This window comes from Paraburkholderia sp. EG304 (assembly GCF_046543485.1).
Taxonomy (GTDB): Bacteria; Pseudomonadota; Gammaproteobacteria; order Burkholderiales; family Burkholderiaceae; genus Paraburkholderia; species Paraburkholderia youngii.
The window spans coordinates 1-56,313 of record NZ_JBKGUA010000005.1; the positions used below are offsets into that span (position 1 = coordinate 1).

Consider the following 56,313-nt stretch of genomic DNA (forward strand, 5'->3'; position numbering starts at 1 on the left):
CTGCATCGAGCAGGAAGGTAAGGTGGTCGCTCAGCATCGCGACCAAAGTTAACAGCTTGCCGTTCTGTTTACAACTCCAACCCTAAAAACAAAAATGCCGTTCAGGTCTTAACTGAACGGCATTACCCCGAGGTGGGGCGTTGTGCTTGTTGCGGGCCGCTCAAACTGGCGCTTCCGCCAGCGCTCTCAGCCGCGCGGAGCGCATCAGACCTTCGATCATTTTCGCTTCCGCGCTCGCCAGCTCGCTCAGCGACGCGGCCGACAACTGTCCGTCGAAAATCGCGAGCGCCGCGCACAGACTTGCATAGTCGTCGTCTTCGAGCGACCAGCGGCCGGTCTCGCGCTCGCGCACATCGAGCCGCACCATCGCCGCATGCGCGCTTTCGATGTCCGCGCGCGCGTCGGCGCCCAGTCCGGCGCGCGTCAGTTCCTGCGACACCAGCAGATGCCGGCTCAGCGTTGTGTGCAGCGTGCGTGCGCCGTGGCCGCGGCGGAATGCATCGAGCGCGGCGTAGGACTGCAACAGCATGGTCTGCGTGACCGGCGCGTGTGCGGTGCGGCTCTGCGTCAGGGAACGCAACAACGGGGACATGGCCGTGCGGCCGGGCTTGCGAACTCGCGATTTGCTGGACATCGATTCAACCTCCTTCTTTCGGCAGCGCGCCCGGACTTCGGCACGCGACGGCGGCAAACGCCGCGCTCAAACGTCCGACGCATTTCGCGCCCGACAGTTCACGCTCTGCGACGCGCCGGTTCTTCGAACGTTTCGAAGAACGCACTGTCCCCATATCGGTTCGAAGCGGCCGGAAACAAGAAGCGATGTTGCGACGAAAAAAAAGCCCTGTTCCGCGAAGAAACAGGGCCGACAGGATGGAACAGTCCAGCAGGCGCGTGGAGTGCCTGCAAACCTATAACCACCTAACCTGCAAAGCTATTGCCTACGTGTACTGCAACGGCAATTTCTACCGCTCGACAGCAAGTTTCAAACTGTCGGTTCAATCCACTTCCAAATACCACTGCATGTGGGCCGGTCCTCGTTATTTCCTACCACTGGCCGCTACCCCATTTGCTTCGCGCGCGTTCTCGATGCATTGCGCGCTTTGTATTGCGTCAACTGCGAACTGCGAACTGCGAACTGCGAACTGCAGACTACTTCATCAACGGTACGGTTCAAATCCGACACGAGGGGAAATCGCATCGATGGAGTTCGGTGATTTGTCGCTCCATGGAAAAGAGTGTAGGCGCGCACCCGCGAATGCAATTGCGCGAAGCGAGGGGCTTTGGCGGCTTAATTTGGCGAATCGATGTAACAGCGGAGTTTCCGGCCCGCCGCGCCACGCACGTCAACCGCGTGTAGAGAAATCGTCGATCGTCAGCAAGACCTTCTCACCGGGACGCGCGAGCATTTTTCGTTCAGCGATCGCGGTAATGCGTTGGCGCCCGTCCGCGAACGTCTTCAGAATGCGCGCCTCACCCGCGCCGCGTTGAAGCCAGAAGTGCTGTTCGAGCGCCTCGCATGTGACCGCGCATTCAAGGTCTCGTCCCCGCGACGAAAGCTGGAAAATCACCGCTCGTCCATCTGCCGAGACGCTGGGTACCGCCTCGATCATCGTCATAGCCCACCTCGCAACGTTGATTACGACGTTCGCCGTATGACGCGAACGTCCCCGGGAAAATCATCTGACGCTCACCGCATCGGGAGGCCCCGTTTTGTCTGTTCGCACGTTGGTGCGGATAGCGCGTCCGCGATGAAGGCAGACATCAGAGCAAAGCGCATGCCATCCAACGCCGATAGCGACACAGGCCCTCGCGTCACCGGCAACGATGACCCGCATCGCAAAGTGGGAAGACCGCAACCTGGCCGTGGTAAAAAAGCGCAGCGGACGCGACAATCGACGACAATTCTTACTCGCGCCTCGCACGATCATCGCGTGCGCGATTGCGAGCCACGACCTTGCCGACATGTCCGCCCAACTGCCCGACCAACGATCCGGGTTGACCTTGCGCCCCGCGCAACCCGACGACGAACCCTTCCTGCTCGAACTGCGCAAGGCGACGATGACCGAACACCTGGCGCGCGCCGGCGAGCCGACCGACGAAGACGCCCATCGCGCGCGCCTGCGGCATCGCTACGACGCCGCGCAGGTGATCTGCATCGACGGCGCGCCCGCGGGCCTGTTGAAGGCGCATCGCAACGACGACGAATGGTGCGTCGCGCAGTTGCAGATCGCGCCGGCGCTACAAGGCCGCGGTATCGGCGAGCAGGTGCTGCGCACGATCCTGCGCGCCGCCGCGGCCGAAGCGCTGCCGGTCAGCTTGCAGGTGCTCAAGGGCAATCCCGCCAAACGGCTGTACGATCGTCTTGGCTTCGAGATCGTCGGCGAGGATCAGATACAGTTTCACATGCGCGTTGCAGCGCGCGCGCCGGCGGAAAACGAAGCAGAATGAATGTCGGATAAAGACTGATACGGAACGAGCCTGGCAATGAACTCTGATATGACTTTTCGCGATGCTTCAGCCATACAAAGCTGGCACGCGCACATCTATTTCGACGCGGCGAGCCGCGACGCCGCCTGGGCGTTTCGCGAGCAGATCGATGCGCATTGGGGCGACAAACTGCAGATCGGGCGCTTCCACGAACGGCCGGTCGGCCCGCATCCGATGTGGTCGTATCAGCTCGCGTTCGCGCACCAGCAGTTCGCCGACGTGGTCAGCTGGCTCACGCTCAATCACGGCTCGCTCGATGTCTTTCTGCATCCGAATACCGGCGACGCGTTGCGCGATCATCGCGACGCCGCCGTGTGGATCGGGCACTCGCACGAACTCGTGCTAAAGGCGCTGCTGTAGCAGCCGCGGACGATGCGCCGGCGTGCGTGCTCACATATTCGTGTACGCGCTGCACCAGCCGCGCGACGCGACCTGTTTGGCGCCGAACAGCGTGCAGCCGCCGTACTCATCCGACGCCTTGCCCTGGAACAGCGAGCAGTTCGCGCACGATTGCCCGGCCGCGAAGTTCGGGAACCTGGCCTTGTCGACCTTCGACGCATCTTCGGTATAGCCGACCTTCTGCGCCTGCGGATCGCTCTCGCTCAGCGCATTGGGAACGGTCGCGGCGAACGCGACGCGAGACAGCGCGAGCGACGAGCCGACGCCCGCGCTGACCAACAGGAAATGGCGGCGCGATGTTTTCATTTTCGTTTGCCTCTGGGTGGGGACTGAGGTCTGCGATCAATCGAGAAAACGCGTGAAGCGCTCGACCGGCTCGCGCTCGGGGCGCAGCGTATTGACCAGCGCATTGGGGTCGGCGAGTCCGAGCGACATGCCGCACACGAACTGCTCGTTCTCGGGCAGACCGAGATGTTCGGCAATCAGCCGATGAAACCGCATGAACGCGGCCTGCGGACAGGTGTCGAGGCCGCGTCCGCGCGCGGCCGTCATGATCGCCTGCAGGAACATGCCGTAGTCGAGCCAGCTGCCGCGCTCGAGGCTGCGATCGATCGTGAACAGCAGGCCGACGGGTGCATCGAAGAAACGGAAGTTGCGCGAGTGCTGTTCGTGCATGCGCGCCTTGTCGCCCTTCTCGATGCCGAGCAGGCCGTACATATCCCAGCCGATCTTGCGGCGCCGGTCGACGTACGGCGACTGCCATTGGCGCGGGTAGTACGCGTACTCCTCCTGGTACAGCTCGTCGCGCTGCGGATCGTCGTAGGCCGCGAGCAGATCGCGCGAAAGACGCGCGAGCGATTCGCCCGTCAGCACGTACACCTTCCACGGCTGCGTGTTGGTGCCCGACGGCGCGTAGCTGGCGGCTTCGAGAATGGCTTCGATGTCGGCGCGCTGCACCGGTGTCGGCAGAAAGGCGCGCACCGCGCGTCGCGTGGTCAGCGCGGTGTCGACGGGGTTCGCGGGAGAGGTCATCGGCGGATGGCGGCAAAGCCAGCGAAGTAGGTCTGCGACGATTCTAGCGCGTACCGCTCCGAGCCTGCCCGCCAGCGCGCAGGCTTCGTCCAGGACGTTGCGCTGCGCCTTACATCGTCCCCAACGCCACCGCCGCCGCAATCGAACCCGCCACGAGCACGAGCCCCACCGTCTTGCGCTTGTTCAACTCGGTCCACAACAGCACGCCCGTCAGCGACAGCAGGATCAGACTGCCCGCGAGCGTATCGATCAGCAGCACCCAGCCGACGCTCAAGCCCACGCCTTTGTGCATGTTCGTCAGCATCGCGAGAAAGGTATTCGCGCTGCGCTTGACCGTCACGGTGTTATTGCCGACCCAGTATTCGGCCGAGGTATTTTCTTTCGGCGACGCGAAATTCAGCTGCCAGTGCTCGGGCTGCACGACGCTGCGATCGCCCCACGCCACCGGATGCTCGGGTTCTTTCTGCACACGCCCCGGATTGCCGGCGATCTTCAGTTCCTGCTTGAGCCACTTCGCGAGTTCGCGCGGCGTTTCCGGTGCCGGTTGCGGCAGCGGCACCTGCATCACCGACACCTGCGGCTCGCCGGTCGACACGCGCAGCGGACCGCCGCGATGGTTCAGGAAAAAGCCCGTCGTGCCGAACAGCAGACCGAGCGCCGCGCCCCACAGTCCGACCCAGCCATGCACCTGGCGCAGCCACTTGATGAAAGTCGCGCGGCGCGAGCGCCGCTGGCGCGCTCTCAGTTCTTCGCCGTCGAGCCGGCGCAGTTCGTGCGCGCCATGTTGGCCGGCCGCCGGCGGTTCAACGTCGAGGGTGTCGGATTCGCTCACGTTTCGCTCCAGGTACGCAGCAGATTGTGATAACAACCGACGAGGCTGCGTCGCGCAGCGTCGTCGGCATGGGTGGCGTTGAGCCGTTGAATCGCGGTGTCCATGTCGAACAGCAGCGCGCGATGCGTGTCGCTGCGCACGAGGCTTTGCACCCAGAAGAAGCTCGCCACGCGTGCGCCGCGCGTGACGGGCGTCACCTGATGCAGACTCGTCGCCGGATAAACGATCATGTCGCCGGCCGGCAGCTTGACCTGCTGCACGCCGTAGGTGTCTTCGATCACGAGTTCGCCGCCGTCGTATTCGTCGGGTGCGCTAAGAAACAGCGTCACCGACACGTCGGTGCGCAGCTTCACGCCGTTCGGCAGCACGCGCACCGCGCCGTCGACGTGGCTGCCGAACTGCATGCCGCCCTCGTAGCGGTTGAACAGAGGCGGATACACCTGGTTCGGCAGCACCGCGCTGATGAACAGTGGATTGCGCTCGATCGCCGCGACAATCACGTCGCCGAGTTCGCGCGCGATCGCTGAGTGCTCGGCGATCTGCTGATTGCGCTTGACCGGCGCGCCCTGATAGCCCGCGGTCGCGCGGCCATCCACCCACGCGTCGCCGGCTCGATCGAGCCGCTCGCGCACGAAGCGCAATTGTTCGGCGTCCAGTACCTTCGGAATGTGCAGCAGCATAGTGTGTCCTTCGAGTCGGCTTGCCGTTTGCAAAGCGGCAAGCCCAACGGATGAGTTCAGCGTGTCGCCAACGCTCCCATCAGAAGCGGTAATCGAACGTCGCGAGCAGCGTGCGGCCGATGCCCGGCACGGAACGTCCGCCGTCCGACGGAATCAACGCGTCGTAGTAGTACTTGTTGGTCAGGTTCAGCAGGTTCAGGCGCACGTCGTACTTCTTCGCGTGATAGGCCGCGGTCGCGTCCCAACGCGTGTAGCCCGGCACCTTCACGAAGTTCGTATTCGATGCATAACGCGACGACATATAGATCGGGCCGACGCCGATTTCCCAGTGCGGCGTGATCGCGTACGTGGTCCAGAACGTCAGCGTGTTGCGCGGCGTGTTGGCCGGCGTGTGACCCTGCGTGCCGTCGGCCGCTTTCAGGATCTTCGCGTCCATGTACGTGTAGCCGCCGAAAATCTGCCACTTGTCGGTGATGTGTCCGGTCACGCTGGCCTGGAAGCCATCGACGCGAATGTCGCCGGCCAACTCGTATTCGGTCGGCGAGACCTGGGTGCGCGCGTTGTCCTTCTCTTCGCGGAACAATGCCGACGTCAGCGAGATGTTGCCGCCGAACAGATCCCACTTGCCGCCGACTTCATACGACTTCGTCGATTCAGGCGCGAGGTTCTGCGTGAGATTCGTGACCGTCAGGTTTTCGAGCGACGGGTTGAACGACGTGCCGTACGACACGTAGTACGACTGCCAGTCGGTCGGCTGATAGATGACGCCCGTGCGCACGCTCGTGAAGTAGTTGGTCTGGCTCGCGAAAGCTGGCGCGTTGACGGTGTTGTGAATCTCAGCCGAGAAACGATCCCAGCGCACACCGCCGATCAGCTTCCAGTGCGGCGTCAGCGTGATCGTGTCGTTCAGGTAGGCGGCGATTTCGTTCGCGCTCGAATCGGCGTAGTTGCCGACCGTCGTCGTCACGTTCGACGGCGTGCCGATGATCGGCGGATTGAGCATCGGCACGATCGGCAGGTTGTTGCGCGTGTACGCCTGGTTCGTATAGCTGTCGTGGCCCACTTCGACACCGGCGATCACGTCGTGCTTGATCGGCCCGGTGTCGAATTTGTATTCGACCATCGTGTCGTTGTAGATCGCGTGATTCTGGATCACGCGGTCATGACTCTGCAGCTTGATGAACAGGGCCGACGGCGGCAGCGTCGTGAAGTTGCCGTTGTTCAGCGCAGTGCTCGACGACAGCGGCCCGGTCAGCACCGCTTGCGGCGCGGTTTCGCGCGCGTCGGTCATCGAATGCGATATCTGTGTCTGGTTCGTCAGCGTCAGGTCGTTGGAGAACTTGTGCTTGATGGCCCCGGTGAAGATCTGCACGTTCTGGATCGTGCGGTCGCTGGTCAAACCGTAGAACGTGTTTTTCGGCACCGGCGACGGGCGGCCGTTCAGCGCCTGGATGCCGTAGTCGGGCATGTCGTTGTTGCGCTGGATCAGCGCCGACAGCGTGATCTCGGTCGGTGTGCCGATACCGAAGCGCAGCTCCGGCGCGACGCCGAAGTCCTTGTTCTTCATCACGTCGCGCGTCGAGCCGAGGCTCTGGCCGAACGCGTTCAGGCGGATCGCCGAGGTGTCGGTGAGCTTGTGGTTCACGTCGACGGTGGAGCGGTAGCGGTCGTTGGTGCCGATCATGCCGGAGACTTCCGCCGAGTCCGTCAGGTTCGCCTTCTTGCTGACCTGGTTGATCACGCCGCCTGTCGAGCCGCGGCCGAACAGCATCGACGACGGACCATATAGCACTTCGAGCGCTTCGAGGTCGAACGTGTCGCGGTAGTACTGGTTGCGGTCGCGGAAGCCGTCCAGATAGATGTCGTTCTGCGCGGTGAAGCCGCGCAGGTTGATGTTGTTGCCGATCTGGCCGCCCTCGGCCGCGCCGATCGTCACGCCGGGTGCGTTGCGCAGCGCGTCCGTAAACGACGTCGCGCCCTGCGAAGCGAGCAGGCTGCGATTGATCACGGTGACGGTCTGCGGAATGTCGCGCAGCGCGGTCGGGGTCTTCGCGCCGACGGTCGCGCGCTCGGCCTGAAAGTCCTGCTGGACGGCCTGAGCCTGCACGCCGATGGTCGGCAGCGTCGGCGCGTCCGTAGCGGGTGCGTTGTTCTGTGCGTTGCTTTGTACGTTCTGCGGCGCGCTGGAGGCGGCCGGTTGCGACGCGCTTTGCGGTGCGCTTTGCGCGAGCGCAGGCGTCGCATAGGGAACGGCAAAAGCGAGCGCTAGCGCTGTCGCCAGCGGCGTGTGATTGAGCATGGAAATCCCGTCAGAAATGCGCTCTGTCGAATTCGCATCAATGACGTCGAATTCATGACAAAACCGCAAATGGCTGGCTGCCGCTCTCCGTTGTGTGAGGGGGAGATGACGGGATCGCTGGCTAGGTTTAAATGAGAATCGCTATCATTTCATACACAGAGGAAGGCATCAATCGCGGCGTGCATTACTTCGCGGAAAGGATTTGTTTCTATTTTTTCTATCGAAAGCTATCTGTAAAAACATGAAGGGTGGTCGACCGGCTTTATTACTACTTGTAATTCTTTGCTTGCAAAAGGCTTATCAGTGGCGCGCTCAAGAGTCCATTTATCATTCCGCGATTTCTTTCATTTAAATAACGTCGCATCGCGGCGGTCGCGCGCATCGAATCGCGAGTCCGTTTATCCTTTTTACAACACCGCATATAACATTAAGGCCCCACCCTTCCGGCAAACGCTTTCGTCCCCTCTGGAGTCGACTTCATGCAATATCGCCAATTCGGCCGCACCGGCCTGACCGTTTCGCGCCTGTGTCTCGGCACCATGACTTTCGGCCTGCAAACCGAAGAAGCCGCATCGCACCGCATCCTCGACACGGCCGCGGACGCGGGCGTCAATTTCATCGATACCGCGAACGTCTACCCGCTCGGCGCGGGCGAAGACCTGGCCGGACGCACCGAAGAAATCGTCGGACGCTGGCTGAAGGGCAAGCGCGAGCGCTTCATCGTCGCGACCAAGGCGGTCGGCAAGATGGGGCCCGCCGCGTGGGATCAGGGCGCGTCGCGCAAACACCTGCTCGATGCGATCGATGCGTCCTTGCAGCGCCTCGGCACTGACTACGTCGACCTGTACCAGCTCCATTCCGACGACGCGAAAACCCCGCTCGACGAGACGCTCGAAGCACTCGATACGATCGTGCGCTCGGGCAAGGCGCGCTATATCGGCGTGTCGAATTTTCTTGCGTATCGGCTCGCGCGAGCTTTGGGACGCGCGGACGTGCTGCGCGTCGCGCGCTTCGTGTCGGTCCAGCCGCGCTACAACCTGCTATTTCGTCAGATCGAGCGTGAGCTGCTGCCGCTGGCCGCCGAGGAGCAGCTAGCCGTGATGCCGTATAACCCGCTTGCGGGCGGACTGCTGACGGGCAAACATCGGCTCGACGCGACGCCCGCCGAAGGGCGCTTCACAGAAAGCGTCGGCAAGGCTGGCGCGATGTATCAAGAGCGCTACTGGCACGAGCGCGAGTTCGACACGATCGAGAGACTGAAGGCGATCGCTGCGCCGACCGGCGAGTCGTTGGCGAAGATATCGCTTGCGTGGGTACTCGCGAATCCGCTGATTACGTCGGCGATCATTGGTGCGAGTCGCGCGGAGCAGTTGAACGATACGCTCGCGGCGGCCGAGTTGACGCTCGACGACGCCATCAAGACCCAGCTCGATGAAGCGAGCGTGCAGTATCGCTGGGGAGACGCGGCGCGCTAAGCGCCCTTCGGCAGATCACGCGCGGTACGTGTTTGCCCGCGCGACTTCATCGTCCATAGCGCAGCACGGTGCTCGTCGCGGCGAGCACGTGATCCTTGATCGCGGCGAGGAACGCGTCGCGCGTCAAGCCGGCCGGCAATGCGTCGGGCGGCAGATCGAGCGCATAGACCTGCGCGACGTAGTGGTGCGGCACATCGCCGACTGGCGGACACGGCCCGTAATAGCCGGGGCCGCCGGTGCGATTCGTGCCGGCGACGCTGCCCGCCGGCGCGGCTTCGCCCTCGGCGAGTCCGGTCGTACCCGGTGCGATGCCATACACGATCCAGTGCACGATGCCGAGGCCTTTCGCGCCGTCGGGATCGAAGATCGTCACCGCGAAGCTCTTTGCGCCGGCCGGCGCGTTATGCCATTGCAATGCGGGCGACACGTTGCCGCCGCCGCAGTTGTTCGCGCTCGCCGCGTGGCTCACGTTGAGCGTGCCGCCGTCCGCCAGTCCTGGTGACGACACTGCGAAGGCCGGTGCCGCGTAGGCATCCGCGCTCGTGCAAGCGAGCAGCGCGCACGCGACAGCGGAGAGGAGGCGCCGCGCGATGTCCAGTTGAATACGAGTCATGGAGAGTCTCTGGGTTTGGGAAGGTTACTGAGGGCCTTGGAAGGAGCGTGGCAGCGCTGAGAAGCCCATCAAGCAGCAACCGCCCACCCCCTCACTTCGGCTTGAACCGCCCCGTCTTCTCCGTGGCCTCCGGAAACTGCCGCGTCTCGCGCACCGACAGCGGATGCCACAACTTCGCACCGCCCTCTATCCCCGCGTCGTTCGATACGGTCGCCACGTTCGCCGGCAGCTTGAACTTGATGCGCGCTGCGTTACCGCCGCCGATCCACAGCTTGTCGTAATTGACCAGTGACTCGAGAATGCCGACCACCTTCTCGACACGCCGGTTCCAACGCTTGTTGCCGACCTGCTCGCGCGCGGCCTCGCCGATGTATTCGTCGTACGCGACACCCTTCTTGCTGACCGGATGATGCGCGAGCTCCAGATGCGGCATCAGCTCGCCATCGCGAAACATTGCGGTGCCGGCGCCGGTGCCGAGCGTCAGCACGAATTCGAGGCCGTGGCCTTCGATCGCCGCGAAGCCCTGCATCTCGGCGTCGTTGATCATCCGCACCGGCAGACCGCCCAGGCGCCGCGCGAGCGAATCCGCGAGCGCGATGTCGTGCCATCCTTCGATGCCGAAGTGCGGCGCGGTCAGAATGCGGTTATCGCGCACGACACCCGGAAAGCCGATCGAGATACAAACAGGCTGCACCTGCTCGATGAGCGGAGCCACGAGCTGCACGAGCGCGTCAACCAGTTGATCCGGCGTGCACGGATGCGGCGTCGCAACGCGCACACGCTCGGTTTTCATTTGGCCGTTGGCGTCGATGATCGCGGCCTTCAGGCCGGTGCCGCCGACGTCGATCGCGAGGATGTGCTCGCTGCCGCTCTTCGGCGCGTTTCGTTTCACTGCGTTCTTGTTGCGTGTCGCCACGATGTCTCCCGGTTGTGGTGAGGCGGTTGTGATGCGTTTCTGCGGGTTCGTTCAAAGCTGCCGCTACGACTTGCCACTAGGCGCTTTCTGCTGCAACGGCCGCCACGCGTGGCCATCGCGCGCGAGTAGCGCGTCGGCTTCGGCCGGCCCGTCGCTGCCTGCGGCGTAACCGTGCACCGGCAGAGCACCGCCGCTCTTCGGATGCAGCACGTCGTCGACCGCACACCAGGCCGTCTCGATGCCATCGGCGCGCTGGAACAACGTTGCGTCGCCGAGCATGCAGTCGTATAGCAGTGTCTCGTATCCGACGTTCGCGCGCTCATCGAAGAAGTCGCCATAGTTGAACGACGATTGCACCGCACCGATCTGCATCACCGGGCCCGGCGCCTTCACATTGAAATCGAAACTCGAGCCGTGCTCGGGATCGATGCGCAACGTCAGCACGTTCGGCGTCAATGCGTTGACCGGCGTGTCGCGGAACAGGCGGAACGGCACCGGCTTCAACTGCACCGAAATTTCGGTGCGGCGCACTGAGAGCCGCTTGCCGGTACGCAGATAGAACGGCACGCCGGCCCAACGCCAGTTCTCGACGAACACGCGCGCCGCCGCGTAGGTTTCGGTCGTGCTGCCGGGCGCGACGTCGGGCTCCTCGCGATAGCCCACACCGGCGGGCCCTGTTTCGTACTGGCCGAATACGACGTCGTCGGGCTTCAGCGGCTGGATCGCGTCGAACAGCTCGACCTTCTTGTCGCGCACGGCTTCGGCGTCGAACGAATTCGGCGGCTCCATCGCAACGATGCCGAGCAGTTGGAACAGATGGTTCGGCACCATGTCGCGAAACGCGCCGGTCTGCTCGTAGAACCGACCGCGCCCCTCGACGCCGATCGTTTCCGCCGCCGTGATCTGCACGCAGTCGATGTACTCGCGCCGCCAGACCGGCTCGAACATCGCATTCGCGAAGCGCACCGCGAGAATGCTCTGCACGGTGTCCTTGCCGAGAAAATGGTCGATGCGGTACACCTGCGATTCCTTCGCATACGACAGGATGTGCGCGTTCAGATCGCGCGCCGATGCGAGATCAGTGCCGAACGGCTTCTCGATCACGAGACGCCGAAAGCCGCCGTTCGCACCGTCGCCTTCCTTCAGCAGACCGGCTTTGCCGAGCCGCTCGGCGATCGGTTTGAAAAAACGCGCACCGACCGCGAGGTAAAAAACCACGTTGCCGACTTTCGACTGATCGAGCTTCTGTTTCAGCTTCGCGAACGTATCGTCGGATTCGAACTCGCCCGCCATGTATTCGAGGCGCTGCGCGACCCAGTTCCACGCGTTGTCGTCGAGCTTGCCGGCGTGGAAGGTGCTGGCCTTGTCGGCGGCGAATTTCTGCAGCGACGTATGCAGTTCGTCGCACCATTCGCGCGTTTCGCGCTCGCCGTGATTGACGCCGATGATCTTCATGCTGTCGTCGAGCAGGCCATCGACAGAGAGGTTGTAGAGCGCCGGCATCAACAGACGTTTGGTCAGATCGCCGCCCGCGCCGAAGATCACGAGCGTGCACGGCGGTGCGGGCTTCTTGCCGGCCGGCGACGACAGCGTGTCGTATCGGTTCGAGCTGAGCTTGCAGCTCAAGGCGGGCGCTGCGTTGGTCTGATCGGAAGAGGCGGAAGAGTTCGGTGTAGTCGACATGGGATTCACCTGGAACCTGGTAGGCCGATGGAACGAGCGTGGCGATACATGAAAGACCACGGGCGCTGCCGCACAGTTCAATCGCCTTCGCGCGCGAGCGCGCGGCGTGCTTACTTCGACGTCGCGGCCGCGAGCGACGGCACCGGTTCTTTCACCGGAATCGGCGCGGGCGCCGGCGCCGGTTCCCCGGCAAGCGGCACGTTGCCCGACGCCGCCATCGCGCGCGGCTGCAACAGCAACGCGACGAGCCCGGTCCAGCCGGTCTGATGCGAAGCGCCGACGCCACGGCCGTTGTCGCCATGAAAATACTCGTGGAACAGGATCAGATCCTGCGAACGCGGGTCCGCCTGCAACAGCGGATACGCGCCCATCACCGGCCGCTCGCCGTTCTTGTCCTTCAGGAACAGCGTGGTCGCGCGGCGCGCGAGTTCGTCGCCGATTTCGCTCAACGAGAACTTCTGGCCCGACCCGGTCGGATACTCGACGCGGAAATCATCGCCGTAATAGCGATGAAACTCGTACAGCGATTCGATCAGCAGATAGTTGACCGGCATCCACACCGGCCCGCGCCAGTTCGAATTGCCGCCGAACACACGGGTATCGGATTCGGCCGGCAGGTACTTCACGCAGAAGCTGTTGCCGTTGTGCTGGAACACGAACGGATGCTCGCGATGGCAACGCGACAACGCCCGCACGCCGTGATCGGAAAGAAATTCGCTTTCGTCGAGCGCTCGCCGTAACAACGCCTTCATCCGATGCCCGCGCAACAACGAAAGCAGCAGCGCGTTGCCCTTGCCGGGTTCGTTCCAGCGCGACACCAGCTTCGCGAGATCGGGCCGATGCTCGAGAAACCATACGAGGCGCTCGCGCAAGCCCGGCAAGCCGCCATGCAAACGCTCTTCGAGCACATGCACGGCGAACAGCGGTATCAGTCCGACGATCGAGCGAACGCGCATCGGCATGTTGCTGCCGTCGGGCAAGCGCAGCTTGTCGTAGAAGAATTCGTCCGCGCTGTCCCACAGACCCGTGTCGCAGCCGTCGTCGCAACTGACCGCTTCCGCGATGTACAGGAAGTGCTCGAAGAACTTCACGCCGATGTCGACGAACACGTGATTCGCGTAGGCGAGTTCGAGCGCGATCCGCATCAGGTCGAGCGCATACGCGGCCATCCACGCGGTGCCGTCGGCCTGGTCGATGTGGCCGCCGGTCGGCAGCGGCGACGAGCGGTCGAAGATGCCGACGTTGTCGAGCCCGAGAAAGCCGCCCTGGAAAATATTGTGGCCGTCGGCGTCCTTGCGATTCACCCACCACGAGAAATTCAACAGCAGCTTGTGAAACACGAGCTCCAGAAAATCGCGGTCCGCCTTGCCGGTCAGCGCGCGATCGATCTCGTACACGCGCCATGCGGCCCACGCATGCACGGGCGGGTTCGCGTCGCTGAGCGCCCATTCGTAAGCGGGCAACTGGCCGTTCGGGTGTTGATAGCGGTCCTTCACGAGCAGCAGCAATTGCTTCTTCGCGAACGCCGGATCGATCAGCGCGAACGCGGCGGCATGAAACGCGAGGTCCCATGACGCGTACCACGGGTATTCCCACTTGTCCGGCATCGACACGATGTCCGCGTTGCACAGATGTCGCCAGTCCCTGTTGCGGCCCTGCTTGCGCGCGGCGGGCGGGCTCGGCTGCAGCGGATCGCCGTCGAGCCAGCGCTGCACGTCGTACTGGTAGTACTGCTTCGACCACAGCATGCCGGCGAGCGCCTGGCGTTGCACGAGGCGCGCATCGGGGTCGGTGATCTCGTGCTGCAACGCGCCATAGAATTCGTCGGCCTCGGCGAGGCGGCGCGCGATCAACGCGTCGGCATCGAATGGCGCTTCATCGGTCGCCGATTGCGGGTGCCAGCGCAGATACACCACCGCGCGTGCATGCGGCCCGAGTTCCAGCTGCGCATGCGCGGCGGCCTTCGTGCCTGCGTCACGACGGATCGCGTTCGCGTCGCCGTGCACGAGGTAGTCGTTGAAGCCGTCCTTGAACGGGCCCGCGCCGTCCATGCCGAACAGCCGCTTCACGTTGGTGTCGTTCTCGCAGAACAGCCACGCGAGTTGCGGCGCGTCCTTCGACCACGCGGTCACGACGATCGGCTCATGCACATGGTGATGGCCAAGCAGACGCACCGCGCCGTCGTGGTCGGTGCCGGCGACGAGCTTCGGCTTGTCCTTGTTCTCCTTCCACGACCACGAGTTGCGCGCCCAGATCTGCGGCAGCACGTCGAGCGAGCCCGCCTCGTCCGCGCGATTTTCGATCGTCACGCGCATCACGATGTCGTCGGGCGTGTGCTTCGCGTATTCGACCTGCACGTCGAAATAGCGCAGATCGTCGAACACGCCGGTATCGAGCACTTCGTACTCCGGCATGTCGCCGCCGCGGCGCGCGTTTTCGTCGATCAGGTCCTGATACGGATAGGCCGCATGCGGGTACTTGTACAGCATGCGCATGTAGGAGTGCGTGGGCGTACCGTCCAGATAGAAGTACAGCTCCTTCACGTCCTCGCCGTGATTGCCCTGCGCGTTGGTCAGGCCGAACAGGCGCTCCTTGATGATCGGGTCCTTGCGGTTCCACAGCGCGAGCGATACGCACCAGCTGAGCCGGTCGTCGCCGAATCCGGCGATGCCGTCTTCGCCCCAGCGGTAGGCGCGGCTGCGCGCATGGTCGTGCGGAAACGAGTCCCAGGCGGTGCCGTCCGCGCTGTAGTCCTCGCGCACCGTGCCCCACTGGCGCTCGCTCAGATACGGCCCCCAGCGCTGCCAGTGGCCGCATTCGGGCGAGTGCAGCCGGGAACCTTCGAGCGTGGCAAGCAGATTGGCAGCGCGCAGCGGTGGCATGAGAACGTCCTTGCAACAAGCCTGGCGGTAGGACCCAACATCGTAGCGCGGTTTACGCCCCGTCGCGCTCGAATCGGGCAAGCAGACTTTCGACGCGCAGCATTTCTCCGAGCGACCAGGCCTGGAACGGCGTGCCGGCGGGCGCGTGCGGCGCATCGCCGTCGGCGATCTCGGACAGGTGGTCGAGCCCTGCGTGATCGAGATGCTGGTACAGCGGCGCGAGAAAACGCGTCCTCGCCTGCGCGAGATTCGTGGCGCTTGTGCCATTCACTCGCAGCCACGCTTCGACGAACGGGCCGATCAGCCATACCCACACGGTGCCCTGATGATAGGCGCCGTCGCGTTCGAGCTGCGCGCCGCGGTAGTGGCCGCGATAGGCCGGATCGGACGGCGCAAGCGAGCGCAGGCCGAGCGGCGTCAGCAATTGCGCTTCGACCTGCGCCACGACCGCGCGCGCCGCCGCGCCTTCGAGCAGCGGAAACGGCAGGCCACCGATCGCGAAGATCTGGTTCGGCCGGACCGAGCGATCGACCGTACCCGGCACATGATCGACGTCGACGCTATCGAACAGCGTCTGCGTGGCCGGATCGACGAAGCGCCCGTGAAATGCGAGCGTCGCGCGCTCCGCAGCCTGCCGCCACTGCGGGTTCCATGCCGACGCGATTCGCAGCGCATTGATCCATAGCGCCTGCACTTCGACCGGCTTGCCGATGCGCGGCGTGACGACCCAGTCGCCGACTTTCGCATCCATCCACGTCAGTTGCACGCCGGGGATGCCGGCGCGCAGCAGACCGTCGTCGGGACAGCAGGCGATGTTAAAGCGGGTGCCGTTCGTGTAGCCGGTCAGGATCGCTTCGGCGGCTTGCTGCAGATGCGCGCGCGTCTGCGCGCTTGCATGGGGCGCAGCCAGATAGTCGTGGACCGCGACGATGAACCATAGCGACGCATCGACCGAGTTGTATTCGGGCGCGTCGCCATAGTCGGGGAAGCGGTTCGGCAGCATGCCGTCGGACAGCGTGCCCGACCATTCGAGCAGGATCGCTTCGGCCTCGTCGAGACGGTTCGATGCGATCAGCAGGCCGCGCATCGCGATGAAGGTGTCGCGACCCCAGTCGGTGAACCACGGAAAGCCTGCGAGGATCGTGCGGCCTTCGTTGCGCGTGACGACGTAGGCGTCGGCCGACCGCTGCAGGCGCGAGCCGAGTGCGGTGCGGCGTTGTTGTTCGGTGTCGGCGAGCTCGGCGGCGTGGGCGGCGGCTTGCGGTTTGTCGTTGGAGCTTTGGGTGGCGGCCGTGCTCGCTGCACTCAGAATCATCACCGCTTCACCCTGTGCGAGATCGAAGCTGAACACGCCGGGCGCCGCGAGGTCTTCGCTGCAGTCGAGACCGCGCTCCTGCTCGCGCACGTAGCAGAAGTTGCGATACCACTCGGGCGCATGCGTATAGGTGCCGTTCGTCGCCGCCCGCACGACCGGCAGTCCGCCATACGGCTGCCAGCTCGCGAACGATTGATCGGCGCTGAGTAGCGCACCGAAGTCGAAGGCCGGATTCTCGTGATGCAACGCGTGATAATCGCGGCCCGACAACAGCGGTCTGACCTTCATCATCGGCGCATCGAGTCCGCCGCCTTCGAGCCGCCAGCGCAATACCGTTTCGCACGTCGCTTTGCTGACGAACACCTCGGCGATGATCGCAGTATGCGTATCGAGTCGAATGCGCCAGCTCGGCCACGGCGCGGTATCGAAACCGAGCAGCTTGCCGCGCAGATCCGGATAGATCACGTCAGGCCCATAGCGTTGCATGGTCACCGGGAAGCGCTCGCCGCCCGCCTCTACCCACGCCTCGATGCCGTTGACGAGCACCATGCGCCCGCCCGGCGCGCGCGTCGCGGCTAGCAGCAGCGCATGGTAGCGGCGCGTGCGCAACATACCGACCGTGCCCGACGCAAAGCCGCCGAAGCCGTCGGCTTCGAGCCATTCGTCTTCGAGTTGCGAGATGTCGATGGATGAATCGATGCGAGTCATTGAATCGTGCTCATACGCGAACCGGAATGCAGCAAACATAGCGCAGATGGCAGCGCCATGAACATCGATCTTCCCAATACTTTCCATTGTCTTTCGATCAACCGACGACTAGCTCGCACTGATCGGCGAGAGCAACGTGTCACCGACAACGAAATACCCCAACGTCGCGTCCACCCGCGCTATTCTTCCTTTACGCAGAAGGTGATATTCGATGACATCAACTAGTCGTCGCCGTTTCCTGCAAACCGTGGCTTCATCCGCGGGCGCCGCCGCCGCGATGAGCGCATTGCCCGAGTCGATCCGCAACGCGCTGGCAGTGCCCGCGTTTTCGCGCACGGGCACGATTCGCGACGTCGAGCACATCGTGGTGTTCATGCAGGAGAACCGCTCGTTCGACCACTACTTCGGTCATTTGCGCGGTGTGCGCGGCTACAACGACCGCTTCCCGATTCCGCTGCCGAGCGGTCTGCCGGTGTGGAATCAGCCTTCGAAGGAAGACCCGGCCAGGCCCATGCTGCCGTTCCATCTGAACACCGCGACGACGAGCGCGCAATGCGTCGGCGAACTCGATCACACGTGGCACAAGACCCAATCCGCGATCGACGGCGGCCGCTACGACCAGTGGCCCGCCAACAAGACCGGCATGACGATGGGCTACCACCTGCGTAGCGACATCCCATTCCACTACGCGCTCGCCGACGCATTCACGATTTGCGATGCGTACTACTGCTCGCTGCCGGGACCGACGCACCCGAACCGCGCGTATCTGATGACCGGCATGATCGACCCGACCGGCACGCTGGGCGGCCCGCTGCTCGACAACAACGATTGGGCGGACGGCGATCGTCCGCCGAATTATCAGTTGCTGTCGTGGACCACGTATCCGGAGCGTCTGCAGGCCGCGGGCATTTCATGGCAGATCTATCAGCAGGGCACGACGGCCTTCGATCCGCTGAACGGCAACTACGGCACCAACATCCTGCAGAACTTCACGAACTTCATCAACGCTCAGCCGGGTTCGCCGCTCCACGAGCGCGCGCAAACCGTGCGCACGGTCGACGACCTGAAAGCCGACGTGCTCGCGAACCGGCTGCCGCAGGTGTCGTGGCTGTGCGCGCCGGCTGCGTATTCGGAGCATCCGAACTTCACGCCCGCGTACGGCGCCGAATACACGACGCAGATTCTCGACGCGCTGACGTCGAACCCCGAGGTGTGGAGCAAGACCGTGCTCTTCGTCATGTACGACGAGAACGACGGCTTCTTCGATCACCTCGTGCCGCCGCAACCGCCGACGACGTCCGCACAAGGCAAGTCGACAGTGACGACCGACGGCGAGATCCACGACGTCGTCAATCCGCTGCGCGGCGGCAAATACACGGCCGACGGCTATCCGTACGGCCTCGGCCCGCGCGTGCCGATGACGATCGTGTCGCCGTGGACCAAGGGCGGCTTCGTGTGCTCGCAGGTGTTCGATCACACGTCGGTGATCCGCTTCATCGAAACGCGCTTCGGCGTGCATGAGCCGAACATCACGGCATGGCGTCGCGCGGTGTGCGGCGACCTGAGCACCGCGTTCGACTTCCGCACGCCGGATTCAAAGATGCCGACGCTGCCGGATACCAAAAGCTACCTGGACATGGCCGACAACCAGTGCAAGACGCAACCGAAGCCGACCGTGCCGACGACGCCGGCTCCGGTCGAAGCGCAAGAAGCGGGCATCCGCTTTGCGCGCGCGTTGCCGTACGAACTGCACGTGAACGGCGCGGCGAATGCGGACAGGAACACGTTTGAAATCACGATCGGCAACACCGGCGAGCAGGGCGCGCACTTCTACGTGTACGCGACGAATCGCACCGATGGTCCGTGGCGCTACACGGTCGAAGCGGGCAAGTCGCTCAGCGATACGTTCAACCTGAGCACGACGAACGGCGTGTATGCGTTCGACGTGTTCGGTCCGAACGGCTTCGTGCGCAAGTTCGCGGGGAACACGCAGGCGAGCACGCAGAATGTGCATAACAACTACAAGACGGCTCAGCCTGAAGTGACCGCGCGATACGACGTCGCGAATGGCAACGTGTTCCTGAGGTTCAGCAACGGCAGTCGTGGCATCGCGCATCTGACTGTGATCGACAACGCGTACGGCGCGCGGCCGCGCACCGTGGTCGTGCCGGCCAATGCGCGTATCGAAGAAGGCTGGGTGCTTGCGTCGAGCCATCACTGGTACGACCTGACGGTGACGAGCCGCGACGACGCAAGCTTCTCGCGCCGTTTTGCCGGTCACGTCGAGAACGGCCGGCCGAGTATCAGCGATCCGGCTGCGGTCGCTCCGGTGCTGACGGGGAGTTGAGATCAGCGCTCGCGGTGGGGGTTCGGCATCCTGTTTCCCCTACCAGGCGGACAGGATGCCGATGTCTTTCAGGCGTTCCTAAAGACCAACGTCCGGCAGCGTCGGACGCGTAGCGAGCGCCTTCGCGACGATGTCTTTGACTTCGGCGAGCGTGTCGCCTTGCAGCGCGAGGCGCGGCGGACGCGTAACGGCGCTGCCTCGGCCGAGCAGTTCCTCGCACAGCTTGATGCATTGCACGAGGTCGGGGCGCGCGTCGAGGTGCAACAGCGGCATGAACCAGCTGTACAGCGCCAACGCTTCATCGAAACGCTTCTGCGTGGCGAGGCGAAACAGCGTCTCGCCTTCCTTCGGGAACGCGTTCGACATCCCCGACACCCAACCTTCCGCACCCACCGCGATGCTTTCGACCACCACGTCGTCGAGGCCGGCGAACAGCACGAAGCGGTCGCCCACCGCGTTGCGCAGATCGATGAAGCGCCGCGTATCGCCCGAGGAATCCTTGAAGCAGACGATGTTCTCGCAGTCCTGCAGCGCGATCAGCACGTCCGGCGTCACGTCGTTCTTGTAGATGGGCGGGTTGTTGTAGATCATCACCGGCAGGTCGGTGCTGGTCGCGACCGAGCGGAAATGCGCGGCGGTTTCGTGCGGCTTCGCGGAATAGACAAGCGCCGGCATCACCATCACGCCGTCGACGCCGACACGCGCCGCTTCCCGCACCGTCTGCCGCGCGAACTCGGTCGTGAATTCGGCGACGCCCGCGACGACCGGCACCTTGCCGCCGGACGCGTCGCGCGCGGCCTCGATCACCTGCAACTTTTCCGACGTGCTCAGCGAAGTGTTTTCACCGACCGTGCCGCAGACCACCAGACCCGACACGCCATCCTTGACGAGATTGCTGACCACGCGGTGCGTCGCGTCGATGTCGAGCGAGAAATCCGGCTTGAACTGGGTGCTGACGGCGGGAAACACCCCGCTCCATTGGATAGCCTTGCTCACTTTGTCCGTCTCCTTCAAAAAGCCGGCCGCGCCGACTCACGTTGAGTATGACGACGAGTATCGGCCTTTGTCCGCAAGCGGGCTTGGGCTTTTTCGCGGCTGAAAGAGATTAAATCCGCACAATCGGCGAGACGCGGAATGGCCGCGTCGGGTCGCGCCATTCAACTTCACGGCAACGCTGCAGCGGCGCATGTGAGCGCCGTCGCGCGATGCGTCGACGCGGTCCTGGATGCCGAGTACGGCATAGCGGCACGCGATGCGTGTAACTCGTGCCGCCCGCGCGTAGGCGGTGCGACGAGGCACGCGCCTCCGTCAAACGATCAGGCGCCCAACAATACACCCGTTCTGATCGGCCGCGTGCCGGTCACGCGACCGAGCGGCGCACCGGCCGTCACGAAACGGATCGCGCGCCGCATATACAGCACCCCTTCGGTATGGCTCGCGATCGTGGTCGTCTCGTCGGTCAGCGGATCGACGATATCGAAGAGCGGCTGGCCGACGCGGATCGTGTCGCCGATCTTCGCGCGGTGCACGAGAATCCCGCTTACCGGCGCATAGAACTGCTCGCTGCCCGCGAGCGGCGTCGCCGGCGACAACAGCGGCGGCAACGGCTTGGCCTCACCGCGAATCGCACCGCGCCACACCAGATAGTCGACGAGCGCGTCGGCATCCTGCTGCGCGATTTCGTACGACACGTCGCGCTGGCCGCGGCATTCGACCGTCACCGCGATCGACCCGGTCGGCACCGGCTTACTCGCCGGCATCTGCTGCTGCAACGTCCACCACAGTAGGCTATGCGTTTCGTCGAACGCGCCGCCGCCCGAATCCGTCGCGAGCAACGAAGCCTCGGCGCCGAGGTAGCGCGACAGCGGCTCGAACTCGGCCCACGCTGCCTCGCTCGTGTACACATGCATCGCCGCTTCGAGCGAGCAATGCAGATCGATCACGACGTCCGCGTCGCACGACAGCTTCAGCAGCGCCAGTTGCAGCGAGTCGAATTCGGTCAGCGGCTTCTGTCGCGCAAGTTCGGCCGCGAGCAGTGCGCGCACGATGCGGCGGTTCTCGTTCGCGTCGGTACCCAGCACCTCCTTTGCATTCTCGACGAGCTTCGTGAACTGCACGAAATGCCGGTTGAAGTTCTTGCCGCTGCCGAGATCGAAGCGGCCGACGAACTGACCGAGCACGTATTGACTGAGCCCGACCGGATTCGACAGCGGCACGAGCACGATTTCCGCATTCAGCGCGCCGGCCTGTTCGAGCTCCAGCAAACGCCGTTTCAGCAGCACCGTGGTCAGCATCGACGGTGTTTCGTCGGCATGCAGCGACGCCTGGATGTAGATCTTCTGCGCGCTATTGGCCGGGCCGAAATGAAACGACACCAGCTCGCGGTGCGTGCCGATAGCCGGCGACAGAAGCGGAATCGATTGCCTGTTCATGAATGGAAAGCTGCGAAGATGAGTTGGAAATCCGCATCAGTTGCCGTACGGATCGAAGTCGAAGTACTTCTTCGCAATCCGCGCATAGGTGCCGTCCTCGCGCATCGACGCGATCGCCGCGTTGATCGATGCCTGCACCCCGGTTTCGTCTTTGCGTAAGCCGATGCCGACGCCGCGATCGCCCATCGAAAGCGGCTCGCCGACAAACGCGAAGCCCTTGCCCGCGGGCGTGCGCAGGAAGCCGTAATCGGCCTCGACGGTGCCGAGCAACGCACCGTCGAGCCGCCCGTTGCGCAGATCGGCGAACACCTCGTCCTGGCTCTTGTAGGCGACCACGTTCGCGCCGAGCGGCGTCCAGTTCTTTAGCGCGTAGCCCTCGAACTGCGTGCCCGACTGCACGCCGATCTGCTTGCCGGCAAGTCCGCTCGCCGTAGGCGCGAGCGCTGAGCCTTGCCGCGCGATCAGCCGCGACTTGAACTGGAACAGCTTCGACGAAAACAGAATCTGCTGCTCGCGCTTCTCGGTGATCGCCATCGACGACAGCACCGCGTCGATCTTGCGTGCCTGCAGCGCCGGGATCATGCCCGAAAACTCGAGTTCGACCCACTGGCAATGCGCGTGGATGCGCCGGCAAATCTCGTTGCCGAGATCGACGTCGAAGCCCTTCAGGCTGCCGTCGGGTGCCTTCGAGTCCATCGGCGGATAGGTCGGGTCGATGCCGAGGCGCAATGTGTTGGCGTCAGCGGCGAACGCGCCGTTGCTGAAAGCCAGCGCGGCGCAAAGAGTCATCAGCAGAGTTTTCATGGAAGGCGACGGGGAGCGGATCAGGACAGCGCGATCGTAAGCTGCCGCCGCGCCTCAAAGAAGTCTCGTTCGGACTATCATGATCACTTTTACCGATCACCGGACCCTGACGCCATGGCATTGACGATTTCGCAGTTGCGCGCGTTCACGGCGGTCGCCGAGCATGGCAGCATCCGCGCGGCGTCGCGCGCGCTCGGCATCGCCCAAAGCGGCATCACGCAGCAGTTGCAGAACCTCGAATCGATGCTCGGCGCAACGTTGTTCACGCGCACCAATCGCGGCATTGCGCTGACCGCGCTGGGCCAGCGGCTGCTGCAGCGGGCCGGCGCGATCCTCGGCGAATGCGAGCGGGCCGAGGAGGACGTGCGTCAGTTGCGCGGCGACTACGTGGGCGAGTTGACGTTCGGCATGACGACCGAGCCGCTCGTCGACGCGTTCGCGCCGGTGCTGATGGAATTTCGTGCACGCTTCGAGCGCGTCGCCGTGCATCTGCGCACGGGCACGTCGCGCATGATGATTTCGTGGATCCGCGAAGGCACGTTGGATTTCGCGGTCGCGCTCGTTTCGAAGCAGACCGATACCGCCGATCTGTCGGTCACGCCGCTCTATCCGTCCGACCCGGTGATCGTGTGCCGGCGTGGTCATCCGAAGGCGGGCGCGAAGTCGCTCGCCGAGCTCGTCGATTGCACGTGGGTGACGACGCGCTCGCCGAATCTGACCGAGGAGCCGCACGTCAACCGCCTGAGCCATCTGTTCGACAGCCACGGTTTGCCGCCGCCGAAGATCGTCGCGACCGTCGAGGGCTTATACGAGACGTTGCATCTGGTAGGCGCGACGGATTGCCTGTCGCTCGAATCGTCGGTCATCACGAAGCGCGGGCCGTTCGCGGACATGCTGACGACGATCCCGGTGCGCGAGCGCGCATTGCAGCAGAACGTGTGTCTGCTGCAACGCGCGGCGATTCCGCTGACGCCAGCCGCGCAGGAGTTCGCGACGATGATCGCGTCGTACACGCGCACGGTGCGGGCGCGTTGAGCTTTGAAGTTCAACCCGCCGTTTCTTCGAGCGCGATCAATTCTTCGATGCGCTGCCTGCGCCGGATCAGCCGCGCATTGCCGCGCTCGATCAGCACCTCGGGAGCAAGCGGCCGGCTGTTGTAGTTCGATGACATCGACGCGCCGTACGCGCCCGCATCGTGAAACACGAGCAGGTCGCCTACTTGAGGCGCGGGCATCGAGCGGCTCGTCACGACTCCGCCTTCCGCCTGCGTAAACACGTCGCCGGCCTCGCACAACGGCCCCGCCACGCTCAACCAGTCGACCGGCGCATCGCTCGGCGTGCCGTCGCGCCTAAGCACGCTGATCTCGTGATGGCTGCCGTAGAACGATGGCCGTACGAGGTCGTTGAAGCCCGCGTCGAGCAGCGCGAATTGCCGCGACGGCCGCCGGTTCAGCGCGTGCACTTCGGCGACCAGCCCCCCTGCCCGCGCGACCAGAAAGCGCCCGGGTTCGATTTCGAGCCGCACACGATGCCCAACGCGCCCTTCGATGCGCCGCCGCGCATCGTCCCACAGCCGGAAGTAATGCGCGGTATCGACGCTCGGCTCGCCGTCGCGATACGGCACCGACAAACCACCGCCCGCGGAAATCGCCTCGATATCCTCATCGAGTTCAGACACTGCATCGACCATCGCGTCGCAGACTTTCGCGAGATGCGCGTAGTCGACACCGGAGCCGATATGCATGTGCAGCCCGACGAGCTTCAGCCGATAGCGCCGCACCAGTTCGAGCGCGCGTGGCAGGTCGTCGCGCCAGATGCCGTGCTTGCTGTGCTCGCCGCCAGTGTTGGTCTTGCTGCTATGGCCGTGACCGAAGCCTGGGTTGATCCGCAGCCACACGCGATGGCCTTCGCTCGCATGCCGTCCGAGCCGGTCGAGCATGTCGAGCGAGCCGGCGTTGACCGTGATCCGCTCGTCGAGCACGGTGGCCAGCGTCGCATGGTCGAGCACGTCGGCGGTGAATACCACGCCTTCGGGTGCGTCGTGCGACGCAGGTCGAGCCGCAAACCCCGCCGCAAAACTGCGCGCCAGTTCGCCTACAGAGACTGCATCGACCATCACGCCTTCGTCGCGCATCAGCTTCAGGATGTGCACGTTCGAACAGGCCTTCTGCGCGTAACGGATCGTGTCGAAGCTGCGCAACTGCGCGATGCGCTGGCGGATCGTGTCGGCGTCGTACACCCATAGCGGCGTGCCGTGCTGGCGCGCGAGCCCGGCGAGTTGATGGGGGTTGAATGGCGTCATGGTCGGTTGCATGTCGAAGCTTTGTGAAAGCGGTAGCCGACATGATGAGCCGCGGCGATCATTCAGTAAAATACCAATCTATCGCTGATCTATTCACTTCTGATATATCCCAAACCCACATGGCGCTCACGCACCGGCACATCGAAATCTTCCGCGCGCTGATGACGGCCGGCAGCGTCACCAAGGCAGCCGAGATGCTGTTCACGTCGCAGCCCACCGTGAGCCGCGAACTCGCCCGCATGGAACAGAGCATCGGCTTCGCGTTGTTCGAACGCGTGCAGGGCCGGTTGCGCCCAACGCAATCCGCGCTGACGCTGTTCGACGAGATTCAGCGCGCGTATGTCGGGCTAGAGCGCGTCGCGTCGACGGCGGCCGCGCTGCGCGAATTCAAGGGCGGCCAGCTGTCCGTGATCGCGCTGCCGGTGTTTTCGCATTCGATCCTGCCGGGCGCCGTCAAACGCTTTCACGATGCCCAGCCGGGTGTCAGCGTTTCGATCGCGACGCAGGAGTCGCCGTTTCTCGAAGAATGGCTGACCGCGCAGCGCTACGACCTCGGCCTCACCGAGCACGACGCGCCGCCGCCCGGCACGCGGCTCACGCCGCTGATCGCCGTCGATGAAGTATGCGTGCTGCCCGACGCTCACCCGCTGCTCGCGAAACGTGTGATTGCATTGAAAGACTTAGCGGATCAGGCGTTCATCAGCCTGTCCGCCAACGATCCCTACCGGCTGCAGATCGACGAAGCGTTCGCGCGGGCTGGCATCGCGCGCCGCCTGTTGTTCGAAACACCGACCGCGGTGTCAGTGTGCAGCTTCGTGCGGCAAGGGCTCGGCATCGCGATCGTCAATCCGCTGACCGCCCTCGATTTCGCGGGCCGCAATCTGCATATCCGGCCGCTCGCGTTATCGCTGCCGTTTCGCGTCAGCGTGATCCGTCCCGAGCACCGGCCCGCGCATCCGCTCGCGGACGCGTTCGTCGGCGCGCTGCAAAGCGAAGCCGCCGCGCTGCGACTACAATTGAAACGTCACACTAGCCCCACGCGGTCCTCGCAGTCATAGCGGCGCCCCGCCTCGTCACCCGGCGAATCCGCTCAGCAGCACGCGCGCTCGCGCGGGGCCACCGCCCGAATCATCCGCCGCGCGAGCCGGGCACGCTGCAAGCTGACGTCACCCGCATACCGATTACCGACGCGCCGCGCGTTCGCGCCGCATCGGCGCGCCGTTTTCGAGTCTTCACGTCATAGACCCTCAACAGGAGTGTTCCACATGATGAATCGAGACAATCCCGTCTGGCTGATCACAGGCTGTTCCACCGGTTTCGGCCGCGAGCTCGCGAAGCTCGTGCTCGAACGTGGCTGGCGCGCGGTCGTCACCGCGCGCGATGCAGCGAAAGTGAAGGACATCGCAGAGGGGCACGGCGAGCGCGCGCTGGTGCTGCCGCTCGACGTGACCAATCGCGCGCAGATCGAAACCGTGGTCGCGCAGGCGAAACGCCATTTCGGCCGCATCGACGCGCTCGTCAACAACGCGGGCTACGGTTATCTGGCCGCAATCGAGGAAGGCGACGACAGCGAAGTGCGCGCGATGTTCGAGACCAACGTGTTCGGTCTCATCGACATCACGAAGGCCGTGCTGCCGATCATGCGCGAGCAGCGCAGCGGTTTGATCGTCAACGTGTCGTCGATCGGCGGCATTACGAGTTTCGCGGCGACCGGCTTTTATCATGCGACCAAGTACGCGGTCGAGGGGCTGTCGGAGTCGCTGGCGCTGGAAGTGAAGCCGCTCGGCATCGGCGTACTGATCGTCGAGCCGGGGCCGTTCCGCACCAACTGGGCGGGGCCGTCGATCAAGCAGTCGGCGACGCTGATCGACGACTACGCGTCGACCGCCGGCGAGCGCCGCAAGCAGACCGAAGCGCGCAGCGGCAAGCAGGCCGGCGACCCGGTACGCGCCGCGCAGGCGATCATCGATGCGGCGTTGTCGGACGCGCCGCCGCTGCGTCTGCTGCTCGGCAAGGCCGCGCTCGATCTCGCGTACAAGAAGCTCGATTTCATGCGCGGCGATTTCGACACCTGGCGAGCGACGACCGAGGGCGCGGATTATCCGGAAGGGAACCCTTAAAACTCCACCAGCGCAAAATCGTCCTTGCCCACATCGCACAGCGGGCAGCGCCAGTCGGCCGGCACATCGGCCCAGCGCGTGCCCGGCGCGATGCCCTCTTCCGGCACGCCGGCGGCTTCGTCGTAGACCCAGCCGCAGATCACGCAGACCCATTGCTTGAACTCGACGGCCGCGGCGGCGTTCGCGGCCGACGGCGCATCGGGCGTGTCGAGCACGGCGGCATCCGCCGCGGTCGTGCGCGCCGTCGCATCGAGGCTCACGACGAGCGGCGCGACCGTGCCGCTGCCAGTTCCCGCGAGCCGCGCCTGCAGACTGTCGAGCAGGCGCTGCGCTTCGTCGTGCGTCAGATCGATCCAGTACGGATCGCCGGCGCCGTCGTTGAGCCGCTCGGGGGAAAACTGGATTTCTACGGCTACGCCCTTCTTGTACATGGCAATCGGAATCTCGAGAAAGCCGGCGACGCGCGCCGGCGAAAGGCTGCCCGCGCGACGCGGGCGCTGCTTCAGTGCGCCTGTAACAGCAGGTTCAGCGCGTACGACGCGATCAGGCCCGCGGCGCCGATCAGGCCAAGCAGTTGCAGCAGAGTGAGGGATTTACGCGAGGCGGTGGGGGATTGTTGCGTGGTCACGAGCGAGTCTTGAAGTTCGGAAAAAGCGCAATGGTACACGGGCGCAGACGCGACGAATGTCGATTGGCGCAAACTCGCGAGCAATAACGGTACCGTGCGACATTATCGCCGCTTGCGCGCCGCGCATTGTCTACCGTGCGGAGATGGATTAATTCCCAGCGAGGGAGAAAGCCGTGGCGGGACCGCTTGCGCGGCGCCGGTGAACACACCCGCAGCGCGCCGCGCTGCGCTCAGGTCTTCGCGAGCGGATTGCCGTGACGCGAATCCCAGAAGCGGATCACCGAGGTATCGCCAGTGCCCGCGCCGACCACCTTGTCCGGCGCGCCGCACTCGCGCAACAGCGCGCGCAGGTCGTTGATGACCGGGAATACCTCGTGATTCCAGTCGGCTCCCTGCGAATCGTGGGCGCGCTGCTCCGCCTCGACGATCTCGCGATCCTCCTTGAAAATGCGCTCGGTGAACCACACCAGCAGCGGCCATGCAAGATTCATCACGCCCGGAATGCCGGGTTTGCGGATCGACAGCAGCCCGAAGGTCCGGTTGGTGCGCTGCTCGCGATCGAGCGGCACATAGACGATCCACAGGTCCATCACCAGCGTCTTGTCGTTGTTGCGGATCTGCAGGGTCTGGTACGGGTATTCGGTGCGGATCGTCATCACGTCTTTGTGGTTGAAGCCACCGGTCTTGCGCCGCTCGCCGAACACCATCGCCTCGCCAATCGGCTGCTGGCCCGCCATCCGCGCGAACGTATAGTCGATCTCGACCCAGCCCTCACCGCGCCGCCGCCCGAGCGAACGCGCGCGCATCTGCCCCATCTGGCGTCGATGCAGGAACTGGTGATTCATGTCCATCAGGTTCTCGTGCATGAACGAATAATGACACTTGACCGGACGGCCGAAGCGGCGCGTCTTGTACTTCGGGTCCGACACCGAACGAAAGTCCGGCAGCGGCCGTTCGTCGGCGAGCGCGGCATCGCCGGGAAACACGAAGATCAGTCCCTCCACTTCCTGACACGGATAAGAGCGCACGCCGTTCGGCAAACGCTCGCGGCCGAGGTACGGCACGTCGATGCAGGTGCCCGAGCAGTCGTAGGTCCAGCCGTGATAGCCGCAGCGAATCGATTCACCGTCGACCACGCCCTGATGCAGCGGCACCTGCCGATGCGCACAACGGTCTTCGAGCGCGAACACCTTGCCGCTCTCGGTGCGCGCGAGCACGATCGGATCGCCGGCGAAGGTCACGCCGTGCGTCTTGCCGCGCTTCACTTCATGCGACCACGCGAGCGGGTACCAGTAATCGGGATGAATGGCGACGCGGCGCAGATCACGCACCGGCGCGTCGTGAGTGGCTTGAGCAGGCGCGGCGGCAAGCGCGGCGCCGGCGATTTCCTGTTCCTGTTCTAGCGGGGGAACTGCATGCATAGGTCAAGCCTCCGTGCACGAGCGGATAGAAGGTTACCGCGCTGCATGGCAGTGCGGCATCTTCACCAGTCTACTTGATGCGGCCGCCGCATGGCACTGTCGCGGGCATGCGCGATGCGTCGCAGCACACGTTGCGCATCAGCGGCATGGGCGTGAAGAATCTACCTTTACCACACCCGCCCTACAGAAACATTGACCTGGGTTATGAGCTGTCCATCGACTTGCTCAATCCTCGTCGCCTGCGACCAGTCCGGTGCGCCGTTGCACGCCCCATGCGCGGCCGCCGCGCAAAAACTGCAGCCAGCCGAGCGCGGCGCCCAGATGACGCGCGAGCTGAAACGTGAACGGCTCGGCGACGGCCGCGAGCATCGCCATGCCGAGGCTGTTGCCGCTGCGCTCGTTGGTCCAGCGCCGGTACAGATGGATGCTCCACAGATAAAACGCCAGGTCGATCGCCGTTTTCAGACCGATCACGCTGAAGATCGACACGACGATCGCGCCGTGTCCGCCGAATAGAAAACCGAGTAGCAATGCGAATGCCGTGAGGCCGTAGATCGGCTGCATCGTATCGATCGCCTTGATCGGCAGCATCAGCATGCCCAGCGTGCCGTAGCGCGGATTGCCGGTCATGTCGCGGTTCCAGTACTGCGTCTGCAGGAAGCCCGCGAACCAGCGGCGGCGCTGGCGCAGAAAGCTTGCGAGGGTGTCGGGCGCATCGGTGCGCGCGTGCGCTTCGCCGACCACGCGCACGTCCCAGCCGAGCTCGTGATCGATCGAATAGCGGCGCAGCCGGTGAATCAGCTCGTAGTCCTCGACCAGGCACTGCGGATCGAAGCCGCCGACCGCGACAAGCGCATCGCGGCGGAACGACGCGAATGCGCCCGAGATCAGCAGCAGGCTGTCCGCACGCATCCACGCGAATCGCGCGATGAAGTTGCGCATGTACTCGTAGGTCTGGAACCACTGGAACACGCGGCCCGACAGCGACTTGCCGCAGACCGGCACGAGAATGCCCGCCGCCGCGACGAGCGATGGTTCGCTCGCGAACGCGGCGCGCATCGCATAGGTTGCGTCGTCGTCGAGCAGCGTGTCGGCGTCGACGGTCATCACGGTATCGGTCGTCATCACGGTGATCGCGGCGTTCAGCGCGCGCGCCTTGCCGCCGTGCGGCACGCGCAGCCAGAACAGATTCGGATGCAGCGAACTCGGCGCGCTCAGCACGCCTTCGGCGGCGGGCGTGAGGCCGAAGCGTTGCGTGAGCAGGTCGGCGGTGGCGTCGGTGGAGCCGTCGTCGGCGATCACGATCTGCGCCGGGCCATGCGTTTGCCGCAGCAGAGCGGCGAGCGTGACCGGCAACACGGCCGCCTCGTTATGCGACGCGACGATCACACCCATGCCCGGCAGTTCGCGCCGTTCGTAGTCGGCTTCGAGCGGCGCCGTGCGGCGCGTGAGCGGCAACGATTTCCACGTGACGAACGCGAGCAGCAACGTGTCATAGATGACATATGCAATACCGGTCGACCACGCAAGCGCACCGCGCAGAAAGAACGCCCGCGCGAACAGCAGCGCCCACAGCACGACGACGCTGGAATGGATCAGCGTGCTCCATAGCGTCGCGCGACGCGGCAGGATGCGTGGCGACGCGGCTGCGAGTGCCTGTTCGAGGGTCTTCTTCAAAGCGAATATGTCAGGTTGGGGCTGTTGGCCGTTGGTTGTTGAAACCGTGTTCGTGCCGCGGCTTCACGGCTTCATGCGCTTCAACACCGATTTACGATCGAGCCATTCATGCTTGAGCGCGCCGCCGATATGCATCGCCAGCAACGCATAAAGCGTATAGCCGAGCCACGTATGCAGCGCGCCGAAGCGATCGTGCAATGTCTCTTTCAATGCCGGGTCGAGGTGCATCACGTAGCCGATGCGCGGCCATTGGAACAGGCCGAACCACTGCATCGGATGCGTGGCCGCGTCCTTCCACGCCGAATCGTGCAGCCAGCCGGACAGCGGCAACGCAATCATCAGCAAATACAGCGCGAAGTGCGCGAGATGGGCGGCCATCTTTTCCCACGACGGAAACTCGCGCGGCAACGGCGGCGGCTTGTGCGACACGCGCCACAGGATGCGCAGCACCGCGAGCCCGAGCACCGTGATGCCGATCGATTTGTGCGTGTCGATCACCGGACGCACCCAGTCGTCGGGCAGCGAATCAGCGGACAGAGCCAGCACGACGTTGACGATCATCAGCAACGCGATCAGCCAGTGCAATGTCATCGCGGTACGCGTGTAACGCGGCGGGTAAGTCGCATCGGTCGAACCGGCCAGGGAGTTCGCTCGGGTGTTCATAGGGAGTTCCGTTCACGAAGGCGATGAATGCCGCGAAAGAGGTTTGAAATCGACGCTACCGGTATCAGGCAAACGCCCAAGTTTGCCGTCTTATTCCCTAAAGCGCTTAACGTGCATGTTTCAGTTTGTTTCGGGCTTCTGATTTCGGGCATCGGCTCGCTTGACGGGACGTCGCGGGTCCTTGTCCCGCTCATCGCTCAACTGCCGCTCGCCCCAAGCGCGCACTGCGTCGGCGAACAAACGCAGCGCGGCCGGCGGATGACGGTTGGCCGGGTAGTACAGGCACAAGCCCGCGAAGGTCGGGCTCCACTCCGCCAGCAACTGCACGAGCCGCCCGCTCGCGACATGTTCCGCCACATGGTCGAGCGGCACCCAGGCGATGCCGATGCCGGCCAGCGCCGCTTCGACCATAAGGTTCACATTGCCGAGCGTCATCGGCCCGTCGACGTCGATGCTTGCGCTCTTGCCGCGATGCGTGAGGTCCCAGCGATACAGCGTGCCGCTTTCAAAGCGAAAGCGAATGCAACGGTGGCGCATCAGATGGTGCGGCGCCTTGGGCGCGGGATGACGCGCGAGATACTCGGGCGACGCGACCGCCACCAGACGCATGTCGCGCCCGAAGCGGACCGCGATCATGTCGCGCGGCACGTCCTCGAGCACGCGGATGCCCGCATCGAATCCTTCGGCGACGATATCGACGAGCCTCGAATCGACCACGAACTCGACGTGAATCTCCGGATAGCGCGCAAAGAAATCCGGCAGCACGTGTTGCACGAGCTGTTTCGCGGACGCCTCCGAGGCGCTGATGCGGATCGTGCCCGACGGCCGGTTGCGCGCGGCCGTGACTTCCCCGACCGCGTCGTCGAGATCCGCTAGCGCCGGACGCACGCGCCGTAGCAATTGCTCGCCAGCTTCCGTCAACGCGACCGAACGCGTGGTGCGATTGAAGAGCCGCACGTCGAGGTGCGACTCCATGTTGCGCATCGCGTGACTCAACGCCGACGGCGAAAGTCCGAGCACCCGCGCGGCCGCGCTGAAGCTGCGCTGCTCGGCGATCGTGATGAAGGCGGTCAGTTCGGCAAGGCCCGCGCGCGGTAGTCGGGAATTCGTCATTTGTGAATTCGATTCAATACCTCATGCAAGTATAGAGAGATTGTTGAGCCGCACACAGCAACCTAAACTCGCTTCCAATGCCACGGCTCGCGTGGCTCGTGTCGTATTCAAAGCGTCGTGACCCCGGCAGCAGCCGGGGCCGGGCGCATCAACTGGAGCGTCGTATGCAAACACGTCAACTCGGTAAAAGCGGCCTCGAAGTATCCGCGCTCGGCCTCGGCTGCATGGGCCTGAGCTTCGGCTACGGCCCGGCCACCGAAAAAGCGGCGGGCATCGAACTGATCCGCGCGGCCTTCGAGCAAGGCGTCACGTTCTTCGATACCGCCGAGGTCTATGGTCCGTTTGTGAACGAAGAGCTGGTCGGCGAAGCGGTCGCGCCGTTTCGCGATCAGGTGGTGATCGCGACCAAATTCGGCTTTCAGGACGGCGACACGAAAAAGCCGCTCAACAGCCGGCCCGAAACCATTCGCGCTGTCGCCGAGGCTGCGTTGAAGCGTCTAAAAACCGACCGCATCGATCTGTTCTATCAGCATCGCGTCGATCCGAACGTGCCGCTCGAGGACGTCGCCGGTGCGGTGAAAGATCTGATCGCCGCGGGCAAGGTCGGGCACTTCGGCCTGTCCGAAGCGGGCGTGGAGTCGATCCGCCGCGCGCACGCGGTGCAGCCGGTCCCGGCGTTGCAAAGCGAGTATTCGCTGTGGTGGCGCGAGCCCGAAGCCAGCGTGCTGCCGACGCTAGAAGAACTCGGTATCGGCTTCGTGCCGTTCAGCCCGCTCGGCAAGGGCTTTCTGACCGGTGCGATCGACGAACGCACGACCTTCGACAAGAGCGATTTCCGCAATATCGCGCCGCGCTTCTCGGAAGAGAACCGCAAAGCGAATGCAGCGCTCGTCGACGTGCTCGGCCGGATCGCGGACGGCAAAGGCACGACGCGCGCGCAAATCGCGCTAGCGTGGCTGCTCGCGCAAAAGCCATGGATCGTGCCGATTCCGGGCACGACGAAGCTGCCGCGCCTCGCGGAGAACCTCGGCGCCGCCAGTGTCGTGCTGACGCCGGCGGATCTCGCCGACATCGAAGCGGCGCTCGAGCAGATCAAGGTGGCGGGCGAGCGCTATCCGGCGCAGTTTCAGCGGTTCATCAACCGCTAGGCGGTGCGCGGTCGCGGCGCTTCAGTTTTTAGGCCTGTGCCGCGGTTTGCCCGGCGGTTTGCCTGGCTTTATGCCCGGCATCTTGCTCGATGGTTTGCCTGGCTTCTTGCCCGGCGCCCCGCAGATCAGCGCGACGCCAGCCTGCGCCGTCGCGCGCAGCGATTCGCGCGAGTCGCCCGCGCGCGAGCGCAGCGCGAGAGTATGCAGAATCGCCGATGCGACTTTGGCGAGCAGCGCGGGACTCGCGGCCGCATCGAGTTCGCCTTGCGCTTGCGCGCGTTCGAACCGTCGCTCGAACTCGGCATCGAACGTGGCGAGACCGTGCGCGAGCTTGTCACGTACTTGCGCATCCGCTCTCGACTCCACCGCCGCCGTGCCGATCAGAAAGCATCCGCGCGCCACCTCGCCTTGCGGAAAGTAGAGCGCGAGCGCGCCTTCGTACACGGCCAGCAACGCCTCGGCGAGCGGCAGGTCACCATGCAGCGCGGCTTGCATCGCATCGCGGCCAAACGCGATGTAGCGATCGAGCGTGTCGAGATACAGCGCGTGCTTGTCGCCGAAAGCGCCGTACAGGCTCGGCCGGTTCATGCCGGTCGCCTCGCTCAACGCGTCGAGCGACGTGCCCGAGTAGCCGCCATACCAGAACGCGTCGCGCGCATCGTTCAGGGCCTGTTGCGAATCGTAGCTACGCGGTCGTCCGCGCGAGCGTTTCTCAGTTTTTGTACCGGTATGCATAAAATTCTCTGGCGTGATCTATTTTTGTTCACTATAGTACAAAAACACCTTTACCGACAACCGGAGACATCAGCATGGAGCTTTATTTTTCGCCGCTCGCGTGTTCGCTCGCCACGCGCATTTCGCTTTACGAGGCGGGCGCCGCTGCGCGCTTTATCGAAGTCGACACGAAATCCAAGCGGCTGCGCGACGGCTCCGATTTCTATCCGATCAATCCGTTAGGCCAGGTCCCCGTGCTTCGCACCAACGAGGGTTGGCTGCTGCGCGAAAACACCGCGATCCTGCCTTATGTGGCCGACGCCTTTCCGGCAGCCGCGCTCGCGCCGCTGCCCGGCACGGCGGAACGCGCGAAATTGCAGGAGTGGCTTGGCTTCATCAGCACGGAACTGCATAAGGGAGTACTCGTGCCGCTGCTCGATCCGGACGCGGCCGCCGACGTTCTTAGCTATACCCACAAGAAAGTGGCGTTGCGATTGAACGTGCTGGAGCAGCATCTGCATGGACGCGAGTTTTTGCTGGAGCGGTTTTCCGTCGCGGATGCTTATCTGGTCACCGTGTTGAACTGGGCGCGCTATGGTGGCGTCGAGCTCGCGCAATGGCCATCCGTGCAGCAGTACTATGAACGCACCGCGCGTAGGCCAACCGTTGCCAAAGCGATGGCGGAAGAGTACGCGCTTTATCGCGAGGAACAGGACAGACGCAAGGCCGCGGCCGCGTAGTCTTGCTCGCTAGCTCAAGCGCAAACTCCGCAATACGCCGAGCACATACTGAGTCGGACGCTCCACCGTACCTGCGCGGAAGGCCAGGCCCAACTGCCGCCATAACGCCGGGCGTAGCGGACGTGTGACGATGCGTGCGTCGGCCGTTGAGCGACCAGCTTCCTGCGGCAGCAGCGCAGCGCCGTATCCCGCTGCCACGAGGCTCTTGATCGCATCCGAGTAGTTGAGCTGAATGCGCGGCGTGGGATGCTGCCCCGCCGCGCTGAACCATTCCGTCGTCAAACGGGAAAGCCGCGTGGTGGCGTCGTTCAGGATCAGCGGCTTCGCGGCGATCCATTGCGGCGTGATGCGAGCCGGACACGTCCACCCGGCCGGCATGAATGCGACCACCGGATCGCGGCGCCATTTTTCGATCGATAGCCCGCGTATCGGCGCTTGCGGCAGCGCCACGATGCCGACGTCGAGCGACTCGTCCGCGAGTCGCGTCAGCGTTTCCTGCGAAGTCAATACGGCAATTTGCACGTCGATGCCGGGATGTTCGTCGGCCAGCCGTTCCAACGCCTGCGGCAGCAGATTCGCGATGGCCGCGGTGGAAGCGCCGAGCCGAACCCGTCCGCCGAGCCCTTCCACCTGTCGCCGCACGTCTTCCAACGCCTGCTCGGCATCAGCCAGCAATTGACGCGCATACGCCACCAGCGTCTCCCCGATCGCCGATGCCCGCACCTGGCCGCGTTTGCGCGACAGCAGCGGCGCGCCGACGCGGCTTTCGAGATCCGCGATATGCAGACTGACCGTGGGTGGCGCGAGATGCAGAACGCGGGCGGCCTCCGCAAAAGAGCCGAGGTCGGCGACGACAACGAGGGTGCGCAGGCGGTCGAGACTGATTTCTCTCATCGGAGTCGGAATGGCATGGGTCAGAAAAGCTGAATCGGGCGATCAGTAAACTCAACTTTTTCAATCTTACGTGCAGATGGAAGATGGTGGCGCTGGTTTTTCAACGCTGACTATCGGGCCACCGGCATGAACTCATCTTCAACTAGAAGTTGCGAGCCGCAAGACGCTTTCCTTCGGCTGGACGCAATGTCGGACGACGCCAGGTCGTTGCTGCTCGGGTTCGTCTTTGCAGGCGTCGTGCTGGCCTTCGCCGTGATGGCGATGATCTGGACGGCGTCTCGCCCTCCGCTCAAAGGCAAGGACTGCTCCGGCCGCATCGCAAACGACGAACACGCGAGCTTCGTCGCATTCTTCCAGGACCCGGCGGACCAGGGAGCGTTGCTGCGGTCGATCGTAGACTGCGCGAGATGAGCGTCGTTGCGGCGGGATAGCGCGCCGGTCGGCCGCGCCATCCCACACCCCCGCCAGGGAATATCCCACTTCCTGCGATACCACGGGCACAATACCCGGCGATAATGCCGGACACCGCGTCTTTTCCGTTCGATATCCGAACGCGCCGATGCCCGCGCCGCCAGTGTTCCCTTTCGATGCACCCATGAGCCACGCTACTGCCGACCAACCCGCCTCCGCCGACTCCGCCCCGAACTCGCCGCGCTTCCTGTTGTTCCTGATCTGCCTGTTCGCATCCGCCGGACAGCTCGCCATCGACATCTACGTGCCCGCGCTGCCCGCGATGGCGCACTACTTCGGCACCTCCCCGCAAGCGATCCAGACCAGCGTCACCGGCTACATGGCCGCCTACGCGTTCGGCCAGCTGATCTTCGGTCCGATCGCCGACGCGTATGGCCGCAAGCGCGTGCTCGCGTTCGGCCTGACGGTCTACACGGTCGGCTGCCTGCTGTCGCTCGCGGCGCCGAATCTCGAGACGTTCATCCTCGCCCGTGCGTTGCAGGGCTTCGGCATCGCGAGCACGAACCTGCTCGCGAAGGCGATCATCACCGATTCGTTCGCGGGTCAGGCGTTGCTGCATGCGTTCACCTACATGTCGATCGCGTGGGGGCTCGCGCCGATCGTCGCGCCGGTGATTGGCGCGCATCTGCAGACGGCGTTCGGCTGGCGCGCGTGCCTCGTGTTCCTGCTGATCTATTCGCTGGTGATGTGGGCGCTGTTGTGGCGCTATCGCGAGACTTTGCCCAAGCCCGTGCATCTCGAACCGCGCACGCTGACCGCAAACGCGCGCAAGGTGCTCGCGAGCCCCGTGTTCCAAAGCTGTTTCCTCGCGCAGGGCCTGTGCTACAGCATCCTGCTCGTGTTCAACATCGTCGGGCCGTTCATGGTGCAGACCACGCTGCACAAACCGCCGACCTTCTTCGGCTATCTCGCGCTCGGCATCGGCATGATGTACTTCCTTGGCGGTCTGTCGAATCGGCTGCACGGTCCGCGTCTGCCGAGCGCCGAGCAGCGATTGCGCATCGGCGCGCGGCTGATGGCGGCCGCTTCGGTTGTGATGCTGCTGCTCGCGCTGACGGTCGGTCTGCGCGTGTGGACGCTCGCGACACCCGTGCTCGTGATGGGCTTCTGCGCCGGCGCGATGTATCCGACGCTGATGGCGAAGGGCAACTCGCTGTTTCCGCACATCGCTGGGCTGACGAGCGCGATTCTCGGCTGCGCGCTGTTGCTGGTGTCCTCGGCGATGATGGGGCTGGCCGGCTTCGTGTCGGTGCAGGTGCTCACGCCGCTCGCGCTGTTCTTCGTGGTCCTCGCGTTCGTCGTCGTGGTAATGGTGACGAAGCTGCTGCGCCATCTCGAGCAGGTACAGCCCGCGGCCGCGGCGACCGCGAGCGGTAACGCAGCGTGAGCCGGCACATGAGCCTGAGCGAACGCCAGACCTTTATCTGTACACGCGAGCACCGATGAGCGGCATGCGCGAGCGCGTCTGCGCGTCCGCTTCCGAGCGGATCGATCCGACCGTGTGGAAGGTCGTGGCGGTCGTGTCGACCGGTTCGTTCATGTCGCAGATGGACTCGACGCTCGTCAACGTGTCGCTGTCGACGATCGGCCATACGCTCGATGCGTCGATCGCCACCGCGCAGTGGATCGTCAGCGGCTACCTGCTCGCGATGGCGTTGATGTTGCCGCTCAACGGCTGGCTGGTCGACCGCATCGGCGCGAGGCGGCTGTACCTGTTCTGCTTTTCGACGTTCACGATAGCGTCGATGCTGTGCGGCGCGGCGCAGACGATCGGCGAGCTGATCGGCGCGCGCATCTTCCAGGGCCTCGTCGCCGGTGTGCTCGTACCGATGGCGCAGATGATGATCGGACGAGTGGCCGGCAGGAACCTCGAGCGCGTGATGGGCTTCACCGCGCTGCCCATTCTGCTCGGTCCGATTCTCGGCCCGGTGCTGGCCGGGCTCGTCCTCGCGCACGCGAGTTGGCCGTGGCTGTTCTTCATCAATGCGCCGGTGGGCGCTGTCGGCATTGCGATGGCGGTGTTGCTGTTGCCGCACGATACCCCTGCGTCGCAGAAGCGGCCGTTCGATTTCACCGGCTTCGCGCTGATCTCCCCCGGGCTGGTCGCACTCGTCTATGGACTTCAGAACGCGTTGCGCGCGGTGGGCCTCGCGTGGCTGCTTGCGGGCGCCGTGTTTCTCGCCGGCTTCGTGCTGTACGCGTTGCGCAAAGGCGATGCCGCGCTGATCGACGTGCGCATGTTTGCAAGACGTACGTTCTCGGTCGCGGCACTCGCGCAGTTCTCTGCGAACGGGATCATGTATGGACGACAGCTTGCAGTGCCGCTTTTTCTGATCGCGGGCTGCGGTTTGTCGGCCGCGCACGCGGGCGGCCTGCTCGCGGCGACCGGCGTCGGCATGATGTGCTCGTTCCCGCCGATCGGCTGGTTGACCGAGCGGCTCGGTTGCCGCGCGCTCGCGGCGGGCGGCGCATTGCTGGCGTTTCTGAGCACGCTGGTGTTTCTGTGGATGAGCATCGCTTCGTTCTCCACCGGATGGGCCGCTGTCAGTCTGTTCCTTGCGGGCGTCGGTCAGGGAACGATCAGCGTGCCGTCGATCTCGGCCGCGTATTCGTCGATCGCGAGAGAACGGCTCGCGGTCGCGAATACGGCGTTGAACATCGCGCAGAGAGTGGGCGGCCCGTTCGCCACGACGCTGCTTTCGATGGCGATCGCGTTGACGCTGCATGGTGCTTCGGATGTACAGCCCAGCCGATTTCTGCCGATGTTCGTGCTGCTAGCCGCGCTGCATTTGCTGTGCTTTGCGGCGACGATGTGTCTGCCGGTTCGGGTTCGCAGGGCGTAGGACGCCCGAGCGCACATTCCCGCGCCCGTGCGTCAGAGTAGTCGCAAGCCCCCGTCACACTCGATCACCGCCCCCGTCATAAACGTGTTCTCCAGCAGAAACTGCAGCGCGTGAGCGACATCGTCGGCCTGGCCGACGCGCCGCACCGGTAGCGTTTCGCTTTGCTGCCGGAATACCTCGCTTTTCACGTTCGCGGGGAATCTGTCCCACCACGGCGTATCGATCACCCCCGGCGACACCGCGTTCACGCGCAGCGGCGCCAGCTCGCGCGCGAGCGTGCCGATCATGCTTTCGAGCGCGCCGTTGATCGCGCCCAGACCCGCCGTGCCCGGATTCGCGATGCGCGCCGAAATCGCGGTCAGAAACGTGATGCTGCCGTCGCGACGCAGGGTGGGCAGCGCGCGCTGCGCCGCTTCGAGCTGCGGCCAGAACTTGGCCTCGAAGCCGCGCCGCAGCGCGGCCAGATCCAGCTCGGCAAAAGGCCCCGCGCCTTCGCCGCCCGACAGCGTCATCACCAGATGATCGATCCGGCCGAGCCCGCCGAAGAAGCGTTCGAGCGCCGCGCGATCGGTGCAATCGAGCGCGTCGCCCGTCACCTGTCCGCCGATGCCGCTCAGCGCATCGTCCAGCTTGGCGCGGTCGCGCCCCACCGCGACGACGCTCGCACCAGCCGCCGCGAGCCGCTTCACCGTCGCGAGCCCAACACCCGACGAGCCACCCAGCACCACGACCTTCTGATTTTGCCAGTTCATTTCATTGCTCCTGAGAGTGAACGGAAGACCCCGTGGCAGTAGAATGCGCGGTGCGGGCCCATCATTCAAATCGTTTAACGTCATGGCCAACATCATTGAAAATGATTTTCGGCGCTTCGACCTGAACCTGCTGCTGACCTTCCGCGCGTTGCTGGAAGAGCGCAGCGTCACGCGTGCCGCGCAGCGGCTGTTTCTTGGGCAACCGGCGGTCAGCGGCGCGCTGAAACGCTTGCGCGAGACCTTCGGCGACGAGCTGTTCGTGCGCACACCCCAAGGCATGACGCCGACGCCGCGCGCGCTCGAACTCGCGCGGCAGATCGAGCCATTCCTGCAATCGCTGCATCAGGCGCTCACGCAGCCGTCCGTGTTCGATCCGGCCCGCGCGCAGCGGGTGTTCCGCATCGGCCTCAGCGATTCACTCGAACTGCTGCTGATGCCGGAGATCATGGCGCGCCTCGCGGTGGCGGCGCCCGGCGTGAAGCTCATCGCGCGCTCCACCGATTCGACGCGCGCCGCCGCGATGCTCGACGACGGCGCGATCGAACTCGCAGTCGGCGTGTTTCGCGAGTGCGTGCCGTGGCAGCGACTCATGCCGCTGTTTTCATGGCGCTTCGTGAGCGTCTACAACCCGAAGCTCGTCAGGACGCGTCGCAAGCATTTGTCGATGGACGAATTTCTGCGCCACCGCCATGTGCTGACTTCGTTCAGCGCCGAACTGCGCGGCTTCATCGATGAACGACTGGAGCTGCAGGGACTGAAGCGCGAGGTCGTATTTTCGAGTTCGAACTTCGCGACCAGTCCGTTCATCGTGCAACGCACGGCGGCGATCGCGACCGTTCCGGAGTTCATCGGCCGCGTGTGGCGCGATACGCTCGGTCTCGCGCTCAGTCCGTTGCCATTCGAGGTGCCGGGCTACGAAGTTTCGTTGATGTGGGCCGCGGCGCACGATCACGACCCGGCGCTCGCATGGTTGAAGCGGGAGTTCGCTGACGCGTTCGGCACGGCTGACAGCGCTGCGCGTGCGGCTAACTGACAGCGACGTGTGCTACGTTTCATAAGCGTCACATTGCGTTGCGTTTCGTTCCGCCGCTTCGCCATCGCCCGTTCAAGTCAGGAGGAAATCCCGATGACTCAGCACATCGCAAAAGGCACTTTCATCGTCTCCCTTCAACCGATGCCGTTCGAAAACGCGGAGACCGAATCGAAGCTAGGCCGCATGTCGATCGACAAGCAGATCTCCGGCGATCTCGCCGCGACCACCCAAGGGCAAATGCTGAGCGCGATGACGAACGTCAAAGGCTCGGCCGGCTATGTCGCGCTCGAACAGGTCACGGGCACGCTGGCGGGCAAGCAGGGCACGTTCGTGCTGCAGCATATCGGCGTGATGAATCGCGGTGTTGCGTCGCTCGCGGTGACGGTCGTGCCCGATTCGGGCACGGGCGAGCTGAGCGGCATTGAAGGCGAGTTCAAGATCGACATCGTCGATGGCGCGCATTCGTACGAGTTCACTTATCGGCTGCCCGGCGCTTGACATGCCGAACATGATTCGCGAGCAGACATGACCCGACTGTTCGGCGTCATGGGCGCGATCGTTTCGCTGGTCGCGTTTCTGCCTTATGGACTTGCGATCTGGCGCGGCAGCGTACGTCCTCATCTGTTCACGTGGCTGGTCTGGTCGGTCGTCACGGCAATTGCGGCTGTCGGGCAATTCGTCGCCGGTGCAGGCCCTTCGGCGTGGTCCACGGCGGCGATCGCGGCCACCTGCTTCTTCGTTCTCGTGGCGAGCGTCTTTCGGGGCGAGCGGCAGCGGACCGCTTTTGATTGGCTTTGCCTCGTCGCGGCGTTGTCGGCTATTCCGCTCTGGATACTCACCAATGATCCGACGTTGTCGATCTGTCTTGTCACGCTGATCGAACTCGTCGGCCTCGGGCCGACGGTGCGCAAGACCATTCTTGATCCGTGGAGTGAGAGTCTTTTGTACTTTGCGCTATGTGTTCTTAAATACGGGCTCGCGATTCTTGCGGTGCCGAAATGGAGTGTGGCCGTGGCGTTTTATCCGGCCGTGAATATCGTGGCGTCCATCGGGATCTGTTCGTTGATGGTGGTGCGCAGGCGGCAGGTAGGGGCCTATTCCGCGCGGTCGCAGTGAATCACCCCGATTCGCCTGTGCGCGTCGCCGCGAACATCGTCATGCGCTGCAAGATCCACGCGAGCAGTTCGTGCGCGGCCGCGACGAGCGGCCGCCCGGATTTCACCAGCACGCGCGCCTTCGTGCCTAGAAATAGCGCGTGGTCGATCGGCACGGTCACCAGTTCGCCAGCCTGAATCTCGCGCGAGGCCGCGAATTCTCCGATCAGCGTCGCGAAGTTTTCATCGGCGACAAACCGCTTGAGTGCCGTCAGGGAATTGGTGGTGAGCGTCGCGCGGATCTCAACGTGTTCGACGAACGCGAGCATCGTTGCGAGGTGCCCGATGCCGAACGTGCTCGGCATCAACGCCAGCGGCCACGCGAGCAGATCGTCGATCGTGGCGGGCTTGCCGCGCCGCGCGAGCGGATGGTCGCGGCGCACCAGCAACACCACGGGCTGCGCGGAACTCGCGCGATATTCGACGCGCGGATGCGGCGGCGGATTGAACGCGAGTCCGATATGCGCGCGGCTTTCCGCAACTGCATCGAGCACGTCGTCGACCGGCAGCACGGTCAGGCCGATATCGACCTTCGGGTATTGCACACAGAACGGCGTGATGACCTCGGCAATCAGCGCATCCACGTAACCCTCGCTGACGGCCAGATCGACGCGGCCTTGCTGCAAGCCGCGCAACGCGTGCAGCTGATCCTCCAACTTCTCCTGCTGCGCGCGATAGCCGCGCCAGAACTCCAGCAGATGCGCCGCCGCCTCGGTGGGCCGGACGCCGCGCGCCTGCCGCTCGAACAGCTGCACGCCCAGTTCGTCTTCGAGCAGCTTGATCTGCCGCGTGATCACCGAGGGCGACGTGTTGAGGCTGTCTGCGGCGCCGCGGATCGTGCCGTGCCCGAGCACCTCGTGGAAATAGCGCAGCCGCTGCTGATTGATTTCGCGCATCGCACCCCCGTTTGCGTATAGCTTCGTTGCCCTCGGAGGAACGATATGTGAACTTTGTTGCTATTGCTAGCAAGGATTGCCCTGGTCAGGATGGTGTTGCGCACGATGCGCATCACATCTATTGCATGCGACCAGATCAGGCGCCAAAGCGCTGCCCCCGGTCGACACACATTCGGAGACAGACATGGCGGCCATTCTTCCCACCGCGCGAAGCGGCGACGCTTCGGCGCTCTACAGCAAGATCAACGCGCGTTTGCTGCCGTTTCTTCTCATCTGCTATCTGTTTGCTTACCTCGATCGCGTGAACGTCGGCTTCGCGAAGCTGCAGATGCAGACCGATCTCGGCTTCTCCGATGCCGCTTACGGTGTGGGCGCGGGCATCTTCTTCATCGGCTATGTGCTGTTCGAGCTGCCGAGCAATCTGCTGCTGCCGCGCATTGGCGCGCGCAAGACTTTCGGCCGCATTCTCGTTCTCTGGGGCATCACATCGGCCTGCATGCTGTTCGTGCGCAGCGTGCCGGCGTTCTACGCGATGCGCTTCCTGCTTGGCGTGTTCGAGGCCGGCTTCGCGCCGGGCATGATCTTCTATCTGTCACGCTGGTACGGGCCGTCGCGCATGGCGCGCGCGATTGCGATGGTGTTTCTGGCCGGGCCGATCGGCGGGATTGTCGGCGGCCCGGTTTCGGCGGCGATCATGAGCACGCTCGCAGGTAAGGCCGGGCTCGCCGGCTGGCAATGGATGTTTCTCGTCGAAGGCTTGCCGTGCATCGTGCTCGGCATCGCGACCTTCCTCTATCTGCCTGACCGCCCGGCCGACGCCTCGTGGCTCAGCGACGCCGACAAGCGTCAGCTGGAAGCCGAAGTCGGCGTGGCGCAGGCTCATGGCACTTCATTTCGACACGTGCTGCGCGATCGCAAGGTCTATGTGCTGGCGTTCGCCTACTTCTGCATCATTGCCTCGATCTATGCGATCAGCTTCTGGCTGCCCGCCATCCTGAAGGCTCAGGGCGTGAGCGACCTGATCACGCTCGGCTGGTACACGTCGATTCCGTACGTTGCCGCGGCGGCGGGCATGCTCTATATGGGCTCGCGTTCGGACCGGCTCGGCGAGCGGCGCCTGCATTGCGCGGCGCCTGCGGCCGCCGCCGCGTTGCTGCTGGCCGCCTGCGCGGCCGCGGGCAATCATCTCGCGCTCACGCTGACGCTGCTCACGCTCGTGACGATGGCGCTGTGGATGGCCTACACGGTCTTCTGGGCGATTCCGCCCGAGTACGTCAAGGGGCCTGCCGCCGCGGGCGGCATCGCACTCATCAACACCATCGGACTTTCTGGCGGCTTCTGGGGGCCCGCGGCCATCGGCTGGATCAAGACGGCGGCCGGCAGCCTGCAACCTGCGCTGCTGGCAATGGCTGGCGTGTCGCTGCTTGCCGCGCTGCTGATCCTCCCGCTCCGGCTCGCTGCCACGAAGCCCTGACCTTGTGCCGCGCTTTCAAGGCGCGCCACGGAACCATTCGATTAGCCATCCTTTATCAACGAGGTAACGGGAAATGAAGATTCTCATCGCAGGCTTCCAGCACGAAACCAACACGTTCGCCCCGACCAAAGCAAGCTGGCAGAGCTTCGTTCAGGGCGAGGGCTTTCCGCCGCTCGCGCGCGGCTCCGGCGTGCTCGCGCTGCGTGACGTGAACGTCCCCGCTGGCGGCTTCATTCAGGCGGTGGAAGCGGCGGGCCATACGCTCGTGCCGGTGATCTGGGCAGGCGCGAGCGCCTCCGCGCACGTGACAGAAAACGCCTATGAGCGCATCGCACGTGAAATCCTCGAGGCCGTGCAGCGCGGGGGTTTCGACGCCATCTATCTCGACCTGCACGGCGCGATGGTCACCGAGCATCTCGACGACGGCGAAGGCGAACTGCTCGCGCGCGTGCGGGCGATCGTCGGCCGCGAAATCCCGCTGGTGGTCTCGCTCGATCTGCACGCCAACGTGACCGAGCAGATGTTCACGCACGCGGATGCGATGGTCGCGTATCGCACCTATCCCCATGTCGACATGGCCGACACCGGCGCTCGCGCCGCGCAAATCCTGATGCGCCTCGCAACAGAGCCGGAGCGTGGCCTCAAGCGCATGGTGCGCCGCATTCCGTTCCTGATCCCCGTCAATGGCATGTGCACGCTCGCTGAACCGGCACGCGGCACGTACGATCGTCTCGCGGCACTGGAACGCGACGGCGTCGTCTCGCTGTCGTTCGCGCCAGGATTTCCGGCGTCCGATTTCCCCGAATGTGGCGCGGCGGTCTGGGGCTACGGCTTCGACGAGGCCGCCGTGACCGCCGCCGTCGATGCGCTGGCCTCGACCATCGTCGCGCAGGAGCGCGACTGGGAAGTGCGCTTCCTCGACCCGGACGCCGCCGTGCGCGAAGCGATGCGGCTTGCCGAACATGCGACTGGACCGGTCGTGATCGCCGATACGCAGGACAACCCGGGCGTGGGCGGCGATTCGAACACGATGGGTCTCGTGCGCGCGCTGCTGCGTCACGGTGCGAGCGATGCCGCCGTCGGCCTGATCTGGGATCCGCGAGCGGCGGCGAAGGCGCACGAAGCGGGGCTCGGCGCGACGATCAAGCTAGAACTCGGGGGCGGCTCCGGCGTACCAGGGGACGCGCCGCTCGCCGGGCGCTTCGTTGTCGAGCACCTCTCCCACGGGCGGGTGCGCTTCGATGGGCCGATGATGAACGGCATGTGGACCGATATCGGGCCGGTGGCGTGCCTGCGCATCGACGGCGTCAGGATTGCGGTCAGCTCGGTCAAGATGCAGATCTTCGACCGCAATCTCTATCGCGCGGCCGGCATCGAACCCGAACGGATGAAGATTCTCGTCAACAAGAGTTCGGTTCACTATCGCGCCGACTTCGACGCGATTGCCGCCGCCCATCTGGTGGCGAAAGCGCCCGGCCCGATGGCCGCCGACCCCGCCGATCTGCCGTGGCAGCGGCTTGATCCGCGCCTGCGGCTGCGGCCGAACGGCGCGTCGTTGGGCGAGCTGCGCGGTAGTGCCGAGCGCGCGGCCAGTAATGGTGCACGGTGATTTCGACGAGTTTCGTATCGTTGTGTATCCACCGGGCAACCCGACATACACGGTTGCAAAAGTCGGGGTTCGCGGAAACAGGCGGGATACATGAGGGGGTTCAAATACGTCCATGCCAGTCGGCGGTGCCGCAAAGCAAAGCGGACGTCGACGTGACTGGACGCTCGTGCCACGCAACCGTGGTCTGAACCAACTCAATTGCTCTCAGGTGGATACCATGAAACTCATCAAGTCGCTGGTCGTTGCCGCTGTTGTCGCTGTCCCCGTCGTTTCGTTCGCGCAGTCCAACGCGCCGCTTACGCGTGCCCAGGTTCGCGCGGAACTGGTCCAACTCGAAAAGGCGGGTTACAACCCGGCCGCGGATTACAACACCTATCCGCAGGATATCCAGGCCGCCGAGGCGCGCGTGAGCGCGCTGAACGGCGCGGCGGCGTCGGCATATGGCGGGGCGGCGAACGGGTCGTCGGCGGCCGGAGCCGGCGCGGTCAAGGTCCCGGCTCTGTCACAGCAACAGGACGTTGCCGGCCTCGCCACGGTCTACGCGCATCATTGAGGTGGGGCGAGCGCTGCCCATGTGGGCGGCGGCAATGGAAGACGGCCCGCTTCGAGCGGGCCGTCGCGCATGCACCATCGAATCGCTTCGAGGATATTCACCCCGCCGCAAACCTTTCTACCCTTTTCACCTGCCTCGGCAAAACGATATACATCCCCCACGCCACGACAAGAATCGCGCGCAGCGCATCCGCGGCATGACTGGGCAATGAAATTCCGACATCGGCAATCGCGACGCTTCCAGGCACCGACCAGAGATACGTGGTGAGCCCGAGCGACACCGCGCGCCAGAAGCCGAAACGCTCCGAGCCGGCGAAAGCATGCGCGGCCAGGCCGCTGCGCACCATGTATCCGGCGATCGGCAGACTCACCAGCAGGTAGATCACAAGCGCGACGATCGCCGGCATCGCCGCAATCACCGTCGACCATGCCGGTGAACTCTTCGCGCCCTCAGACGTAATCACGTGCTCGGAAAATTGCATCAGCGGCACCGCCGTGCGCGGCATCAGAAAGTGAAACGCCACCACGGCGACGATGAAAAGCAGCGTACTCGCGAGCCCCTGACGCCAGGCGCACGACCACCACACATACAGACGACGCCCGAAACCGATCGCGCGCCCGACGCTGAACATTGCGCCTCTATCCCTCAGCGCCGCAACGCACACCAGCACGACGAACAGCACCGCAGCGAAAACCAGCGCATGAGGGCTCAAAATGAAAGTACCCACACCGTGTTCCATCGAGGCCGCACCCGAAGCCGACGACGTCGTCGAAAAGTTCTGCAGATGGTGAGCGATATAGTCCGCGGGATCGAGCGCCTGCGACGAATCGTGCGTTGCCATCTCACCTCCGCATGTCGTGAATCACGGTGCAAGTCATCACGTTCTTCAGCATAGACGGCACGTGGCGTCATCGCGTTTCGCAGCGAGCGATCTGATTGTGCCTTCCTTTTGTCCGATATTCATCAGGTCGCCGCAAATAGCGTGGATTACACTGGTTTTCGCTATGCGACTTTAGAGCGTGGCCGACCCACGAAGTCACCATTGCGCGGACTTTCGTGCATCCCTTCCGCACGTATCCGCCGACGCCGAGCGAATCACGACTGCTTGGTGAAAGCCGTTCGCAGCTCACTACTTTGGCCCACACCTGGTCCTTCAAACGACAGCGACCACGCATTGCTGCGGCCATTTGTTAATCGACTATTTTCGTTTTTTTCAATCAGGCGCCTGTGATCCAGGCCGCTCGTAGGCCCTTGCACGCCAGGATTTCACGCGTCCGATTCGTCGTTGACAAGGAGATGACGATGAACACCCGGCATTTGAGCATTTGGTCAGCTATGGCCGTTGTACTTCTCTCGCTGAGCGGCACCGCGCAGGCCGGTGGTGACAATCGTGGCGGTGGTGGGCTTTGTTCGAACGCAACGCTAAGAGGACCCTATGGGTTCATCGGTCACGGAGTCATCCTCGGCTTGCTGGATTCGAACAACGTGCTGCATCCGTTCGCGACCCAGTCGATCCTCGATGACGTCGCGCTCGTGACATTCGACGGCAACGGCAAATTCACCCGCACCGATTTCGGCAGCATCAACGGCGTGCCGAAAGGCGGGCAGACCACCTTCAATCCGTTTCAGAAAGGCACTTATAAGGTGAATGCCGATTGCACCGGCACGATGTCGATCGTCTATATCGCGGGAGGAGCCGTGCCTGCCGGCGTCGAGACCGATCTGAATATCGTGGTCACTTCGGACGGGACCCAGGTCGAATCCGTCGTCTATCGGGCGAGCATCCCGTCAGCCGCGTCGGCCCCAGACGGCTTCAGCTGTTCGATGGATTGCGTGCAAGGGGTGCAGGAGGCGTTCGAAGGGAAGAAGGTTCTGGTCTACGGCTTCCGGTAGCCGGGTACCGATGGACCGGATGGATTCAAGCGCGCCGCCGGCTTTTCAACCGGCGGCACGCGCGCTTCGTCGATGCTTCGCTCAGTGCCCTTGCCGCTGGCCCACCGCGACCGGCGCATGCCTGGTCTGGCGGCTCAGCATCAGCGTCACGACCGCCGACACCGCCAACGTCGCGCCGACCACATAGAGCCCCGCCGTATAGCCACCCGTCACGTTCTTGAGCCAGCCGATCGCAAACGGCCCGACGAAGCCGCCGAGGTTGCCGATCGAGTTGATCATCGCAATCCCCGCCGCCGCCCCGGCGCCCGACAGGAACATACTCGGCATCGCCCACAGTGGCGCCTTCGCGGCGCTGATGCCGACGTTCACGACGACGAGCGCAAGCACGATCATCAACGCCGTGCTCGCGTTGCCGGCGAACACGAAGCCTACGCACGCAAGCGCGCACGGAATCACGACGTGCCATGTACGTTCGTCGGTACGATCCGAGTGCTTCGCCCATAGCACCATCGCGATCACCGCGAGCACGCTCGGCACACCGGCAAGCAGCCCGGTTTCGAACGTGCCGAAACCATATTGGCGGATGATCAGCGGCGCCCACAAGCCGAGCGTATACAGTCCCGCCGAGGTGCCGAAGTAGATCAGCGCGAGTGCGAGCACGCGCGGATCGCGCAACGCGCTGAGCGCGCCGGCCGTGTGGCCTGCCTGCGCGTGTCGCGCGTCGGCTTCGAGCTTCAGTTTCGCGATCAGCCAGTCGCGCTCTTCGGGCTGCAGCCATTCGGCTTGCGCGGGCTTGTCGGTCAGATACTTGAGCACGCAGAAGCCGAGGATGATCGCCGGCAAGGCTTCGAGTATGTAGAGCATCTGCCAGTCGGCGAGTCCGGCGATCGGCGGCAGTTTCATGATCGCGCCGGAAATCGGCGAGCCGATCGCGGTCGAAATCGGCGCGGCGGCCATGAACCACGCCGCCGCGACCGCACGCTGCCGGGTCGGAAACCACAGGCTCAGATACAGGATGATGCCGGGAAAGAAGCCCGCTTCGGCGACGCCGAGAATGAAGCGCAGCGCGTAGAAGCTGTTCGGCCCGACGACGAACGCCGACGCGAGCGACACGAGCCCCCACGACACCATCACACGAGCAATCCAGCGGCGCGCGCCGACCTTGTGCAGGATCAGGTTCGACGGCACTTCGAACAGAAAATAGCCGATAAAGAAGAGGCCGCCGCCGAGTCCGAACGCGGTCGGCGAAAGGCCTTGTTCATCGACAACGCGGCGAAGCCCACATTCACGCGATCGAGAAAGCTCACGAAGTACAACAGCATGACGAACGGGATGATCCGCAGCATCAGCTTGCGGGACACCCGGCTTTCGAGTTCCGAAGTCATTGTCTCCTCCTTCTGCGCGCGGCAGTGGACCGCGCGCGAGCCTCGCGCCGGCCGACGTTGGGCCGAGCTAGTCGAGTCAAGGTTGGGTGCCGGCCACGTGGTGGCCGGGGCGTAGACCGCGCGCCTGGGTTGCGCGCGGTTCCCGCTCGGTACTGGTCAATTCAAGCGAAGTCACCGCTCAAGCCGCGTTCGCCGCGGGCGTCGCCGCCTGCTCGATGAACGCGCATACGGCCGCCGTGACCTGCGCGGTCGTAGCGGTGCCGCCGAGGTCGCGGGTATGCAGCGACTTGTTCGCGGTGACCGCTTCGACGGCCTGCATTACGCGCGTGGCCGCGTCGAATTCGCCGAGGTGTTCGAGCAGCATCACGACCGACCAGAACGTGCCGACCGGATTCGCGAGCCCCTTGCCCATGATGTCGAACGCGGAGCCGTGGATCGGCTCGAACATCGACGGATAGCGGCGCTCGGGATCGATGTTGCCGGTCGGCGCGATGCCGAGGCTGCCCGCGAGCGCGGCTGCGAGGTCGCTGAGAATATCGGCGTGCAGATTGGTGGCGACGATCGTGTCGAGCGTGGCGGGGCGATTGACCATGCGCGCGGTCGCCGCATCGACGAGTTCCTTATCCCACGTGACGTCCGGAAACTCCTTCGAGATTTCGAGCGCGATCTCGTCCCACATCACCATCGCATGACGCTGCGCGTTGCTCTTCGTGATCACGGTCAACAGCTTGCGCGGACGCGACTGCGCGAGGCGGAACGCGAAGCGCATGATGCGCTCGACGCCGGCGCGCGTCATGATCGACACGTCGGTCGCGGCTTCGATCGGATGGCCCTGATGCACGCGGCCGCCGACGCCCGAATATTCTCCCTCGGAGTTTTCGCGAACGATGACCCAGTTCAGGTCCTCGGGCTTGCAGTACTTCAGCGGTGCGTCGATGCCGGGCAGGATGCGCGTCGGGCGCACGTTCGCGTATTGATCGAAGCCCTGGCAGATCTTCAGACGCAGACCCCATAGCGTGATGTGGTCGGGAATGTCCTTGTCGCCCGCCGAGCCGAACAGGATCGCATCCTTGTTACGGATCGCGTCGAGCCCGTTGCCCGGCATCATCACACCGTGCTGGCGATAGTAGTCGCCGCCCCAGTCGAAGTTCTCGAACTCGAACGTGAAGGCGCGGGTGGTTTTCGCGAGCGCTTCGAGCACCTGTGCGCCGGCCGGCACGACCTCCTTGCCGATGCCGTCGCCGGGAATGGTTGCGATGCGATAGGTCTTCATGTCTGCGTCCTGTGCTTGGTGAATGGCGTGAGTGGACTCTAGCGCGCTCGCACGGGTAAAAACCGGTGCTAAACTCAAAGCATCTTTAACTTGCATTCACAAATGCGAAGGCGTGGAAAAGACGATGCGCGACACCGTGCAGCCAGCGGATCTGAGCTTTTTCTCGACGCTCGCCGCGAGCGGCAGTCTCAGCGCGGCCGCGCGCGAACTGGGGCTGACCGCGGCCGCGGTCAGCAAGCGCCTCACGCAGATGGAGCAGCGCGCGGGCGTTGCGCTCGTGAACCGCACGACGCGCCGCATGATGCTGACGCCCGAAGGCGAGCTATACCTCGAACGCGCGCGGCGGATTCTCGACGAGCTCGACGAGCTGGCCGAATTGCTCGGCTCGGCGAAGAAGACACCTAAGGGTTTGCTGCGCGTGAACGCGACGCTCGGCTTCGGGCGCAGCCATATCGGGCCGGCGATTTCGCGCTTCGTCGCGCGGTATCCGCAGGTGTCGGTTCAACTGCAGTTGTCGGTCACGCCCCCGCCGCTCACCGACGACAGCTTCGACGTCTGCATCCGCTTCGGCGAGCCGCCCGATACGCGCGTGGTCGCACGCCGGCTTGCGCCGAACCGGCGTCTGCTGTGCGCGGCGCCGTCGTATCTCGCGGCGCACGGTACGCCTCTCACGGCGCACGATCTGACGCGCCACAACTGCATCGGCATTCGCCAGGGCGACGAAGCGTATGGCGTGTGGCGGCTGACTTCTGGGCGCGGCGCCGCGCGCAAGACCGAGGCGGTGCGCATCAAGGGAACGCTGACCACCAACGACGGCGAGATCGCCGTCAAATGGGCGCTCGAAGGACACGGCATTCTGCTGCGCGCGGAATGGGACATCCGGCAGTATCTGGCGGAGGGGTCGCTGGTTCAGTTGCTGCCTGATCACGACACGCCGAATGCGGATATCTTCGCGGTGTATTCACCACGGCATCAGATGTCGAATCGGATTCGCGCGTTTGTCGAGTTTATTGCGCGGGAGTTGGGGGGTGAGGTGGGGATGGTTGTGTAGTGCTGCGGAGCGGGTGACTCGAGGTCGAGCTACTCGACACATCGCGACACATTGATCGGGAGGCTGTTTCTTGCTCGCTAGCAACCAAGCGCATCTGATTGGGAATGGCCAGTGCGTTACACGCGTTCATGCTGTTGTGAGCATTTCGCGGTCTTCCTTATGGAAAAGGGGAGACCGGGTCCAAGGCAATGTCCTCATCGCCAAAGGAACCGTAATAGCTACATTCGACAGCAATGGACGCTATGGAAATCACACGAACGGAACCAGCCACGCGGCAATTTATCTCGGGCAAACACTGGATGGAATCACTGTAATTGACCAGTGGAATGGACATACCAAACAACCTCCGCATCGGCGTACTATCCATTTCCGTCGCGGCCATGGAACGCCTGTTAATCGGATATTATGTTGTCGAATAAGGCGGTCTTCCTGGCAGTTTGCCTCGTGGCAACGAGCGCCGCGGGTGCGTCGCCAACACGGGTCAGGTTCAAAATGCCCAAGCGTGCTTTCTGCGGGAGGGCAACATCATGTTCTGGATAACGCATCCCTGTTCGATGGTCCTCCAGAGGAGGCGGCGGACCTTATTCCTGAGCCGGGAAAAACATCTAACCAGTGGGATTTAACGGGCGTCGACCCCTATCTGGTATGCCGCTACCACGGCACTAACAGCACTCTTGTGATTCATGCTGTTGGTGCTCGGACCTGTGAAGCCACCAGCAAACCCTTTGCGGTTCACTGCACCTCTCGTTAAATGGACTGGGTAACCGCAAAATGGCGACCCGGCTCACAGTCGCTGCGGTTGCTGCCTAGATGCCGTTGGCACACGGCAAAGTTTGCATCACATTAACTCAACACTTGATACTGACGACCTTGAGCCTCCGACACCGCAACTCCCTCTGACTGAACAAACGACGCGCGTGTTCGTACGCCGGAATGGCCTGTACGACTGGAATCTGTAGCACGAAAATCGCGGTCGCCACAGTCTGTAAACAGACCCCGCCTGTTTTCACTGCACATCACTGGCTATCGAATAAAACTCCCCGATAACGTAAAGTTGAGAAACCAAACCCCGATCCCACTCCTTGACTCACCAAGGCCGGACCTGACCAAGCCGGGTAACGATGCCGAGACCAGACCCTGCGCCGTACCGCAGCCCGAGAACCCCGACGACACGGCGGCGCCGGCGTCTTCTGATCATCGGCTCGATCGTGCTCATCGCCGCGCTCGGCTGGATGCTCGCGTTGATTCTCGAGCCCGCGTTCCAGCGCACCATCGTCATCACCTCCGGCGCGGACGGCGGCATTTACCGCAGCTTTGCCGATCGCTACGCGCCGCTGCTCAAGCGTGAAGGCATCAAGCTCGACATCCGCAGTTCGTCGGGTTCGGTCGAAAACTACCAGCGCCTCGCGGACCCGGACAGCGCCTATCAGGTCGGCTTCATCCAGTCGGGCATGACCAGTCCGAAAGACACGGACAATCTGCAAACCATCGCCGCCGTGTCGTACGAGCCGATCTGGGTGTTCTATCGCGGCGACGCGACGATCGACCGGCTGTCGCAACTGCGCGGCAAGCGCATTTCGATCGGCGTGCCGGGCAGCGGGCTGCTCAACGTCTCGCAGGTGCTGCTCGGCTACAGCGGCGTCACGAGTCAGAACTCGACGCTGCTGCAGATGGACGCGAACGCCGCATACGAAGGGCTGGAAAGCGGTCAGATCGACGCGGCGTTCTTCATCGGCCGGCCCGACGCCGACATGCAGCACACGCTGCTGACCAGCAACCTGAAGCTGATGAGCTTCGCGCAGGCCGATGCACTGGCGCAAAAATTCCCGTCGCTTTCGAAGATCGTATTACCGCGCGCCTCGACGAGCGTCGCCGACGATCTGCCGCGCAGCGACGTCACGCTGCTCGCGGCGACGGCGCTGCTGGTGTCGAAGGACGCGCTGCATCCGGCGCTCGTCTATCTGCTGCTCGACGCGGCGCGCACGGTGCACGGCGGCGAGGACTACTTCACGCCCCTCGGCACGTTCCCGAATCTGAACACCGAAGAATTCCCGATCTCCGACGAAAGCGTGCGCTACTTCAAATCGGGCCGGCCGTTTCTGTATCGCTACCTGCCGTTCTGGCTCGCGAGTCTGATCGAACGGCGGCTGCTGATTCTGGTGCCGTTCCTCGCGCTGCTGATCGGCCTCGCGCAGGCGCTGCCGCGCATGCTCGAAGCGCGTATGAAGAAACGCCTGTTCGTGTGGTACCGCGCGATCAAGGCGCTGGAGGACGAAGTGTGGAAGAACGCCGAGCCGACTCGCGCCCAGATCGCGCAATGGAGGGACGAGATTGAAAACATCGACGCGAACGCTAGCCAGATCCGGATTCCGTACCGCTACTTTCAGGACGTTTACGCGCTGAAGCAGGCGATCGGCGTCGTGCGCGACCGGATCGCGCATGTGGCGCAGAAGATGGAGAAGTAAAAACGCTGTTCGCTTATCCCTGCGCGTTTCCCGGGTATTCACCACCGCCGAACCGGTTGATTTTTCGCGCGCCCTCACCGCAGGGTCGCTTGCCGCAGCGCAAGAAGAAAATCTCTGTGAAACCGGTCGAACGATAGGCCGATTTAATTGGCGTGCTCGCGAATCGCATCCTGTAATGGACTCCTGCCGTGCGCGTACCGTCCATCCAGTCTGCCGCGCACTACCCGGAGAGCGCCCATGTCGCAGCCTGAGCCGAATGTCGACGAAGTAGTCCGCAGCATCGCCGAAGAAACCGACACGCCGACCGAAACGGTGTCCCGCATGTACGCCGATACGCTCGCCGAATTCCGGAGCGAGGCGCGCGTGTTCGACTACGTTCCGCTGTTCGCCGCGAAGAAGGTCCGCAACGAGCTTCGCCAGAAGCATTCTCGCAAGCACTGACAGGCTGTAGGCGGCGATGCATCGGTTCACCGCACTGCCGCACGCGTCGTGGCTCCAGATTTGGCGATCATGGTGGAGCTAACAATCACGTCGCAAATTTTCTATGCTGGCGGTTCCATAGCTTTCCAAAGGAGCCGCCCACATGTCCGCCCCGCTGCAGATTCGCGCCGTCACCCGTGACGATTTCGATGCATGGCTGCCGCTGTGGAACGCCTACAACGCGTTTTATGGCCGCTCGGGCGAGACCGCGTTGCCGCGCGAGATCACGCAGATCACGTGGAATCGCTTTTTCGATGGCTACGAGCCGATGCATGCGTTCGTCGCCGAACGCGCCGGCCAATTGCAGGGCATCGTGCATTTTCTGTATCACCGTCATACGACGATGGCGGGACCGATCTGCTATCTGCAGGACCTATACACGCTCGATAGCGAGCGCGGCAAGGGCGTCGGCCGTGCGCTGATCGAGGCCGTCTATGAGCGGGCAAAAGCCGACGGCGCGCAACGCGTCTATTGGCAGACGCACGAGACGAATCACACCGCGATGCAGCTCTATGACAAGGTCGCGGACAAATCCGGCTTCGTGGTTTATCGCAAGACGCTCTAACGCACAGCGCTTCATCCAGGCCCATCGGCTTGCGTCCCGCCTATAGCGCGAAGCATGCGGCAACTCGGCCACGCGGTGCTATGCTTTGATCC

At 64.0% G+C, this 56,313-nt stretch carries 52 protein-coding genes and 1 pseudogene; 24 read left to right on the plus strand and 29 right to left on the minus strand.

The window, feature by feature from the left end; all coding sequences use genetic code 11:
- Positions 1-160: 160 nt before the first annotated feature.
- Together ACLFKU_RS07720 and ACLFKU_RS07725 are read right to left on the minus strand one after the other, a co-directional pair.
- Positions 161-634 (minus strand): hypothetical protein, encoded by a 474-nt coding sequence (locus ACLFKU_RS07720; protein ID WP_368583373.1) that lies wholly within the window; start codon positions 632-634, stop codon positions 161-163.
- 709 nt (positions 635-1,343) lie between these two features.
- Positions 1,344-1,616 (minus strand): DUF1488 domain-containing protein, encoded by a 273-nt coding sequence (locus tag ACLFKU_RS07725; protein ID WP_368583374.1) that lies wholly within the window; start codon positions 1,614-1,616, stop codon positions 1,344-1,346.
- Between the two features lie 346 nt (positions 1,617-1,962).
- Between ACLFKU_RS07725 and ACLFKU_RS07730 the strand changes: the two genes are divergently transcribed.
- Both ACLFKU_RS07730 and ACLFKU_RS07735 read left to right on the plus strand, forming a co-directional pair.
- The gene (locus tag ACLFKU_RS07730; RefSeq protein ID WP_410848845.1) at positions 1,963-2,448 is read left to right on the plus strand and encodes a GNAT family N-acetyltransferase; all 486 of its coding nucleotides are present in this window, start codon (positions 1,963-1,965) and stop codon (positions 2,446-2,448) included.
- A gap of 48 nt (positions 2,449-2,496) precedes the next feature.
- Entirely contained in the window at positions 2,497-2,847 is a 351-nt protein-coding gene (locus ACLFKU_RS07735) for a DOPA 4,5-dioxygenase family protein (RefSeq protein WP_368583515.1), read from the plus strand.
- Positions 2,848-2,877: 30 nt separating this feature from the next.
- Here ACLFKU_RS07735 and ACLFKU_RS07740 read toward each other — a convergent pair whose 3' ends face one another.
- The 5 genes from ACLFKU_RS07740 to ACLFKU_RS07760 form a co-directional block, all read right to left on the minus strand.
- Complete coding sequence (locus ACLFKU_RS07740; RefSeq protein WP_410848669.1) at positions 2,878-3,192, minus strand: high-potential iron-sulfur protein; 315 nt, start codon at positions 3,190-3,192, stop codon at positions 2,878-2,880.
- Between the two features lie 36 nt (positions 3,193-3,228).
- Positions 3,229-3,918 (minus strand): nitroreductase, encoded by a 690-nt coding sequence (locus ACLFKU_RS07745; RefSeq protein ID WP_410848670.1) that lies wholly within the window; start codon positions 3,916-3,918, stop codon positions 3,229-3,231.
- A 109-nt stretch (positions 3,919-4,027) separates the two neighbouring features.
- Complete coding sequence (locus tag ACLFKU_RS07750; RefSeq protein WP_410848671.1) at positions 4,028-4,750, minus strand: PepSY-associated TM helix domain-containing protein; 723 nt, start codon at positions 4,748-4,750, stop codon at positions 4,028-4,030.
- Positions 4,747-5,430 (minus strand): Fe2+-dependent dioxygenase, encoded by a 684-nt coding sequence (locus ACLFKU_RS07755; RefSeq protein ID WP_410848672.1) that lies wholly within the window; start codon positions 5,428-5,430, stop codon positions 4,747-4,749. Before ACLFKU_RS07755 ends, ACLFKU_RS07750 begins: the two co-directional genes overlap by 4 nt.
- A gap of 79 nt (positions 5,431-5,509) precedes the next feature.
- The gene (locus ACLFKU_RS07760) at positions 5,510-7,729 is read right to left on the minus strand and encodes a TonB-dependent receptor (protein ID WP_410848673.1); all 2,220 of its coding nucleotides are present in this window, start codon (positions 7,727-7,729) and stop codon (positions 5,510-5,512) included.
- Between the two features lie 479 nt (positions 7,730-8,208).
- Between ACLFKU_RS07760 and ACLFKU_RS07765 the strand changes: the two genes are divergently transcribed.
- Entirely contained in the window at positions 8,209-9,204 is a 996-nt protein-coding gene (locus ACLFKU_RS07765; RefSeq protein ID WP_410848674.1) for an aldo/keto reductase, read from the plus strand.
- A gap of 46 nt (positions 9,205-9,250) precedes the next feature.
- On the opposite strand, the gene ACLFKU_RS07770 is transcribed toward ACLFKU_RS07765, so the two are convergent.
- The 5 genes from ACLFKU_RS07770 to ACLFKU_RS07790 all read right to left on the minus strand — a co-directional run bounded on the left by ACLFKU_RS07770 (position 9,251) and on the right by ACLFKU_RS07790 (position 17,321).
- Positions 9,251-9,817 carry a YbhB/YbcL family Raf kinase inhibitor-like protein gene (locus tag ACLFKU_RS07770; RefSeq protein ID WP_410848675.1) on the minus strand — a complete coding sequence of 189 codons (567 nt, stop codon included), beginning with the start codon at positions 9,815-9,817 and terminating at the stop codon, positions 9,251-9,253.
- Between the two features lie 91 nt (positions 9,818-9,908).
- Positions 9,909-10,733: an ROK family protein gene (locus tag ACLFKU_RS07775; protein WP_410848676.1), complete on the minus strand. Its 825-nt coding sequence runs from the start codon at positions 10,731-10,733 to the stop codon at positions 9,909-9,911.
- A 63-nt stretch (positions 10,734-10,796) separates the two neighbouring features.
- A complete protein-coding gene (zwf, locus tag ACLFKU_RS07780; protein ID WP_410848677.1) occupies positions 10,797-12,416 on the minus strand; it encodes a glucose-6-phosphate dehydrogenase in 1,620 nt (539 codons plus the stop codon).
- A gap of 110 nt (positions 12,417-12,526) precedes the next feature.
- Entirely contained in the window at positions 12,527-15,298 is a 2,772-nt protein-coding gene (locus ACLFKU_RS07785) for an MGH1-like glycoside hydrolase domain-containing protein (RefSeq protein ID WP_410848678.1), read from the minus strand.
- Positions 15,299-15,350: 52 nt separating this feature from the next.
- A complete protein-coding gene (locus ACLFKU_RS07790) occupies positions 15,351-17,321 on the minus strand; it encodes an amylo-alpha-1,6-glucosidase (protein ID WP_410848679.1) in 1,971 nt (656 codons plus the stop codon).
- A 211-nt stretch (positions 17,322-17,532) separates the two neighbouring features.
- Between ACLFKU_RS07790 and ACLFKU_RS07795 the strand changes: the two genes are divergently transcribed.
- A complete protein-coding gene (locus ACLFKU_RS07795; protein WP_410848680.1) occupies positions 17,533-19,668 on the plus strand; it encodes a phosphocholine-specific phospholipase C in 2,136 nt (711 codons plus the stop codon).
- A 78-nt stretch (positions 19,669-19,746) separates the two neighbouring features.
- Here ACLFKU_RS07795 and ACLFKU_RS07800 read toward each other — a convergent pair whose 3' ends face one another.
- From ACLFKU_RS07800 to ACLFKU_RS07810, 3 genes are all read right to left on the minus strand, one after another.
- Complete coding sequence (locus ACLFKU_RS07800; RefSeq protein ID WP_368583387.1) at positions 19,747-20,664, minus strand: dihydrodipicolinate synthase family protein; 918 nt, start codon at positions 20,662-20,664, stop codon at positions 19,747-19,749.
- Between the two features lie 320 nt (positions 20,665-20,984).
- Positions 20,985-22,100, minus strand: coding sequence for a succinylglutamate desuccinylase/aspartoacylase family protein (locus ACLFKU_RS07805; RefSeq protein WP_410848681.1), 1,116 nt, complete (start codon positions 22,098-22,100; stop codon positions 20,985-20,987).
- Positions 22,101-22,136: 36 nt separating this feature from the next.
- Positions 22,137-22,904, minus strand: coding sequence for a transporter substrate-binding domain-containing protein (locus tag ACLFKU_RS07810; protein ID WP_410848682.1), 768 nt, complete (start codon positions 22,902-22,904; stop codon positions 22,137-22,139).
- A gap of 114 nt (positions 22,905-23,018) precedes the next feature.
- Between ACLFKU_RS07810 and ACLFKU_RS07815 the strand changes: the two genes are divergently transcribed.
- Positions 23,019-23,939, plus strand: a complete 921-nt coding sequence (locus ACLFKU_RS07815) for a LysR substrate-binding domain-containing protein (protein WP_410848683.1) — start codon at positions 23,019-23,021, stop codon at positions 23,937-23,939.
- 10 nt (positions 23,940-23,949) lie between these two features.
- Here ACLFKU_RS07815 and lysA read toward each other — a convergent pair whose 3' ends face one another.
- Complete coding sequence (gene lysA, locus ACLFKU_RS07820; RefSeq protein ID WP_410848684.1) at positions 23,950-25,206, minus strand: diaminopimelate decarboxylase; 1,257 nt, start codon at positions 25,204-25,206, stop codon at positions 23,950-23,952.
- A gap of 119 nt (positions 25,207-25,325) precedes the next feature.
- Here lysA and ACLFKU_RS07825 point away from each other — a divergent pair, with 119 nt between their 5' ends.
- Positions 25,326-26,264 carry a LysR family transcriptional regulator gene (locus tag ACLFKU_RS07825; protein ID WP_410848685.1) on the plus strand — a complete coding sequence of 313 codons (939 nt, stop codon included), beginning with the start codon at positions 25,326-25,328 and terminating at the stop codon, positions 26,262-26,264.
- A gap of 207 nt (positions 26,265-26,471) precedes the next feature.
- Positions 26,472-27,326: an oxidoreductase gene (locus tag ACLFKU_RS07830; RefSeq protein ID WP_410848686.1), complete on the plus strand. Its 855-nt coding sequence runs from the start codon at positions 26,472-26,474 to the stop codon at positions 27,324-27,326.
- On the opposite strand, the gene ACLFKU_RS07835 is transcribed toward ACLFKU_RS07830, so the two are convergent.
- From ACLFKU_RS07835 to ACLFKU_RS07860, 6 genes are all read right to left on the minus strand, one after another.
- Positions 27,323-27,757 (minus strand): rubredoxin, encoded by a 435-nt coding sequence (locus ACLFKU_RS07835; RefSeq protein ID WP_368583394.1) that lies wholly within the window; start codon positions 27,755-27,757, stop codon positions 27,323-27,325. The two genes, ACLFKU_RS07830 and ACLFKU_RS07835, sit on opposite strands and share 4 nt — an antisense overlap.
- A 71-nt stretch (positions 27,758-27,828) precedes the next feature.
- Positions 27,829-27,954, minus strand: a complete 126-nt coding sequence (locus ACLFKU_RS07840; protein ID WP_368583395.1) for a hypothetical protein — start codon at positions 27,952-27,954, stop codon at positions 27,829-27,831.
- A 230-nt stretch (positions 27,955-28,184) separates the two neighbouring features.
- Positions 28,185-29,375, minus strand: a complete 1,191-nt coding sequence (locus ACLFKU_RS07845) for a Rieske 2Fe-2S domain-containing protein (RefSeq protein ID WP_410848687.1) — start codon at positions 29,373-29,375, stop codon at positions 28,185-28,187.
- 225 nt (positions 29,376-29,600) lie between these two features.
- Complete coding sequence (locus ACLFKU_RS07850) at positions 29,601-31,052, minus strand: glycosyltransferase family 2 protein (protein ID WP_410848688.1); 1,452 nt, start codon at positions 31,050-31,052, stop codon at positions 29,601-29,603.
- Between the two features lie 63 nt (positions 31,053-31,115).
- A complete protein-coding gene (locus ACLFKU_RS07855; RefSeq protein ID WP_410848689.1) occupies positions 31,116-31,715 on the minus strand; it encodes a cytochrome b in 600 nt (199 codons plus the stop codon).
- Positions 31,716-31,835: 120 nt separating this feature from the next.
- A complete protein-coding gene (locus ACLFKU_RS07860) occupies positions 31,836-32,828 on the minus strand; it encodes a LysR substrate-binding domain-containing protein (protein WP_410848690.1) in 993 nt (330 codons plus the stop codon).
- A 164-nt stretch (positions 32,829-32,992) separates the two neighbouring features.
- Between ACLFKU_RS07860 and ACLFKU_RS07865 the strand changes: the two genes are divergently transcribed.
- Positions 32,993-33,976, plus strand: coding sequence for an aldo/keto reductase (locus ACLFKU_RS07865; RefSeq protein ID WP_410848691.1), 984 nt, complete (start codon positions 32,993-32,995; stop codon positions 33,974-33,976).
- A 21-nt stretch (positions 33,977-33,997) separates the two neighbouring features.
- Here the strand turns inward: ACLFKU_RS07865 and ACLFKU_RS07870 are convergent, their stop codons facing one another.
- A complete protein-coding gene (locus ACLFKU_RS07870) occupies positions 33,998-34,711 on the minus strand; it encodes a TetR/AcrR family transcriptional regulator (RefSeq protein ID WP_410848692.1) in 714 nt (237 codons plus the stop codon).
- A gap of 74 nt (positions 34,712-34,785) precedes the next feature.
- Here ACLFKU_RS07870 and ACLFKU_RS07875 point away from each other — a divergent pair, with 74 nt between their 5' ends.
- Positions 34,786-35,430: a glutathione binding-like protein gene (locus tag ACLFKU_RS07875; protein ID WP_410848693.1), complete on the plus strand. Its 645-nt coding sequence runs from the start codon at positions 34,786-34,788 to the stop codon at positions 35,428-35,430.
- A 9-nt stretch (positions 35,431-35,439) separates the two neighbouring features.
- Here the strand turns inward: ACLFKU_RS07875 and ACLFKU_RS07880 are convergent, their stop codons facing one another.
- The gene (locus ACLFKU_RS07880; RefSeq protein ID WP_410848694.1) at positions 35,440-36,324 is read right to left on the minus strand and encodes a LysR family transcriptional regulator; all 885 of its coding nucleotides are present in this window, start codon (positions 36,322-36,324) and stop codon (positions 35,440-35,442) included.
- A 186-nt stretch (positions 36,325-36,510) separates the two neighbouring features.
- Between ACLFKU_RS07880 and ACLFKU_RS07885 the strand changes: the two genes are divergently transcribed.
- The 3 genes from ACLFKU_RS07885 (at position 36,511) to ACLFKU_RS07895 (ending at position 39,638) form a co-directional block, all read left to right on the plus strand.
- Positions 36,511-36,735, plus strand: coding sequence for a hypothetical protein (locus tag ACLFKU_RS07885; RefSeq protein WP_368583404.1), 225 nt, complete (start codon positions 36,511-36,513; stop codon positions 36,733-36,735).
- Between the two features lie 184 nt (positions 36,736-36,919).
- Entirely contained in the window at positions 36,920-38,182 is a 1,263-nt protein-coding gene (locus tag ACLFKU_RS07890; protein WP_410848695.1) for a multidrug effflux MFS transporter, read from the plus strand.
- Between the two features lie 55 nt (positions 38,183-38,237).
- Positions 38,238-39,638, plus strand: coding sequence for a DHA2 family efflux MFS transporter permease subunit (locus tag ACLFKU_RS07895; RefSeq protein ID WP_410848696.1), 1,401 nt, complete (start codon positions 38,238-38,240; stop codon positions 39,636-39,638).
- 32 nt (positions 39,639-39,670) lie between these two features.
- Here the strand turns inward: ACLFKU_RS07895 and ACLFKU_RS07900 are convergent, their stop codons facing one another.
- The gene (locus ACLFKU_RS07900) at positions 39,671-40,390 is read right to left on the minus strand and encodes an SDR family oxidoreductase (protein WP_410848697.1); all 720 of its coding nucleotides are present in this window, start codon (positions 40,388-40,390) and stop codon (positions 39,671-39,673) included.
- Positions 40,391-40,472: 82 nt separating this feature from the next.
- Here ACLFKU_RS07900 and ACLFKU_RS07905 point away from each other — a divergent pair, with 82 nt between their 5' ends.
- The 3 genes from ACLFKU_RS07905 to ACLFKU_RS07915 all read left to right on the plus strand — a co-directional run bounded on the left by ACLFKU_RS07905 (position 40,473) and on the right by ACLFKU_RS07915 (position 42,539).
- Positions 40,473-41,423, plus strand: a complete 951-nt coding sequence (locus ACLFKU_RS07905) for a LysR family transcriptional regulator (protein WP_410848698.1) — start codon at positions 40,473-40,475, stop codon at positions 41,421-41,423.
- Between the two features lie 93 nt (positions 41,424-41,516).
- Entirely contained in the window at positions 41,517-41,921 is a 405-nt protein-coding gene (locus tag ACLFKU_RS07910; protein WP_410848699.1) for a DUF3224 domain-containing protein, read from the plus strand.
- Positions 41,922-41,948: 27 nt separating this feature from the next.
- A complete protein-coding gene (locus ACLFKU_RS07915; protein ID WP_368583410.1) occupies positions 41,949-42,539 on the plus strand; it encodes a hypothetical protein in 591 nt (196 codons plus the stop codon).
- Position 42,540: 1 nt separating this feature from the next.
- Here ACLFKU_RS07915 and ACLFKU_RS07920 read toward each other — a convergent pair whose 3' ends face one another.
- The gene (locus tag ACLFKU_RS07920; protein ID WP_410848700.1) at positions 42,541-43,473 is read right to left on the minus strand and encodes a LysR family transcriptional regulator; all 933 of its coding nucleotides are present in this window, start codon (positions 43,471-43,473) and stop codon (positions 42,541-42,543) included.
- Between the two features lie 184 nt (positions 43,474-43,657).
- On the opposite strand from ACLFKU_RS07920, the gene ACLFKU_RS07925 reads away from it, so the two are divergent.
- The 3 genes from ACLFKU_RS07925 to ACLFKU_RS07935 all read left to right on the plus strand — a co-directional run bounded on the left by ACLFKU_RS07925 (position 43,658) and on the right by ACLFKU_RS07935 (position 47,109).
- A complete protein-coding gene (locus ACLFKU_RS07925) occupies positions 43,658-44,947 on the plus strand; it encodes an MFS transporter (RefSeq protein WP_410848701.1) in 1,290 nt (429 codons plus the stop codon).
- A 73-nt stretch (positions 44,948-45,020) separates the two neighbouring features.
- On the plus strand, positions 45,021-46,556 hold the full coding sequence (locus ACLFKU_RS07930; protein WP_410848702.1) for a M81 family metallopeptidase: 1,536 nt from the start codon (positions 45,021-45,023) through the stop codon (positions 46,554-46,556).
- Between the two features lie 217 nt (positions 46,557-46,773).
- On the plus strand, positions 46,774-47,109 hold the full coding sequence (locus ACLFKU_RS07935) for a DUF4148 domain-containing protein (RefSeq protein ID WP_368583414.1): 336 nt from the start codon (positions 46,774-46,776) through the stop codon (positions 47,107-47,109).
- Positions 47,110-47,206: 97 nt separating this feature from the next.
- On the opposite strand, the gene ACLFKU_RS07940 is transcribed toward ACLFKU_RS07935, so the two are convergent.
- On the minus strand, positions 47,207-47,950 hold the full coding sequence (locus ACLFKU_RS07940) for a hypothetical protein (protein ID WP_410848703.1): 744 nt from the start codon (positions 47,948-47,950) through the stop codon (positions 47,207-47,209).
- A gap of 461 nt (positions 47,951-48,411) precedes the next feature.
- Here ACLFKU_RS07940 and ACLFKU_RS07945 point away from each other — a divergent pair, with 461 nt between their 5' ends.
- On the plus strand, positions 48,412-49,002 hold the full coding sequence (locus ACLFKU_RS07945) for a hypothetical protein (protein ID WP_368583516.1): 591 nt from the start codon (positions 48,412-48,414) through the stop codon (positions 49,000-49,002).
- Positions 49,003-49,083: 81 nt separating this feature from the next.
- Here the strand turns inward: ACLFKU_RS07945 and ACLFKU_RS07950 are convergent.
- Both ACLFKU_RS07950 and ACLFKU_RS07955 read right to left on the minus strand, forming a co-directional pair.
- A pseudogene (locus tag ACLFKU_RS07950) lies at positions 49,084-50,387 on the minus strand (MFS transporter).
- A gap of 178 nt (positions 50,388-50,565) precedes the next feature.
- Complete coding sequence (locus ACLFKU_RS07955; protein ID WP_368583417.1) at positions 50,566-51,660, minus strand: tartrate dehydrogenase; 1,095 nt, start codon at positions 51,658-51,660, stop codon at positions 50,566-50,568.
- A gap of 124 nt (positions 51,661-51,784) precedes the next feature.
- Here ACLFKU_RS07955 and ACLFKU_RS07960 point away from each other — a divergent pair, with 124 nt between their 5' ends.
- From ACLFKU_RS07960 to ACLFKU_RS07980, 5 genes are all read left to right on the plus strand, one after another.
- Positions 51,785-52,711, plus strand: coding sequence for a LysR substrate-binding domain-containing protein (locus tag ACLFKU_RS07960; RefSeq protein ID WP_368583418.1), 927 nt, complete (start codon positions 51,785-51,787; stop codon positions 52,709-52,711).
- Positions 52,712-52,781: 70 nt separating this feature from the next.
- Positions 52,782-53,462, plus strand: a complete 681-nt coding sequence (locus tag ACLFKU_RS07965; protein WP_410848704.1) for a BPSL0067 family protein — start codon at positions 52,782-52,784, stop codon at positions 53,460-53,462.
- A gap of 370 nt (positions 53,463-53,832) precedes the next feature.
- The gene (locus ACLFKU_RS07970) at positions 53,833-55,176 is read left to right on the plus strand and encodes a TAXI family TRAP transporter solute-binding subunit (RefSeq protein ID WP_410848705.1); all 1,344 of its coding nucleotides are present in this window, start codon (positions 53,833-53,835) and stop codon (positions 55,174-55,176) included.
- Positions 55,177-55,413: 237 nt separating this feature from the next.
- Positions 55,414-55,617, plus strand: coding sequence for a DUF3562 domain-containing protein (locus tag ACLFKU_RS07975; RefSeq protein WP_368583420.1), 204 nt, complete (start codon positions 55,414-55,416; stop codon positions 55,615-55,617).
- A gap of 142 nt (positions 55,618-55,759) precedes the next feature.
- On the plus strand, positions 55,760-56,221 hold the full coding sequence (locus ACLFKU_RS07980) for a GNAT family N-acetyltransferase (RefSeq protein ID WP_368583421.1): 462 nt from the start codon (positions 55,760-55,762) through the stop codon (positions 56,219-56,221).
- The last annotated feature ends 92 nt before the right edge of the window (positions 56,222-56,313 follow it).

Excerpts from the sequence above, each read along its gene's own strand:
- ACLFKU_RS07890 (WP_410848695.1), top strand. The coding sequence starts at position 36,920 with ATGAGCCACGCTACTGCCGACCAACCCGCCTCCGCCGACTCCGCCCCG.
- ACLFKU_RS07810 (WP_410848682.1), bottom strand. The coding sequence starts at position 22,904 with ATGAAAACTCTGCTGATGACTCTTTGCGCCGCGCTGGCTTTCAGCAAC.
- ACLFKU_RS07920 (WP_410848700.1), bottom strand. The coding sequence starts at position 43,473 with ATGCGCGAAATCAATCAGCAGCGGCTGCGCTATTTCCACGAGGTGCTC.
- ACLFKU_RS07900 (WP_410848697.1), bottom strand. The coding sequence starts at position 40,390 with ATGAACTGGCAAAATCAGAAGGTCGTGGTGCTGGGTGGCTCGTCGGGT.
- ACLFKU_RS07895 (WP_410848696.1), top strand. The coding sequence starts at position 38,238 with ATGAGCGGCATGCGCGAGCGCGTCTGCGCGTCCGCTTCCGAGCGGATC.
- ACLFKU_RS07865 (WP_410848691.1), top strand. The coding sequence starts at position 32,993 with ATGCAAACACGTCAACTCGGTAAAAGCGGCCTCGAAGTATCCGCGCTC.
- lysA (WP_410848684.1), bottom strand. The coding sequence starts at position 25,206 with ATGACGCCATTCAACCCCCATCAACTCGCCGGGCTCGCGCGCCAGCAC.
- ACLFKU_RS07880 (WP_410848694.1), bottom strand. The coding sequence starts at position 36,324 with ATGAGAGAAATCAGTCTCGACCGCCTGCGCACCCTCGTTGTCGTCGCC.
- zwf (WP_410848677.1), bottom strand. The coding sequence starts at position 12,416 with ATGTCGACTACACCGAACTCTTCCGCCTCTTCCGATCAGACCAACGCA.
- ACLFKU_RS07805 (WP_410848681.1), bottom strand. The coding sequence starts at position 22,100 with ATGAACAGGCAATCGATTCCGCTTCTGTCGCCGGCTATCGGCACGCAC.
- ACLFKU_RS07720 (WP_368583373.1), bottom strand. The coding sequence starts at position 634 with ATGTCCAGCAAATCGCGAGTTCGCAAGCCCGGCCGCACGGCCATGTCC.
- ACLFKU_RS07795 (WP_410848680.1), top strand. The coding sequence starts at position 17,533 with ATGACATCAACTAGTCGTCGCCGTTTCCTGCAAACCGTGGCTTCATCC.
- ACLFKU_RS07770 (WP_410848675.1), bottom strand. The coding sequence starts at position 9,817 with ATGACTCGTATTCAACTGGACATCGCGCGGCGCCTCCTCTCCGCTGTC.
- ACLFKU_RS07830 (WP_410848686.1), top strand. The coding sequence starts at position 26,472 with ATGATGAATCGAGACAATCCCGTCTGGCTGATCACAGGCTGTTCCACC.
- ACLFKU_RS07925 (WP_410848701.1), top strand. The coding sequence starts at position 43,658 with ATGGCGGCCATTCTTCCCACCGCGCGAAGCGGCGACGCTTCGGCGCTC.
- ACLFKU_RS07915 (WP_368583410.1), top strand. The coding sequence starts at position 41,949 with ATGACCCGACTGTTCGGCGTCATGGGCGCGATCGTTTCGCTGGTCGCG.
- ACLFKU_RS07790 (WP_410848679.1), bottom strand. The coding sequence starts at position 17,321 with ATGACTCGCATCGATTCATCCATCGACATCTCGCAACTCGAAGACGAA.
- ACLFKU_RS07785 (WP_410848678.1), bottom strand. The coding sequence starts at position 15,298 with ATGCCACCGCTGCGCGCTGCCAATCTGCTTGCCACGCTCGAAGGTTCC.
- ACLFKU_RS07730 (WP_410848845.1), top strand. The coding sequence starts at position 1,963 with ATGTCCGCCCAACTGCCCGACCAACGATCCGGGTTGACCTTGCGCCCC.
- ACLFKU_RS07970 (WP_410848705.1), top strand. The coding sequence starts at position 53,833 with ATGCCGAGACCAGACCCTGCGCCGTACCGCAGCCCGAGAACCCCGACG.
- ACLFKU_RS07870 (WP_410848692.1), bottom strand. The coding sequence starts at position 34,711 with ATGCATACCGGTACAAAAACTGAGAAACGCTCGCGCGGACGACCGCGT.
- ACLFKU_RS07765 (WP_410848674.1), top strand. The coding sequence starts at position 8,209 with ATGCAATATCGCCAATTCGGCCGCACCGGCCTGACCGTTTCGCGCCTG.
- ACLFKU_RS07755 (WP_410848672.1), bottom strand. The coding sequence starts at position 5,430 with ATGCTGCTGCACATTCCGAAGGTACTGGACGCCGAACAATTGCGCTTC.
- ACLFKU_RS07875 (WP_410848693.1), top strand. The coding sequence starts at position 34,786 with ATGGAGCTTTATTTTTCGCCGCTCGCGTGTTCGCTCGCCACGCGCATT.
- ACLFKU_RS07735 (WP_368583515.1), top strand. The coding sequence starts at position 2,497 with ATGACTTTTCGCGATGCTTCAGCCATACAAAGCTGGCACGCGCACATC.
- ACLFKU_RS07910 (WP_410848699.1), top strand. The coding sequence starts at position 41,517 with ATGACTCAGCACATCGCAAAAGGCACTTTCATCGTCTCCCTTCAACCG.
- ACLFKU_RS07945 (WP_368583516.1), top strand. The coding sequence starts at position 48,412 with ATGAACACCCGGCATTTGAGCATTTGGTCAGCTATGGCCGTTGTACTT.
- ACLFKU_RS07855 (WP_410848689.1), bottom strand. The coding sequence starts at position 31,715 with ATGAACACCCGAGCGAACTCCCTGGCCGGTTCGACCGATGCGACTTAC.
- ACLFKU_RS07845 (WP_410848687.1), bottom strand. The coding sequence starts at position 29,375 with ATGCATGCAGTTCCCCCGCTAGAACAGGAACAGGAAATCGCCGGCGCC.
- ACLFKU_RS07815 (WP_410848683.1), top strand. The coding sequence starts at position 23,019 with ATGGCATTGACGATTTCGCAGTTGCGCGCGTTCACGGCGGTCGCCGAG.
- ACLFKU_RS07930 (WP_410848702.1), top strand. The coding sequence starts at position 45,021 with ATGAAGATTCTCATCGCAGGCTTCCAGCACGAAACCAACACGTTCGCC.
- ACLFKU_RS07955 (WP_368583417.1), bottom strand. The coding sequence starts at position 51,660 with ATGAAGACCTATCGCATCGCAACCATTCCCGGCGACGGCATCGGCAAG.
- ACLFKU_RS07825 (WP_410848685.1), top strand. The coding sequence starts at position 25,326 with ATGGCGCTCACGCACCGGCACATCGAAATCTTCCGCGCGCTGATGACG.
- ACLFKU_RS07975 (WP_368583420.1), top strand. The coding sequence starts at position 55,414 with ATGTCGCAGCCTGAGCCGAATGTCGACGAAGTAGTCCGCAGCATCGCC.
- ACLFKU_RS07860 (WP_410848690.1), bottom strand. The coding sequence starts at position 32,828 with ATGACGAATTCCCGACTACCGCGCGCGGGCCTTGCCGAACTGACCGCC.
- ACLFKU_RS07835 (WP_368583394.1), bottom strand. The coding sequence starts at position 27,757 with ATGTACAAGAAGGGCGTAGCCGTAGAAATCCAGTTTTCCCCCGAGCGG.
- ACLFKU_RS07935 (WP_368583414.1), top strand. The coding sequence starts at position 46,774 with ATGAAACTCATCAAGTCGCTGGTCGTTGCCGCTGTTGTCGCTGTCCCC.
- ACLFKU_RS07960 (WP_368583418.1), top strand. The coding sequence starts at position 51,785 with ATGCGCGACACCGTGCAGCCAGCGGATCTGAGCTTTTTCTCGACGCTC.
- ACLFKU_RS07980 (WP_368583421.1), top strand. The coding sequence starts at position 55,760 with ATGTCCGCCCCGCTGCAGATTCGCGCCGTCACCCGTGACGATTTCGAT.
- ACLFKU_RS07905 (WP_410848698.1), top strand. The coding sequence starts at position 40,473 with ATGGCCAACATCATTGAAAATGATTTTCGGCGCTTCGACCTGAACCTG.
- ACLFKU_RS07940 (WP_410848703.1), bottom strand. The coding sequence starts at position 47,950 with ATGGCAACGCACGATTCGTCGCAGGCGCTCGATCCCGCGGACTATATC.
- ACLFKU_RS07745 (WP_410848670.1), bottom strand. The coding sequence starts at position 3,918 with ATGACCTCTCCCGCGAACCCCGTCGACACCGCGCTGACCACGCGACGC.
- ACLFKU_RS07760 (WP_410848673.1), bottom strand. The coding sequence starts at position 7,729 with ATGCTCAATCACACGCCGCTGGCGACAGCGCTAGCGCTCGCTTTTGCC.
- ACLFKU_RS07740 (WP_410848669.1), bottom strand. The coding sequence starts at position 3,192 with ATGAAAACATCGCGCCGCCATTTCCTGTTGGTCAGCGCGGGCGTCGGC.
- ACLFKU_RS07725 (WP_368583374.1), bottom strand. The coding sequence starts at position 1,616 with ATGACGATGATCGAGGCGGTACCCAGCGTCTCGGCAGATGGACGAGCG.
- ACLFKU_RS07885 (WP_368583404.1), top strand. The coding sequence starts at position 36,511 with ATGTCGGACGACGCCAGGTCGTTGCTGCTCGGGTTCGTCTTTGCAGGC.